The sequence below is a fragment of the Chthoniobacter sp. genome (assembly GCF_040003245.1).
Lineage (GTDB): Bacteria > Verrucomicrobiota > Verrucomicrobiia > Chthoniobacterales > Chthoniobacteraceae > Chthoniobacter.
Map to the genome: position 1 here is coordinate 1 of NZ_JBDUCX010000016.1, position 42,690 is coordinate 42,690.

The following is a 42,690-nucleotide window of genomic DNA, read 5'->3' on the forward strand; positions in this document are numbered from 1 at the left end:
CACCCGCCTCGCCCTCTGCGACGCCACCGCCCGCGTCCTGAAGCAAGGCCTCGGCGTCCTCGGCATCGAGGTCCCCGAGCGGATGTAGCGGCCTCTTCGGGCGCTCATCTTGCGTGTCTGTGCCCGGTTACTCTCCTGTGACCGGTGAAGTCGGACCAACGAGTTCTTGCAGAAATGAATCCCGAATTTTGGCCATTTCCTGTTCTTCATTCCTTCCGTAGCGTTGCGCGAGCGCTCGCGCAACGTGGCGGGTGAAATCGGAAATGACGATACCCCAGGCTTTCGCCTCGTCATGACCTTGGGCCTGGAATGCCCCTAGGTTGATGGCAACATCAAGCTTCCCGTTTGCCGCCCAAAGCCGCAGTAACTCGGTTGCGTTTGAATCGCTGATTGCTGCAGGGGGTGGTTCGAGCGATTTCATAGTTCAAGTTCAGTCTGAGATGCGGTTGCGCCAGTAATCCGGATGACGGCTGTGGTGCTTGAAGGCGAGAATGCGAAGCTGGTCGGAAAGTGACCGGTAGTAGATGGCGTAAGGAAAGCGAGGCATGAGGTAATGCCTGACGTCTTCCTCAACAATGTTCCACCGCTCGGGACTGTTCTCGATGATGCGGACGGCACGGTCGACCGCGTCGAGAAATTGAGCACCGAGAGTCGGAACGCGCCGCTCGTAAAACTGAGCCGCTTCGATGAGTTCCGCTTCAGCTTCAGGATGGTAAATCAGCCGCATCCCAGAGCGCGCCGCGCAGCCTGCATGACCTCCTCGTGAGTGCGACCCTCCACCGCGCCAGAAGAAAGCTCCTGATCTCGCCGGACGGCTTCACGCCCCGCTGCGCGCTCGTCGGTATCGGCCAAACCCGCCTCGATACTCTGCCACAGCGCCTGGGCGAGCGAAACTCGTTCGGAGAGGGGAAGCGCCATCGCTTCGGCCGTGAGTTGCTGCGTGGACATGACAGAAAAATAGCGATTCCAGCGACCCGGGTCAACAAGGCACGAGGCCTCACACCAGCGGCAGGGAGGGGCCGAGACCAGCCGTGTTTAAATGGGAAGGCCTCCGCTTGAAATCCGCCTAAACTTCGCTATGATTCCGGGGTTGGAGGGAATGGGACGTGGGAACGCGACTTGGTAGGGATTGGGGTGTGGCATGCGGGAATGGAAGCTCCTGGAAGTCACAGCAGCAGGCAGCAATCGATCAATGTATTCATCATCCATTATGAGCAGTGTGAGGGGTTCGTCTGGCGGGAGTCGGAACGACGCCTTCGTGCAGTCGTCGGGCGGTCGTAATCCAGAGCAGTCGTGCCTGATCGTGCCTAATCGTGCCTCATTTTTTTTCGCAGGTTCGGAAATGTTGCTGGACCGGCTTCCGGGGAGTGCCAATTCCACGTCTTCTCCGACGGTCGCTCTTCCTCCAGTTACTCTGGAACTCCGGCCAGTTCCGACCAGTTCCGACTCTAGAAGATGGGAGCCGCCCGTTGTCGCCGACCTCGGCTACGACCACATCCGCCCGCGTCGCGGTCTGCGACCCGTCAATTCCAATCCCCATTCATCCGGAGCTACAGAGAGTTCCGGCCGGTTCCGACTCTACGAAGTGGTCGCTCGGGTTGTAGCCGGCCTCAGTGAGGCCGCCTCCGGGGTCACTGACCCCGGCTACAGCTACACGCTCCCGCTTCATGCCCGGTGCTCCGTGAATCCAATCCCCGATTCGCTGGGAATTACGGAGAGTTCCGGCCAGTTCCGACTCTACAAAGTGGACGCTCTGGCTGTAGCCGGCCTCGGTGAGGCCGATTCCGGGTTCACTGAACCCGGCTACAAATGCCGCCCTTCCGCCTCAGGTAAAGCTGCTTCCTTCCCCCACGTAGGGATTCGTCTCTCGCTCGATCCCGATTTTCGTCGCCGGCCCATGCCCCGGCAGCACCGTGATGTCGTCGTCGAGCGCAAAGACCTTCTCCTTGATCCCCTTGAAAAGCAGCGGCCCATCCCCACCCGGCAAATCCCATCTCCCCACCCCGCCCGCAAACAACACGTCCCCACCAAAAAGCACCGCCTCCTTTTTGTCGAGAAAGCACAGGCTGCCCGGACAATGCCCCGGCACGAGCAGCACCTGGAACTCCTGCCCCTCGATCACTACCGAATCGGCCTCATCAATATGAAAGCCCGGCGCAATCGGCTCGATTTCCCACATGTAACCGAAGCTCTTGAAAAAATCCCGTTCCGTCACCATCTGCTCGGTATCCGCGTGGTAGCCGACCCGGCAGCCCTGCTCCTTTTGGATGCGCGCTGCATCCCACACGTGGTCGATGTGCCCATGGGTCAGCAGCAGGGTGGAAATGCGATACCCTTTCTCCTGCAGCCAGTCCGCCGCACCCTGGGGCGCATCGATCAGGATGCCAGAATTGAGCAGATAGAACGAGTTGGTGTCAAAGATTCCGCCGGTGAATGAGTCGAGTTGCATGGGTAAGCACGGTTCTTGCAACCGTGAGTGCGCCCCTCGACGAAGCAGTATTAGCCCCCGCCCTGCAAGTTTATGAAGTCGGGTTTGCGCTTTTATTGATTTCTGTCAGCTTGATCAGCCGTTTCCCTAAGACCAAATCGTTCGATGAAATATCTCTTCGCTTATTGCGCGCCCCTGGCTCTGTCCTTGGCGCTTGGTGCAGCCAGCCTCCGGGCCGATACGCCCGACCCGGGCCAGATCGAGATCTCTGTCGGGCGGTTGCTCGAGCAGGGGCACTACAGCCGCATGAAGCTGGACGAGAAAGTCTCCCAGCGCTTTCTCAAAAATTACCTCGAGGCTCTCGATTACAACCACCTCTACTTCACGCAAAAGGACGTCGATCTTTTCACCGCGAAGTTTGGCAACACGTTGAACAACGATGTGCTGCTCGGCAATCCCGACCCGGCCTTCACCATTTTCAATATCTACAAAAAGCACGTCGAGGATCGCGTCGCCAAGGTCAAGGAACTGCTCACCCAGAAATACGACTTTACCAGCAATCGCTCCGTCGAGGTGAACCGCCAGAAAGCCGCCTGGCCGAAGGATGACACCGAGGCCGACACGCTCTGGCGCGACCGCATCGAAGGCGAGCTCTTGCAGGAGACGCTCAACAAGCACGCCACCGATGTCCCGGTCAAGGTGCTCACCCGCCGCTACGACCAGATGCTGCGCAATCTCCACGAGCAGAACAAGGAAGACATCATCAAGGGCTTCCTCACCACCCTCGCGCTCACCTACGACCCGCACTCCGAGTACATGAGCAAGAGCGAGTTGGATAATTTCCAGATCAACATGCGCCTCTCGCTCGTCGGCATCGGCGCCGTGCTCCATTCCGAGGACGGCTACGCCAAGATCGCCGAGCTCGTGACTGGCGGACCCGCCGCCAAGGATGCCCGCCTCAAGGTCGGCGACCGCGTGACCGGCGTCGCGCAGGGCGACAAGGATTTCGTCGATTCCGTGGACATGAAACTCGACAAGGTCGTCGAGATGATCCGCGGCAAGAAAGACACCATCGTGCGCCTCCAGGTCATCCCGGCCACCGCCACCGACCCATCGGTCCGCAAGATCATCGAGATCAAGCGCGACGAGATCAAACTCAAGGAACAGGAAGCCAAGGCCGAGATCATCGAGCGCACCGGCCCCGATGGAAATCCCATCCGCCTCGGCTGGATCATTCTCCCTTCGTTCTACGCGGACATGGAGCACAGCGGCGCTGCCGGCGCGAAGAGCACCACGAAAGACGTGCTCGCGCTGATCAATCGCCTCAAGCAGGAACACATCCAGGGTCTGGTCGTGGATCTGCGCAAGAATGGCGGCGGCTCGCTCGAGGAAGCCGTCAACCTCACCGGCCTCTTCATCAAGCGCGGCCCCGTGGTGCAGGCCAAGGACAGCAATGGCAACATCCACGTTTCCAAGGATCGCGACCCGTCGATCGCCTGGGACGGACCGCTCGTCGTTTGCTGCAATCGCCTTAGCGCCTCCGCCAGCGAAATCTTCGCCGCCGCCCTGCAGGATTACAATCGCGCCGTCATCGTCGGTGACCAGCGCAGCTTCGGCAAAGGCACCGTGCAGACCATGCTGGAAATCGGCCGCATCATGCCGTTCCTCGGCAGCGGCAACAACGAAGCCGGCGCCCTCAAGCTCACCATCCAGAAGTTCTACCGCATCGCCGGTGGCTCCACGCAGCACAAAGGCGTCGAGTCCGACGTCGTCCTACCCTCGCTGTTCGATCGCCCGGAGATCGGCGAAAGCGCCCTCAAGGGCCCGCTGCCTTACGACACCGTCCCGCCGGTCGACTTCGACAAATGGGATCATCCGCTCTTTAAGAACGACCTGCGCCAGCGCTCCGCCGCCCGCGTGGCCGCCGATCCGGAGTTCCGCTACATCACCGAGGACCTCGACGAAGTGAAAAAGCGCTTGGGCGACAATAAGGTCTCGCTGAATCAAAAGGTTCGCCTGGCCGAAATCGACCAGGACAAGGCCCGCCGCGACAAGCGCACTGCCGCTCGGGAGAAAATCAAGCAGCCCAACGCGAAGACCTACGTCATCACCCTCGACAACGTCGCCAAGCCCGACCTCCAGCTCGTCACCTTCGAGAAGCCCGACAAGAAGACCGCCGACGGCGCCGCACCCGCGACACCCGCCGAGGAAGATGCCGCCGATGATGAAGAGTCCACGAACCGGCTGGAGCGTTTCGACCCGATCAAGATCGAGTCGCTGAACATCCTCAACGACCTCATCGACCTCTCCCGCAACCCGAAGACCGCCACCGCCAGCACCGCGAAGTAAGCGGGATCGACGGTGTAGGGCGCGTGCTCCCACGCGCCGGGAATGGATCATCGCTCCGATCGCGCGACGCCGACCGGCGTCTAAACACCGCCGCCAAACCGCGCCTGCACCTGCAGCGCCGGCGCGACCGACACTTCAATATCGCGGAGCTGCAGCCCAGCCGGCAGGAAAGCGAAGAGTGGGAACACCTTCCCCTCCAGCTTATCCAGTCGCGGCCGCAGGAAGCTCCCCGCCAGATTGGTCACCATCGCGTCGCCATCCAGTCCCAGCGAGGAGAGCTTCGCATTGAATTCGTCATCGATCTCCAGCCGCCCCGTCAGCGCCAGCATCGCACTCATTACGAAGATCTTCGCCGTGACCTCGGCCCGAAAGGAAACGGCCCGCGGCCCGTCTTGCGTGAGCGTCAATTTGGTCTTCTTCACTTCAATGCCTTGCTTCTTCGCCGCCTCCGCCGCCAACGATTGCAACAGACCCTCCAGCGCCTCAATCGAGGCTTCAACCGAGACCTTCCCCGCCGCCGCGCTTTCCAGCACCAGGCTGCCGACTTGAGGATCGCCGGTGATCCGCATCTGCACCGCTTCGCCGCTGAGCCGCGCCTTCACCGGAGCCTTCTCGAAATAGAGCGGTTCGCCCCACATCTCAAACAGTCCCACCGTGACTGTCCGTGCCGCCGCGCCGTCAAAACTCCGCAGCCGATCGTCCCTCGTGAGCTCGGCACCCGTCAGATCGATGCTCAGCTTCGCCAATTGCGGATACGCTCCTTCTGCCGTGATCGTCGGCGAGGTAATGCCTCCGGCACCAAAGCCACGCTCGAGCGCGGCGGAGAGTTCTGCGGCAGTGACGGGAAAGGTTTCACCAGAAATCGGGAGCATCGCGCGAACGTCCCGTGCCCACTCCACAGCGTCAAGCTTTGCCTCTGAAAGTTGGCGGAGCAGCTACCTCAACATTTTCAGCAGCCCCGGCCGCGCCTTCGGCAATCGATGGTACACCCGCCCCATCGCCACCGCCGGGGTGACATTCTCCTGCCCTTGAATCCCCAGCAGCCGCACCAACTCCGTCTCGAAGTGCAACAGCGCCCGCAACGAAGCCGGCTTCTCATTCAAGTGACTGAACGCCCGCTTCAGGAGGTCGTGCAGCTCCGGCACCGGATGATCCGTCTCCGTCACCAACTCGATCAATTCCACGAAGTACGCCGCCAGCGCCACGCGCGAGTAGTCCACCCGCAGCCCTTCGTGTGGATTGCGCAGCACCACCTCGCGCAGGATATGCAGTTCGCTCTTCTGGCTGCGCGCAAACTGGATCTCACAGTCAAAAAACAAGTCGAGCACCCCCGCAAACCGGCTCTTCGGCTGCCGCGCCCCCTTGGCCACCGTCTGGATCTTCCCGTGGGCCTCGGTAAACCACGTCACGATCAAGCTCGTCTCCGTGAGCTTGGTCTTGCGCAGCAAAAGGGCAGGGGTGGTTTCCAAGGAGGGGAAGTGGCAGGTCCGTTATTGGATGTTGGGTGTTGGATGTTTTCCAATCGCCGCGATCACAGAGGAAAACATCCAACATCCAACGCCCAACATCCAACACCCAATAAGCGCATTCTCCCCGTTCTTGACTTCAAATCCCCAGCCCCTACTCTCTCCGCTCTTCAAAAATCTATGACACTCAATATCGCTGCCCTCTCGCAGGCGGCCAACGAGGCCCGGGGCCTCGCTATGGACGCCGTTCACGTTTCTGCCTCCGGCCATCTCGGCCTTCCGCTCGGCTGCGCGGAAATCGGCGCCGTTCTCTGGGGCCACGCCCTCACCTACAACCCGGCGGAACCGAAGTGGCTCAACCGCGATCGTTTCATCCTCAGCGCCGGCCATGGCTCCATGTTTCTCTACGCCTGGCTGCACCTCAGCGGCTACGCCAGCGTCGATCATGAGCAGGTGAAAAAATTCCGCGCCCTCGGCTCGCACACTCCCGGTCACCCGGAGTTCCACGAGACCCTCGGCGTGGAGGCCACGACCGGCCCGCTCGGCCAGGGCGTCGCCAACGGCGTCGGTTATGCCGTCTCCCAGAAGATGGCCGCGGCGAAATACAACACCGGCGCCCACAAAATTTTCGACAACCATATCATCGTCCTCGCCGGCGACGGCTGCATGCAGGAAGGCGTCGCCATGGAGGCCATCGCCTTTGCCGGGCACTTCAAGCTCGATAACCTCATCCTCATTTACGATTCCAACGACGTCACGCTCGACGCCATGGCCAAGGAGACGCAGAGCGAAGACGCCGCCAAGCGTTTCGAGGCGATCGAGTGGGACGTGCAGACGATCGATGGCAACGACATGCAGGCCTTCCTGCACGCCTTTGAAAAGGCCAAGGTCAGCACCGGCAAGCCGCATATCATCATCGCCAAGACCATCATCGGCAAGGGCATCCCCGAGGTCGCCGGCACCGCCAAGGCCCATGGCGAAGGCGGCGCGAAATTCGTGGACTCCGCCCGCAAGGCGCTGGGTCTGCCCGAGAGCGAGCACTTCTTCGTGAGCCAGGAAACCCGCGCGTTCTTTGCCGAACACACCAAAAAGCTCCAGGCCCAATACGGTGAGTGGTCGAAGACCTACCAAGCGTGGATCAAGGCCAACCCTGAGCTGGCCAAAGAACTCGACGTCGCGCTGAAGAACGAAATCCCGGCCGATCTCCTGAACCAGATCCCGCAATTCCCCGCCGACGCCAAGATCGCCACTCGCAAGGCGGGTAGCGACGTCCTCCAGGCCGTGGCCAAGGCCGTCCCTTCCCTCATCGGCGGCAGCGCGGACCTCTACGGCTCAACGCTCAACTACATCAATGACGCGAAGGATTTCAACGCCGGCAATCCCGGCGGACGTAACATCCGTTTCGGCATCCGCGAGCACGGCATGTGCGGCATCTTGAACGGCCTCGCCTACGATGGCATCTTCCGTCCGAGTGGCGCGACCTTCCTCGTTTTTGCCGACTATTGCCGTCCGTCCATCCGCCTCGCCGCCCTCAGCGGCCTCGGCGTGATCTACATCTTCACTCACGACTCCGTCGGTGTCGGTGAAGACGGCCCGACCCATCAGCCGGTCGAAACCGTCAGCGGCCTGCGCGTCATCCCAAATCTCGACGTGATCCGTCCGGCCGATCCGGAAGAAACCGCCGGTGCCTTCGCCGCCGCGCTCCTGCGCACGAATGGCCCCACGCTCCTCGCGCTCTCGCGCCAGGTGTTGCCGAACCTCAACGACATTCCGGTCCAGACTCGCCGTGAAGGCGTGCTCAAGGGCGCCTATGTCGCCGTCAAGGAAACCGGCCCGCTCAAGACGATCCTCCTCAGCGCGGGCAGTGAAGTACAGCACGCCGTCGCCGCCGCCAAGCAACTCGGCGAAGGTGTGCGCGTGGTCAGCGTGCCCAGCTTCCTCCGCTTCGATGCCCAGCCCCAAGCCTACAAGGACGAGGTGCTCCCGCCATCCTGCCGGAAGCGCGTCGCCATCGAAGCCGGTGTCAGCGCGCTCTGGTACAAGTATGTCGGTCTCGACGGCAAAGTCGTCGGCATCGACCGCTTCGGCCTGAGCGCGCCCGGTGGCAAAGTCATGGAAGTGCTCGGCATGACCGCCCAGTCCGTGGTCGACGCCGTGAAGTCCCTGTAATCGGGCGCCCTTGCCGGCTGCGTCCGTTGCCCTTGTGACACACTTTGCCCGGATTTAGGGTGGAAATTCCCTGCATCCCGGTCGACGCTACACGCCCTTTTCCCACCGCCCTTCCCAACCATGACTCCCGACCAAATCGCCCAAGCCAACGCGGAACTCCGCGATAAGGCCCCGCTGGACATCGTCCGCTGGGCCATCGCGCAAGCCGGCGGCCGCGCCCTCGTCTCGACGAACTTTCGTCCTTACGAGGCGGTCGTGCTGCACCTCGCCACGCAAGTGCAGCCCGAGATCCCGGTGCTCTGGATCGATCATGGCTACAACAAGGCGGCGACCTACCAGCACGCCGAGGAGCTCACTCGCCTGCTCAAGCTCGATCTCAAGGCCTTCGTGCCGAAGATGACTGCCGCGCATTACGACGCCACCCGCGGCGGCGCGCCCGAGCCCACGCCGGAGAACGAAGAGCGCATCAAGGAATTCAGCACGGTGATGAAACTCGAGCCCTTCCAACGCGGCATGAAAGAACTCGCGCCCACGGTCTGGATCACCGCGCTGCGCAAGGTCCAGAATCCCAATCGTGCCGGCCTCGACATCGTCAGCCACGACGCGAATTTTGGCGCGCTCAAGGTCAGCCCCGTCTTCTATTGGAACGACAAGGAGATGCACGAGTATCTCACGCAGCACCATCTGCCCAACGAGTGGGATTACTTCGATCCCGCCAAGGCCGACGAAAAGCGCGAATGCGGCCTGCACGCCGCGTGGGGTGGTACGGCCGTGGCCAGCGTTTGATGTGATGACTTCCTCCTACCATCTCGATCACCTCCAGTATCTCGAGACCGAGTCGATCCACATCATGCGTGAGGTGGCGGCGGAGTTTGAGCGGCCCACGCTGCTCTTCTCCGGCGGCAAGGATTCCATCTGCCTCCTGCGCCTCGCGGAAAAAGCGTTTCGCCCGTCGGATATTCCGATGCCCTTCCTCAACGTGGACACCGGGCATCACTTTCCCGAGCTCAATGAATTCCGTGACCGCCGTGCGGCGGAACTCGGCGGGAAGCTCATTATTCGCAAGGTCGAGGACGCCATCGCTTCCGGCATCGCGGTGGTGACGCCCGGCGAGGTCAGCCGCAACCGGCTGCAAATCCCGACGCTGCTCGCGGCGATTGACGAGTTTCAGTTTGACTGCGCCATCGGCGGCGCGCGACGCGACGAGGAAAAGGCCCGCGCCAAGGAGCGCTTCTTCAGCTTCCGTGATTCCTTTGGCCAGTGGGACCCGAAGAACCAGCGCCCGGAGATCTGGAACATCTACAACGCCCGCGTAAATCCCGGGGAAAACATGCGCGTCTTCCCGCTCTCGAATTGGACGGAGATGGACATCTGGGAATACATCAAGCGCGAGCGCCTCGAGGTGCCCACGATCTATTTCTCTCACAAGCGCCAGGCCGTCCGCCGTGGCGGCCAATGGCTCCCGGTTACGGACATTTTGCCGCCGAAAGAAAAAGAGGAAGTGAAGGACGTGGTGGTCCGCGTCCGCACCATCGGTGACATCATCAGCACGGGCCTCGTCGAGAGCCCCGCCAATACCGTGGACGATATCATCGCCGAGATCGCCGCCGCCCGCGTGACCGAACGCGGCTCGCGCGCCGACGACAAGTCGAGCGAGGCCGCGATGGAGGATCGCAAGAAGGCAGGATACTTTTGAACGCGCCGATGTCTGTCCATCCCATTGAGATATTGCGGTTCAACACGTGCGGCTCCGTCGACGACGGCAAGTCCACGCTCATCGGGCGGTTGCTCTACGATTCCAAGAATCTGATGGAAGATCAGATCGAAGCGCTGGAGCGTTCCGCCGACATTACCGGTGGCGGCCAGATCAATCTCGCCAATCTTACCGACGGCCTGCGCGCTGAGCGCGAGCAGGGGATCACGATCGACGTTGCCTACCGCTATTTCGCCACGCCGCGCCGCAAGTTCATCGTCGCCGATACGCCGGGCCACGTGCAGTACACGCGCAATATGGTCACGGGCGCCTCCACCGCGAATTTGTCCGTGGTGCTGGTCGACGCACGCCTGGGGGTGATCGAGCAGACCCGCCGCCACAGCTACATCGCGGCCCTGCTCGGCATCCCGCACGTCGTCTTTGCGGTGAACAAGATGGACCTTGTTGATTGGAAGGAAGAGCGCTTCCTCGAAATCCGCGATGATATCGAGGCCTTTCTACCAAAGCTAGGCGTGCTTAAGGATGTCAAGTTCATCCCCATCAGCGCGCTCAATGGCGACAACGTCGTCGACGCCTCGGTGCATACCCCGTGGTATCAAGGCCCGACTCTCCTCGGCCACCTTGAGACGGTGCATATCGCCAGCGACTGGGACCTCACCACCTTCCGCATGCCGGTGCAGTGGGTGAACCGCCCGAACAACCCCAAGGATCATGCCTTGCACGATTTCCGCGGACTCAGCGGCCAGATCGCGCGCGGCCTGGTCAAGACCGGACAGCAAGTGATGGTCCTGCCCGCCGGCATCAAGACGACCATCAAGAAAATTTGGACCTATGATGGCCTCGTCGCGGAAGCGTTCGCGCCTCAGTCCGTCACGCTTTGCCTCCAGCACGATATCGACGTCAGCCGCGGCGATATGATCGTGGATCTGGACAATCTTCCCGGCATGGACACGGAATTGCGCGCGCACGTTTGCTGGATCAACCAGCGTCCGCTGCAACGCGGGAAAAAATATTTCCTCAAGCACGCCGCGCAGACCGTGCAGGCAGTAATCACCAGCCTCGATAATCGGACGAATATCCAAACCTTCGAGCCCGAGTCGGAGCCGTCGGAGTTGACGATGAACGGCATCGGCGAAATCCATCTACGCACTTCGAAACCGCTCATCTTCGACGGCTACGCCACCAATCGCCTCACCGGCTCCTTCATCCTCATCGAACAAGGCAGCAACCAAACCGTCGGCGCCGGCATGCTCTTCCCGCCCACCGAACCGGTAAAGCCCGAGTACCAAGACTTCGCGATCTGATCGGATAGCGGGAACTTCCCGAAGGGTTCAAAAAAGCCGGTCATCCTGAGCTTGCGAAGGACCTCTGATTTCTGCCTTTCCTCACCAGCTTGGCAAAAGGATCAGTGCCAAAACCGCTCCTGCCAGTCCTGCGCTTTCGTCTTGAGCAGCCCATTCCAACGATGCCAGCGCCGTCGCCCGTCACCGGCGCCGCGCCACTTCTCATAACTAGGCACCACCTTCGTCTCAAAAAACTCCCGCCACCGCTTCGTAATCACCGCCGGATCACTCTCCTTCGCCCGTTCCCGCCCGTTGGCCACCATCGCCCTCCGTAGCTCCGGTTCATCGCGCATCCGACGCAACGCCGCGACAAGGTCCGGCACCGTTCGCGCCTCCAGATAATCCAGCGCTCCCTGCCGCTGCATTTCATACGCCGACTCCTGCCCTAGGATCGCCGGCACTCCCGCATGCCACGCATTGAAAAGCTTCGTCGGCGGCTTGTTTGCATAGCGATGCTTGCCCACAAAATCGCGGATCGCCACCACCACATCGACCTCGCTGAAGTCATGCCACTTCTCCGGCGGCACATGGTTCCAGTTCAGCTTCAGCTCCCGCAATATCCCTGTCCATTCGTCGCTGCGCATCTCGCCCGCAATGCAGGCATCATCTCCGAAAAACGCCGCGTTCTCCCAGCGATCGCCCCGTTTTGGGTCGCGCGGAATCAACCCCGGCTGCGGCCAGTGCGGCATGTAGACCGATGGATACCACCCATTCAGGGCGAGCTGATTGATCACCACGTGCCAGTGGGCAAACGGATGAAACGTCGCATCCGCTCGCAGGCAAACAAACAGCACTCCGGGCGGCGGCACAAAGTTGCGCGGCACCGACTTACGATGTGCCACAAAAATACCTTCCGACGGCAATTGATCCGACAGCTCGCAATTCACCCCCGCATCCCGCAGTCGCTGAAAAGTCTGCACCGTCCACGCATAGACGCCGCCGCGGATGTGGCCGCGAAAGCCCGTCCAATAGACATCCGGCGATTGCGGCATGTCGGCCGGGATCTTTTCCGGCAAATAGAAGCGAATGGGCGGCGACATGGAGCCGCCTAACACGCCCGAATTTCCCGCCGAGCGCAAGCGTGGCTCATCGCTTCCCCAAGGGCATCGACAGAAGCTTCCCGGCCACGATCGCGACCGCCCGCTCGGCTGGACGCAGCCGGGCATATGGAGACATGAATCGATAGCTGCGAATGTCGCCACCAGCCGCCCACCGCGAGAATGCGGGTAGCACGAGGAAATTTGGCCCAGCAACGAAACACGGACATTTCACGTGCGACGACACCCCATCCGAGAGTCCAATCGCCGGATGCTCGTGTCCGAGAATCACGCGACCGCCCAGCGCGGCCTGTTCGCACAAGCGCGATTCGGCGACAGACTCATCACGTTCATCACCGTGTAGCAGTAGATGCGGCCCGACCGTCGCGTTCGCGTCGATTTCCAGGACGATTCCCGCCGTGGCCAGCGTCGCTGCCAACTCACTATCATGATTCCCGCCGATCAACCGCAGCCGCGCCCGCTCGCCCACCGTCAGTGCCAGCCAGCGCAATTCCGTATGCAATGCCGGCACATCCACCGCCCGATGCACGATGTCCCCGAGCAGTACGACCTCCTCCGGGCGATAGCGGTCGATCAGTTTGAGCAGGCGCTCGGTGGAATCCTCGCCGGTGTCCACGGGCAGGAGCTGGCCCTCGGCGCGATGCGCCCAGGCGTAGCCGAGATGCAGGTCCGCCACGGCGAGCGTGCGCCATTTTTCCAGCCACACGGCGCGGCCGGCGTCGAGCCACACGCCCGGTTCGAGTTCAAGACGGCTGCGGTCCATTTTCTATTTCGCTCCACCATTGGTGATAGAGTCGCTCCATCGTCTCGTAGGGATCCTCGACGAGCAACGCCTCCTTGATCCTCGTGGCATACATCGCAAAGGAGAGCGGCGGCACCATCGCCACGCGGCGCAGCCGCACCGGCTTGCTCGCTTGGGCCACGAGGAACTCCCGGGCGCCCTCGGCGTCGATGAAAGTCTGCAACGCGTCCCGCCGCGCCTCGCGCATCAGCACATGCTCCGGTTCGTGCTCGCGCAGGACATTGAAAATGACCTCCGACGACCACTGGAGTTTGCGGACGGATTTCTGCCGGTCGAAGTAATTGCGGTAAACCATGAGGCCCGTCTGGGCGGCGTTGCGAAAGTGATATTTCAACATGTCGGACTGCCGCAAGGCCTCGTCCAGCGCATCGTCAAAGCCTTCCAGACGAAGCAACTTCGGCAGTTCGACTTCCGCAAAGCGCTGACGCCGCGCCACCGTGAGCACAAAGCCGTAGTCGTGAGGCGTGGCAATGGCGTTGCCGCCGCGGGATTCGCTCAACCGGCGCGTGATTACCCGGGCGAGCGCGTCGTTCGAGGCGCGGCCGATCAGCGAGTGAAAGAAATAGTGCAGGGCGTTTTGCTTTTCATCGTCGAGTTCCTCCACGAGCAGGAAATCCGCCGTCGGAATTTCCGACAACTCATGTTGGGCGAGATGCGTCTTCAGGATGATTTCAGCATTGGCGCGTCCGCAGTCGAGGCGCTGTGCCACCCATTTCGCGAGGTCCTTGCGGCCATTGCTGAAGCCGGCCCGCAGTTCGTTCCGGAAGGCGTTGATCTCCTGCGCGACGCGATTGGAAAGCGGCATCTTGTTGGCATTCCAGCGTGGCACCGTGGGCAGCGCGCCCTCGGCGCGCGTGACCCAGGCTTCCATTTGTGTGACTTTCTCCAAGCGCACAGGCCGTCCCGCAATCATGAAAACATCGCCGATGTTCAATTGGCGGATGAACGATTCCTCCACGCTGCCGAGATTCCGATTCTTCAATCTCACCTGAACCTGTCCCACATTTGGAATCACGCCGATATTTTGCAGAAACTCGCGGCGCACCCGGCCCTCGCGAGTGCGGAAACCCTCGGCGTCGAGCTCGATTTTGCCGAAGACCTCGCTGTAGCGCTGGCGCAGCGAGGCGCCACCGCCGGCCAGGTAGTCGAGCACGTCGTTGAACATCTCTGCATCGAGATCGCGAAACGGATAGGCGCCGCGAATCAGCGCCAGGGCCTCGGTCCGTTTCCACCTTTCCGTGCATCCCATGCTCACGACATGCTGGGCGAGCACATCGAGCGGACATTCCGGCATGCGCACGTTGTCCAATTGGCGCGCCCGGGAGAGCAGCACGGTCGCGCAGGATTCGACGAGATCGCTCACATTCGTCGCCATGAGGATGCCACGGCTGATCGAGCGAATGTTGTGTCCGGCACGTCCCGCGCGTTGCAGCGCTTTGCTCACGCCCTTGGGCGTGGACATCATCACCACCAAGTCCACCGACCCGATATCGATTCCCAGTTCCAAGCTGGTCGAGCACACCACCGCGCGCAGTTCGCCGCGCTTGAGTCGGTCTTCCACGTCCCGGCGGACATCGCGTTCCAGCGAAGCGTGATGACATTCGATCACATCCGCCAGGTCAGGAAAGTTCTCCCGCAGCCAGTAGGTCGTTGCCTCCGCGCCGGAGCGAACATTGCAAAACACGAGCGTCGTCTGGTGCTTGCGGATGAGGTCCCCCAGTTCGCGAATCATCCGTTGCCCGGTGTAACCCGCCTCGGGATAGGGATTCTTCCGCAGCGGCGTATGGACGCTTAGCTTCACCTTCTTTGAGCTGGAAACATCGAGCGTAGTGCACTGGCCGTGCGTGCCCACGAGAAACCGCGCCACTTCATCAAGCGGCGCAATGGTGGCCGAGAGCCCGATGCGCTGGAGCTTTCCACAATGGTGCGCCAACCGCTCCAGGCTCAGCGCGAGGTGCGCCCCGCGCTTGTTCTCCGCCAACGCGTGGATTTCATCCACAATCAACCAGCGCACACAGGAAAGATGCACCAGCCACTTTTCCTGGCTGAGCAGCACGCAGAGACTCTCCGGCGTGGTCAGTAAAATGTGCGGCGGCTTGCTGAATTGCCGCGCCCGCTGACTGGCCGTGGTATCGCCGGTGCGCAATTCGACCCGAATGGGCGGCTTCTCGCCGTAAAGCTCGCGCAACGGTTCGCGCAGGTTTTTCTCCAGATCGTAGCTCAGCGCGCGCAAGGGCGAGACGTAGACGCAGTGAATGGTCTCCCGCAATTCACCGCGCGCCTCGAGCTGCACAAGTTCATCGAGCACGCCCAGAAAGGCGGCGAACGTCTTGCCGGTCCCGGTGGGCGAAGCGAGCAGGATGTTCTCTCCCCGAGCGATGCACGGCCACGCCGCCTCCTGGGCCGAGGTCGGCTTGCCGTACCGGTCCGCAAACCACGCAAAGGCGGATGGGGCGGCGGAAGATTCGACAGGCATGAAGGTGGAAAATCGCTGCACGTTCACTAGAGTCAACCGCATCCCCAACGCATGAAGATCCCGCTCCTCTGTCTGCTGACCCTTTTGCTGGCTATTGCGCCTTCGCGTGCCCAGCCGGAATTCCGCGGCGCCTGGGTGGCCACGGTCTTCAACCTCGACTGGCCCTCGAAGCCCGGCCTGTCGGCGGCGGAGCAAAAGGCCCAGTTCCGCGAAATCCTCGATCGCGCCCAACAATTGAAGCTCAACGCCATCCTGCTTCAGGTGCGCTCGGTGTCGGACGCTTTTTACGCATCGAAGCGCGAGCCTTGGTCGGCGTTCTTGAGCGGCAAACAGGGTGTCGATCCCGGCTACGACCCACTCGCCTTCGCCATCGCCGAGGCGCATGCCCGCGGGATTGAACTGCACGCCTGGTTCAATCCCTTCCGGGCGGGAACTTCGGCGAAGGGCACCTACGCCGCGAATCACGTGACCCGCACGCATCCCGATTGGGTGCGGCCGTATGGCGGGCAGTTGTGGATCGATCCGGGCGAACCGGAAGCACGCCGCTATATTCTTGATATCATCCTCGATGTCGTGAAGCGCTACGACATCGATGGCGTGCACATCGACGATTACTTCTACCCTTATCCGGTGAAAGCTGCCGAGTTTCCCGACGATCCGACCTGGCAGCAATATGGGCAGACCAGCGGAATGTCCCGCGCCGATTGGCGGCGGGACAACGTCAATCGTTTCGTTGAGGCGATGTATCGCGGGGTGAAGGCGGCCAAGCCTTCGGTGCGGGTGGGCATCAGCCCGTTTGGGATCTGGCGGCCGAAGGTTCCGGCGACGATCGAGGCGCAGCTCGATGCCTATGGGCAGCTTTACGCCGACGCCCGCCATTGGTTGTCTCAAGGGTGGTGCGATTATCTTGCGCCGCAACTCTACTGGGGCATCCAGCCGGACAAGCAGAGTTTTCCGGTATTGCTCAAGTGGTGGCGTGACCAAAGCCGCGCAGGCCGGCCGATCTGGCCCGGCATCGCCACCGAGCGAATTGGCAAACAATTTGAGGTGCATGAAATTGCCCGGCAGATCGAAATGACGCGTCAGAATTTGCCCGCGAATACGGAGCCCGGAAATATCCAATGGAGCATGAAGGCCTTGATGAAGAACCAAGGTGGCGTGAATGCTGTGCTCCAGAGCGAAGTCTACGGCGAACGCGCCGAACTGCCCCGTCGCTGATTTCCCATGGCCCGAGAACTCTGGCAAGCGGCGCTGGATGAGCCCTGTCCGTATCTGGCGGATTTGGAAGCGACGACCAAATATCGGATTCTCACCGAGGTCACGACGGAGGAGCACGAGGAGATGATTGTCCGTGGTTGGCGACGTTTTGGGATGCAGTACTTCCGTCCGCGGTGCGCCGCTTGCACGGAATGCGTGTCGCTGCGAGTGCCGGTGTCTACCTTCCAGCCGACCAAAAGCCAGCGGCGAGCCTGGCGAAAATCCTCTCACCTCGGCGTAAAAATCGGAGCGCCGCAGGCGAATGACGAACGCGTGGCGCTTTTTCATGCCTGGCATGCGATGCGCGAACATACACGTGGCTGGAAGCCGACGACCATGACCTTGCGAGAATATGCGCTCACCTTCTGCACCCCGAATGCCTGTGCACGGGAGATGTCTTACTTCGACGGCGAGCGGTTGGTGGCGATCGGCCACATCGATGCAACGCCACGAGCGGTGAGTTCGATTTATTTTTTCTATCATCCAGATGTGAGCCGTTGCTCGCTGGGCGTGGCCAGCGTGCTTTTTGAAATCGAATGGGCACGGCGCATGGAGCGACCGCACCTCTACCTTGGCTATCGGGTCAGCGGTTGTCCCTCGACCGCCTACAAGTCCCACTACGGCCCCCACGAATTGCTCCAGGGCCGCCCGGAGATGGATGAAGCGCCGGTGTGGCGCTAACCCTTGCTCGCATTCATCAGCGCGAGGCAGTGCAGGAGATAAGGCAGGAGCTGCTTTTTGCGCGAGACGACACCGGCCAGCTCCCAGATGTGCTGGCTGCGCTGGGGGTAATCGATCTTCTGCAAAAAGGCGTCCGCACCCTGGACGAGCAGCAGCGAGGACTGGTCGTTGATATCAGTGACGAGCAACGCCGCGAAGAGCAGGCCGTCCCGTTTGCGGAAGGTATCCAGCGCCGCGAGCAAGGCCGCGCTCTTTTCATGAAAATGCGCGAAGGAAAGCTCCTCGATCTGCGCCACGCTGAAGCGGTGATCATCCTCCTCGTACGGCTTGCAATCCGCAGTGATGGCTTGCTCGGCCGACATCGTGAGCAGCGGTGAGCCGACGCTGAAGATCTGCTCGGCGAGATCGTCGGGATCGACGCCAGCGATCTTCGAAAGCCGGTTGAGCAAGTCGCAATCCGCCGGCGTTGTCGTAGGCGACGTGAGATTGAGCGTGTCGGAGACGATGCCCGCCATGAGCAGGCCGGCGATGTGCGCCGGCACGCCGACGCCGAGCTGTTGATAGCACATCGTCACGATGCTGCTCGTGGAGCCGACCGGGTTGTTCCAAAAAAGGATCGGCGTGTCGCTGGAGAAGCCGCCCAGCTTGTGGTGATCGAGAATCTCGATGATCGGAACCTTGTCCGCCCCGCGCACGGCCTGGGTGAGTTCGTTGTGGTCGACGAGGATAAGCTGGCGCGGGATGTCCTTGAGGAAGTCCGATTTCGAGAGGATGCCGACGAGTGCGCCCTGGTCGTCGATCACCGGAAAAATGAAGGCGGCGCTTTGAGCGGCGAGCTGGCGCGCGTCCTCGAGCAGCGTATCCGGCTGGAAGCTGCGATAGTCGCTCTCGACCATCCGCTCGACGCGCACGGCGCCGCGGGCCAGCAGGACACTCGTCGCCGTATCGTGCGGAGAACTGATGATCGTCACATCCGCGGCGCGGGCCTTGGCGCGAATCTCCTCGTCGACGCGTAATCCGCCGGTGACCACGATGGCATGCACCTGCGCCTTGATGGCCATCTCCTGGATATGTGGGCGGTCGCCGACGAAGAGCACGACATTGCGGTCGCTGTACTTTTGGAGCCGTGGGAAAAAAGAATCCTGCGCCATCGCACCGACCATCAGGAATTGCTCTTCCGGCGTGGCCGAAAGCGAGCCGGTGACGAGCGCCCCGCCGAAGGTGGTGACGATATCGGCGAGCGAAGCAGTGACGATGCGTGTGCTGCCCGCTTCCTCACGGGGCGGGAAGAGATGGTGGCTCACCATAAACGCGCTGAGCAGGCCGAGGCAGCGATTCTTTTCGTCCACCACAGGCAGGCCGCGCAGGCGCTTCTGGTCGATGAGCTGGAGGGCGTCGTAAACAGGCGAATCCGCCCGCACCGAGATGACCTTTGGTTCCATGACATCACTGACCCGCGGCGAAAGGTCGTTGATGAGCACCGGCGCCTCGACGCCGAATTTTCCGAGGACGAAATCGATGCGTTCGTTGGTGTTGCCGGCCCGAGCGGCGATGACGCCGGACTGGCCGTTCAGGCGCTTGAGCTCGGCATAGGAGATGGCGGCGCAAATGGAATCCATGTCGGGATTCTTGTGGCCAATGACGATAGTCTGCATCGCGGCGGAAGATGAACGTCGAACGAGGGAACGCAAGTCCCAGACTCGGCGTTCCCGGTGAATATTACGTGGCGTGGGAGAAGATTAGAACGCCGGCAGCCCGTCGACTCCGCGTTCCAGTCCACTGTCGATGCTGTGTCGGAAAGCGCGTTCCCCCGTCGTTTCCTTGCCGACAAGCCCATGCTTGAGCTGCTCCATCTTCCGGCGATCCACTGCGCTGGTGCGGTCGTAGCTCGTGCCGTTGCGGGTGCGAAAAAGTTTCTCCAAGCGTTCGTCGCGCGGCGCGGGATCGGAGGCCTGCTCGACGGGGTCGATCACAGTCGGCGGCGTCCAGGAAGGGTTGCTATGATTCGTAGCCGCTGGGCCCGAGGCGATTTCGGCAACTGGCTTTGCCTTCGGCGCTGCAGCGGCCGTCGGGGAGTGCTGAATTTTGGTGACCGCCTTGGGCGATGCCGTCGTGATGGTGGTGACGGACTTTTGGCTCACCGGCGCATGGTAAGTAACGACCGGCTTGGCGAAGTGGGTCGGCGCAGGCTTGGCCAGTGCGATCTTCGTCACAGGCAGGGGGCGCTGGGCGACGTGCACGCGGGATTCCACCAAAGCCGTGCGAGGATGGGACACCGCTTTTCCTTCTTTTCCGCTGCCACCACCCGCCGGATAGTGCTTCTTCTCGATGATCTCGGCCGGCCGGTGGCAATAGAAGGAAAGCTGCTTGTCCATCTCGGCATTGGGCAGCCAGACCGGGGTCGCGGTGCGGTCGTCCTTCAGCCACCAAGGGTAACGGGAATCGGCATCGTCGCGATAAACGACCGCAGTGCGGGTGCCGAGCGCCTCCTCGTACTGATGCGTATAGTAGTGATATTGGTAGGTCACCACGAAATGTTCCACGCCTTGGTCGAGCAGCACGCGGTGCAGTTTATCGGCGTAGGAGGACGAGGGGTCGGCCTGGCGGAAGGAGTCGCCCGGACGGACGCTCATCACGGTATCCCAAGTTTTCGATTTCTCGAAAACCTGACAGCCTGAGAGGCTTAGACACACGGCGATGGAAAGAGCGAGGGGTTTCTGCATGGCGGAGGCGAAATTGAGAACCTGCGGTTCCCGGGCGGCGTACAGGAATTTCCGCGCCGCCTCAATGATAAACTACAGGGACGAACGCGGTGACAGTGTAAACTAACCGGCCTAGAGGAACCCGAGGCGGTTCTTCCAGATCCAGGTTTCGGCCTTCACTGTCAGTTCCGCCGTGTTAAACGGCTTCGAAAGGAAATCATTGCCTCCACTGAGGCTGGCTTGCGCCCGGGGGTCGAGCGGGTTGGCGACAGTCATGAAAATGACGGGGGTCTTGCGGTAGCGGTCGTGTCCGCGGACCCGGTCGCACAGAGTAGGGCCATTGAGATTCGGCAGGCCTTCATCGAGCAGGAGCAGGTCATAATCTTCCTTGCCGATCAGCGCTTCCGCCGTGTTGCTATCCGAGCAGGTCGTGGTTGAAAGTTGGGCGAGTTCCAGAGTGGCGGCCAGGGTATGCAGGAGATCGTTGTCATCATCCACGGCCAGCACCTTGGGATGAGGCAGCCCCTTGGCGCGATCGTGGTGGCGGGGATCCAGCAGGCTGGTGATCAAATCCGTGGCTTGCGACAGCGTCTGGATTTGGGCTGGCGCCGGGCACTCCGCCTTGCCGACACATTCCTGGAGCAGTTGCTCGATCGCGAGACTGATCCGGTGGATAGGGTGGTTGCCGAGGACGGAGGCCGCTTGGGCCAGCTTGCTGCCCTGGGTGGCGAGCTGGGCGCGCGCGCCCCGATCGTTGATATTGGTCGACAGGCGGTTCAATGCCATGATCAGGCACTTCAAGGGCGAGGCGATCGCTTGCAGGGCCGGAGACAGGGGCAGGGTGATGCGCTGGGTCGATTCCGTGTTTTCCGGCGGAGTCAGGAGGGTCACGGTGGGCTGCCCGGCGGCGGAAGAAGAAGATGGGGGCGCGCTGGCGGTTTGGGTGCGCGAGATCACGGCAGTCGAGCCCACGGCCACGGTATCACCGGCCGATGGTTCGGGCGGCGGTGCGCTGGGGGCCGGGCTCGGCGGGCTGCCATTCACCGGGCCGCCTTCACCGCGCGCCACCCGCTGTCGCAGATCGTGCAACTCGCGGCTGTGGGCCACCTTTTCGGCCTGCATCAGTTCGCAGGCCTGGCGGGCGGCATCGCGCTCCTGGTTCGTGACGGCGATTTCGTCCTTCAGTTTTTCCAGCTCGAGCTTCAGCCCGGCGGTGAGGTGGCGGAGATCGTCGCGCTCGGCGACGATCGTCTTGAGGGCGTCATTCGACGCGGCAAAAGGCGTGTTGTCGACCTTCTTGGTCACGAGACGGGCGCTGCTCAGGATGTCGACCTGCCGTTGCAGGGCCACGATCTGTCCGAGCAAATCGGCGTTTTCACCCCGCATGAAGGCCATGTCCTTTTCCATCTGCGAGATCGAAAGGCGGGGCAGCGCCGAGCCGCCCCGGGGATCGAATTCACACTGCACGGTCCCGAAAGTGATGCGGCATTCCGACCGCAAGTGAAAGTCGGTGACCGGCGAGCCGTCGACGAACGTCAGGTTGGTCGAGCCCAAATCGTGCAACCGGTAGTGACCTTCCTCGCAAATCAATTCCGCATGATGCGCCGAGACGCTCCGATCGACGACCTGGATCGTATTGTCGGGCCGACGCCCGACCGAAACTCGATCCGCCGTCAGGTCGTGCGTAACTTCCCCTTGGTCAGGGAGCTTGATTCGGAGAGTGGGCATGGACTGGGTGAAGGGTGTTCACGGGAACGTGCTAATGAGATAGCAAATGTGATGCCTAATGCGTGCAACTGCTTGCGTAACCGCTAGATTTGCCTGATCGTCCCGCCCTTTTCTCATGAATGCGGAAATCCAACGGCGGCGTACCTTCGCCATTATCTCGCACCCGGACGCCGGGAAAACCACGCTGACAGAGAAACTGTTGCTGTATGGCGGGGCTGTCCAGTTGGCGGGCTCCGTAACAGCACGCAAAAATGCGAGAGCGACGACCAGCGACTGGATGGAGTTGGAAAAGCAGCGCGGCATCTCAGTTTCGAGTACGGTTTTGCAATTCGACTACCATGGCTACCGGATTAACCTTCTGGATACCCCTGGTCATAAGGACTTTTCTGAAGATACCTACCGTGTTCTCACGGCGGTCGACGCGGTAGTCATGGTCATCGACGCCGCCAAGGGCATCGAGGCCCAGACGCGCAAGCTGTTCGAGGTCTGCCGGCGGCGTGGCGTCCCGATCTTCACCTTCATGAACAAGTGCGACCGGCCGACGCGCGACCCGCTCAGCCTGCTCGACGAGCTGGAGAGCGTGCTCGGCATCGGCGCGTTTCCGGTCAATTGGCCCCTGGGCTCCGGCACCGGCTTCCGTGGGGTCTACGACCGCCAGCAACGGGCCGTGCACCTTTTCGAGCGCACGCCCCACGGGGCCTATCGCGCTCCGGTCGAGGTCGGTTCGCTGGCTGATCCGCTGGTCCGCGAAAAGCTGGACGAGTCGGACTACCATCGTGCCGTCGAGGAGCTGGAGATGCTGGACATCGCCGGGGTGGAATACAGTGCCGAGAAGGTCCATCACGGGACCCAGACGCCGGTCTTTTTCGGTTCGGCGGCGAATAACTTTGGCGTGCAACTGCTGCTCGACGCTTTCCTCGAGCGCTCCCTGCCGCCGCAGCCGCGGCGAGGGAAGAAAGTGCTTAGTTCTCAGTTCCCAGTTCTTAGTAAGCGCTCCGAGCCGGAATCTCCGACTGAGCACTCTGCACTGAGCACTAAGCACTCCGCTCCCGACACCGACGGCGCTCTCGTCCCCCTCGACGGCCCCTTCTCCGGCTTCGTCTTCAAGATCCAGGCCAACATGGACCCGCGGCATCGCGACCGCATTGCCTTCGTCCGCATCTGCTCGGGCAAATTCACCCGGGACATGACGGTGACGCACACGCGCACCGGCAAGCGAGTGCGGCTGGCCAGTGCCCACCGACTGTTCGGCCAGGAGCGCGAGACGGTCGATGAAGCGTATGCGGGCGACGTCATCGGGCTCGTCGGCCATGGCGAGTTTGGCATCGGCGACACGCTGACGACGGATCCGAGCATCACTTTTCATGAGATTCCCCGGTTTGCGCCCGAGTGCTTTGCGTTCCTGCACAATCCGAACACGGGCAAGTTCAAGCAATTCCGCCAGGGCGTGGAGCAACTGCTGCAGGAAGGGGTGATGCAAGTGTTTGATCTCCGCGATTCCCTGCAAAAGATCCCGCTGCTCGCGGCGGTGGGGCCATTGCAATTCGAGGTCGTGCAGTACCGGCTGGAGAGCGAATACGGCGCGCCGTCGCGGCTGGAGAACGCTTCGTGGGAGGCCTTCCGCTGGCTGGCCGCGGACGTCGATCCCAAGACGGTGAAACTGCCGACCGGTTGCCGCCTGGCCAATGATGCGGCGGCGAAGCCCGGGGTGCTGTTTCCGAATGCGTGGACGCGGAAGTACTTCACGGAGCTGAATGCGGGGATGGAACTGCTGGATCTGCCGCCGGAAGGGTAGCGCCCAGCGGGCGCCCGAAAAATTGTCATCCTGAGCGAAGCCGAAAGCCGAGCGCAGCGAGACGCCTGCGGAAACATGGGGCAAACCTCCAATATCCTTCTTCTTCACCAACTTTGTTAGAGACAATGCCGACATATTGGATGACCACGACGCGTAAGATGCCGGAGGGATATTGGAGGTCGTTGTCCCCACGGCACCGCGGACGTCTCGCAAGGCCTCAGCTCGGCAAGCTCAGGATGACAGGAAAAAAGCGCGCGTTGCGCGGTTCCCCTGCCCCGGATCAACTGATGTGGAGAAATTCCTTCATGCGCGCGATGCGCTCCTCTTCGGTCATGGGCGGTTTGATGCGGTCGAGGTTCTCCGGTTTGCGGGCCCAGGCGATTTTGGCGTCGTCGCTGATGTCTTCCCAGCGCTGGTCGGGCTCGGGTTCGGGGACGTCGCTGACGGCCCCCTTGTTCGCGGCCTGGCGGTCGCGGCGCTTCTCCTCGGAACGTTCCATTTCCAGCCGCTCTTCCTCGATCTGGACTTCCCGGCGCTGCAATTCCAAATGCGCGGCCCGATGCTCGGCGCGGCGCAGTTTCATGAGGTCGTCGCACATCTGGCGCTGCTTCTTCCAGGCGGCCTCACTGTCGAGGGCGGCGATTTCCTTGGTGGCGACGACGAAACGGGAGCTCAGCCAGAGGGAGAGGGCTTCGTTGACGCGCAGGGAGTCCTTGGCCTCACCCTGCAGTTCCTGCCCTTGCTCGAAGAGCATTTTGACGACTTCCAGGGCCTCCTGGTGGCGGAGCCATTCTTCGTAGCCGCCCTGTTTCCATTCGGAGACATTCTGTTCGCGGATCTCGCTGCCGCCGAAGAAGGCCTCCATGGCGGTGCGGACTTCGGGGAGGGTGTTGAGCCAGTCGGTGATGGAGCGGCCGGTTTCGCCGTTCCAGAGACGTTGGTTGATCTCTTCACGAATGGCGTGTGGGAGGTGGGCGATTTTGCCGTTACGAGTGTACATATGCGTTTATATTTGAGCGTTTATTGTTGTGCAGTCGGAACCGCGAAATTTTCTAGAGTCCGAACTAGCCGGAACTGGCCCGAACATCTCTGTAAATGAGGGGCGGATTGCAGATGGAATCGGTGGTGGATCGAGGTCCGATTGGTTCGGGAATTGAGTGGTAATTTGTTCATATTAGTCATATATGAACGCTCATTTAATGGGTGTCAAATGAAAATATAAGACCCCGAGAGGACCGGGGATGACACGGATGGGCACGGATTCAGAAATGGGAGCGGGAGGTCTTTATCCGCGCCCGTCCGTGTCATCCGTGGTCCAACTCATCGGAGGGCGGTGAACCGTGGGCCGCAGTTAGAGTTTGGCGCAGGCACTTTGGCCGGACAGACTCGGCGAGAATTTCACGGGGCTGGAATTCAGAGGAAGCGAACTGGAACGCGCATTGCCAATCGGCTGCGAAACGGGCAGGGTGAGGTTGCGCTGCGCTCTGCCCCATGAACAAAAAGTCCCGCCGCACCTCCAGCCGGAGAACTTTTCTGGCCAATGCGGCTTCGTCGGGTTTGCTCGTGGCGCTGGGGAAGGGGACCTCGGCTTTTGCGGAAGCGGCGGCGCCGGGCGCGGATAAGCCGGCGGCGGCTGCTGGGCTGCCGGCCAATTTTGCCAATCCGGCGGACTCGCCGATTCATGCGCTGCTGAAGGATATTCCGCTGCCGCGCATGGTGCCGATCGAGACCACTTTCGACCGGCCGGTGCTGGTGGATGTGGGGCAGGCTTTCGTGGCGAAGTTGCGCGGGTCGCGGGTGCTGGAGGGCATCTGGCCGGGGATGAGTATCGCGGTGGGGGCGGGCAGCCGGGGGATTGCCAATCTGCCGCTGGTCACGCGGCTGTTGATCGAGGAGCTGAAGAAAGTGGGGGCGCATCCTTTTCTCTTTCCGGCGATGGGGAGTCATGGCGGGGCCACGCCGGAAGGGCAGCGGGCGGTGCTGGAGCGGATGGGGATGAGCGCGGAGAAAATGGGTGCGCCGATCCAGGCGACGATGGAGGTGGTGCAGGTGGGGTCGACGCCGGATGGGTTGCCGGCCTATGTCGACGCGATCGCGGCGGCGGCGGATGGGATCATCGTCGTCAACCGGATCAAGCCGCACACTTCCTTCCGGGGGAAGGTCGAGAGCGGGCTAAGCAAGATGATCGTCATCGGCGTGGGGAAACAGAAAGGCGCGGAGACGTGTCACAATCTCGGTTACGGGCGCATGGAGCAGAATCTCGTGGCCTTGTGCCGGGCGACGCTGGCCAGCGGGAAGATCCTCTTCGGCGTGGGCCTGGTGGAGAATGCCTATCACGAAACCAGCCAGGTGGAGATCGTCCCGGCGGTGGAGATCGAGGCGCAGGAGCCGCGGCTGCTCGAGGAAGCGCGTAAGCTCATGCCCACCGTCCCGATCCAACTGCTGGATGTGCTGCTCATCGATGAAGTGGGCAAGAACATCTCCGGCACGGGTTTTGATCCCAATGTCGTCGGCCGCTACCCGACGCCCGACGTGACGCTCACCGAGCGCGACCCGCGCATCACCCGCATCGCGGTGCTCAATATTACCGATGTCTCCGACGGCAACGGCACCGGGCTGGGCCTCGCCGACTTCACCACGGAGCGCGTCTTCCGCAAATTCAACTTCGTGGAGACCTACTGCAACCTGCTGACCTCAACGACAGCCACGGTGGGCAAGATTCCCATGGTGATGCGCAACGATCAGCAGGCGGTGCAGGCGGCGATCAAGACCTGCTTGATCGGCGACCCGCGCAAGGTGCGGCTGGCGCGGATCAAGAGCACCCTTTCCCTGGATCGCACGCTGGTTTCCGAGAATCTGGTGGAAGAGGCGCTGCGGAATCCGCGGACGAAGGTCATGGGGCCGGCGGCGGAGATGGCCTTTGATGGGGAGGGGAATCTGCGGTAATGAGGACGAATGGGAGGAATAAGAGGGATGGGAAGAAATGGGGTGGGCGTCGATTCTTGATGGCTGGCTGGTAAATCACGCGCTGCCTCCTGTTTACCCATGTTCCCGAAACTCTCCGATTGGCTCCTGCGGACGGGATTGACCCGGGCGATCTATTTCTCGGGCACTCTGGTGATTGGGAAAGGGTTGTTTAAGAAGAAGCTCCGCGTTCAAGCCTATCGGCGTGGGGAGAATGATGTTCCTTTTGTGCGGCTCACGTTCGTGGTCACCGGATTCTTGAGCTACGAGTCCATGCCGATAGAAATTCGTTTGTCGGACGCCCGCGAGCTGGTGCGGCTGCTGGGGGAGGTAGGCGAGTATTTCGACGCAATGGAACGACCGATGGCTGGCGGGCGGCCCGCTTCCGCCGGCCCCCCGTTTCAGAATTTTGCGGATTGGTTCCGCCGGACCACCTTGAGTGGGACGATTGTCCATTCACCCGGCGCGCTGGTGGTGAAGCCTTCGTTGATCGAGCTTCGACTCAGTGTGCAAGCGTGTCGAAGTCACGGCCAGGGCGCCGCCTATACGCTGCTCGATCTCACCGCCACGTCACCCCTGAGTTACGAAGGGAAATCGGCGGAGCTTAGCTTGGCGGAAACCCGCGAACTGGCGCGCATGGTGCAGGAGGCGATACAGTCTGTCGGGGCCGACAGGCGATCCGATTCCTAGGGGCCTCTCCCGGCGAAATACCCACAATACTCTACGTGGCATACGTAGTGCTACTGTCACCGTGCGGTAAACATTCATTAACAACATGCCCCAAGAGAATCCCATCATCTTTCTGGTCGAAGATTGCCCGGTCACGGGTCTGATCGTCGAACGCGCAGTGATGCACGAGATGCCGGACGTGCGGCTGCTGTGGGCGCGCAGCCTGGCGGAGGCCACGGAGCGGGCGGCCGGACTGGATATCGCCCTGTTCCTCGTGGATATCGGCCTGCCCGATGGTAACGGGTTCGATTTTCTCTGGCAGATGGCCACCGACCACCCCACGGCGCGCGCCATCGTGATGACCGCGACCCCTCTTCCGGAACACCAGGCGCACACCTCTGCGCTCGGCGTCCTGCACTTCCTGGAAAAGCCGCTCCAACTCCAGCCGCTCATCAATCAAATGCGGGCCGCGCTCGAAAAGGCCACGGAAGGCGAGGGGAAGAATGACTTTCGCGCCAGCCTGAGAAATGTGACGCCGGCCGACATCCTGCAACTCAAGTGCCTGACGCGTGCGACCACCGTCGTCGAGTTCCTTTCCGATGACCAGATCGGCCGCATTCGCCTGGAGGACGGGGAGATCGTCAGCGCCTCGGCGGGGGCGCTGCGCGGAGTGGATGCCGTCTACGAGATCCTCGGCTGGACGCGCGGTCACGTCACCGAACACCCGTGCGTCGGATTTCCGATGCGGACGATCGATTGCCCGTGGCAGAGCCTGCTGATGAATGCCGCCCAGCGGATCGATGAGCGGCTGAGTGCCATCACCGCGTGAATCGTACTCACCGAATTCTGCCGCCCCTTCGGGGCTGACGCTATTTGGTCGCGGGGTCCGGTGGCTGACGCCGACCGGCTAATCTCTATCGTCCCTCCGGGACAATGAACCGCGCGGTGATTTCCGGCAGAAGCGGGTGACATGATTCCAACGCCAGGATCGGGGTGCCGAATCGACACTCGAAACGGCGGTGATGACGATCAGCGGTTTCCGCTCTTTGCTTTTTGTCGCGAGCGCGGGCATTGTCGCGGGCCCTTGCGGGTCCAAACTCTTTTCTGATGTCCGACGAATCGCCTGTTGCCCTCACTCCATCGTCAGCGCTGGTGGACGCGCTGCCGCCGCCGTCCCAGCCGGTTTCCAAAATCCGCTGGGGGATTCACCTGGCGATCATGGCGGCGCTGCCGCTCGTGGCCGGGTTGGGTGGGGTGTCGAATCGTGGCGGTGAGCCGGCGCTCGGGCACAATGTGCGCGGGCTGCTCATCGTGTCCGCCTTTGAAGTGCTCTTCTTCGCCGTCTTTTTCGTGCCCGCCTGGCTGGCATCCCGGGCGAACCGCGATGATCTGCTGCTGCGCTGGCGGCCGGGCTATTGGGTGGTGCCCCTCGGGGTGGCCTATTCCGTGGCGATCCGCTTAGCGGTGGGCGTCTTGGCTTTGTGCGCCATGGCGATCGTGATGGTGACCACCAAGACTTCCCTGGCCGGGATACAAAAATTTACCGAGGAGAATCGCCCGAAAGTCGAGACGTTGTTGGACATGCAGGCCCTCACGCACGACCCGGCTTATTTTTGGCTCGCCGTGGTCTTGGTGAGTTTTGTGGTCGGCGGGTTGCGGGAAGAGTTGTGGCGCTCCTCGTTTCTCGCGGGGTTGCGCTCGGTGTGGCCGCGCGCTTTCGCGTCGAATCGCGGCGGTATCGCCGGCGCCGGGGTGGCGGCGCTCTTTTTCGGCGCGGCACATATTCCGCAAGGGATGCTGGCGGCGGGGATGATCACCATCGTCGGCTTTCTGCTCGGCGTGATGATGTCGCTGCATCGCTCGGTGTGGCCCAGCGCGATCGCGCACGGCCTCTTCGATGCCACGAGCATGGTGCAGCTCGTGTGGTTGACGCGGCACTTGCCGGAGTGGCAGAAGATGAGCGGGGGACATTAGGGGGAACATCCAACGCCCCACCTCCAATTGCAGAGAGCCCACTGCAATCGCTTGCGCCATTGGATGTTGGGTGTTCGATGTTGGATGTTCAGAATTCCCCCCGCACCCTGCCGACCCGCATAAATGCGGCATCCGCGGCGAATGTACGTTGACCGGTCTTGCCGGGGCGCTAACCTCAGACGCTCCATGAGCTCGCTGAACAAAAAGTTCCCGCGTCTGTTGCCTGAGCCGATCCGCAAGGGCATGAAAGTCGCCGACCTGATCGACACTGCTTTCAAGGCCTACAACGGTGGCCGTCTCGCCGAAGCGTGCCGTCTCTTCACGCAAAAAATGATCGCGGGCAATGGCACCGTCGGCATGTCGCTCACCGGCGCGCTCACGCCCGCCGGCCTCGGTCGCGCGGCGATCGTGCCGCTGATGAAAGCGGGCTTCGTGGACTGGATCATTTCCACCGGCGCCAATCTTTACCACGACCTGCACTACGGGCTGGGCATGCACCTCTACGCGGGCTCGCCATTTCTCAATGACGTCGAGTTGCGCCGCGACGGGGTCATCCGCATCTACGACGTGCTCTTCGATTACGACGTGCTGCTCGATACGGATGCGTTCGTGCGCATGGCCATCCAGGGGCCGGAGTTTCAGCACACGATGGCGACGGATGAATTTCACTACCTGCTCGGCAAGTACGTCCACGAGCGGGAGAAAAAACTCGGCATCAAGGAAACCAGCGTGCTGAGCGCGGCGTATCAATATGGCGTGCCGATTTTCACCAGCTCGCCGGGCGACAGTTCCATCGGCATGAATGTCGCCGCGATGGCGTTGCGCGATTCGAAATTGTTCATCGATGTGAATCGCGACGTGAACCAGACGGCGGCCATCGTTTACGGCGCGAAGTCGAGCGGCTCGACTTCCAGCGTGTTCATTCTGGGTGGCGGATCACCGAAGAATTTCATGCTCCAGACCGAGCCGCAGATCCAGGAGGTGATGGGCATCGAGGAGCGCGGGCACGATTACTTTTTGCAATGCACGGACGCGCGTCCTGATACCGGCGGCTTGAGCGGGGCGACGCCCGGCGAAGCGGTGAGCTGGGGCAAGATCGACCCGGAGAATCTGCCGGACTGCGTGGTGTGCTATGCGGACTCGACGATCACGCTGCCGCTCATCACCGCCTATGCGCTGAGCAAGGCGGCGCCGCGCAAACTCAAGCGCCTCTACGACCGGCGCGACGCGCTCTACGGCAAATTGCGCGAACAATATTTCAAGCACGGGAAGGTGGAGAAAATCGAACACCGCACCGATCTCAGCAAGGCGAAGCGAGGACGCTCCGGCCGCTCGGTGGTAGGAACCAGTCGCAATGGCCAGACGTCCTGACGCCCGCGCGCTCCTCTTCGAGCGGATTCGCACCTCGCCGGCGAAATTCGTGCATGTGCGGGGAGTGCCTTACACGGTGGCCGTCGAGGAGTCCGAGGACCCGCTGAAGATCGATCACGTTTATCTCAATGTGGAAGTGCCGCCCTTTGGCCGGCTGCGGGTGGCGATCAATACGCTCTCGCGGGCGAGCCGCGAGGCGGGCTTCGATCCGCGGATTCGCGTGGGCATCATCCAGTCGACCTACACGGAAAAGCCGCTGCCGAGCCTGGAGGAATGCAACGGGCTCGACTACGCGAAGCAGGACGAGAAACACGGCGTGAAATATGAGATCTATGAGCAGGCGGCCCTGACGGAGATGCTCGTCACGAAAATGAAGGTGGCCATTCGCGCGGAGATCTGGGGCGAACTTTACGCGCGCGATCATCTCGGCATTCACCAGGTCCATTGCCGCCGCGCGAGCAAAGCGGTGCCGGTCGACGTGCCCAATCGCGACGGCGCGCTGAAACTTTTCTATCCGCAGGACAACGCCACGGAGGCGTTTTTGTTCAAGTTCGACGGGCAGGCGTAGGGTGGGTTGGGGGAAAGCCCTTCTCCTCGCGGTCATCCTGAGCGGAGGCGAAGGATCCCGTCGCTTGACCAACGATTGTCGCTGGTTATTCCACGGGGTCCTTCGACTCCGTTACACTCCGCTCAGGATGACCTCCGGGGAGACGCCGCCCTCCCTCCCGTAAGAAGCGGCTTTGCAAAAATCCGGTAACGAATTTAGAACCTCAGCCCCACTCCTATGCGTACCCTCCGCTACAACAGCCCCGGCTTCTCTTCTTCGCTTCGCTCCTTGAAACGCAGCGCCGAGCCGCACCCGCAGGTGCGCAAAGTCGTGCAGGACGTCATCGATGCCATCCGCGCGGAAGGTGACTCTGCTCTCCTGGAATTCACCGAGCGCTTCGGCGGCCCGCGTCTTACCGCCAAACAATTGCGGCTGACCGGCAAGCCCAAGGTGGACGGCGACACCAAGCAGGCCATCGCCACCGCGCACGCCAACGTGCTCGCCTTTGCCCGCAAAAGCCTGCGCGAAAACTGGACGATGAAAAACGCGCAGGGCGGCCTGGTGGGCGAACGCTTCGATGCCTTTCGGCGCGTGGGAATTTACGTGCCCGGTGGCACCGCACCGCTCGTCTCGACCGCGGTAATGACCGTGACGCTCGCCGCCGCGGCCGGCGTGCCGGAGATCGTGGTCACCACGCCTTCCGATGCCGACGGGCAGGTGAATGAGGCGTTGCACTACGCGCTTCAGTATTGCGGGGCGACGGAGATCTATCGCGTGGGCGGCGCGCAGGCTATCGGCGTGCTGGCCCACGGCACGGAGACGATCAAGCCGGTGCAGAAGATCTTCGGCCCGGGCAACGCCTACGTCGCCGAGGCCAAGCGCCAGGTCTTCGGCCACGTCGCCATCGACCTCCTGCCGGGGCCGAGCGAAATCCTCGTCCTCGCCGATGCCACCGCGACGGCCGCGTGGATCGCTGCGGACCTCCTCGCGCAAGCCGAGCACGGCAAAGGCAGCGCGATCATCTTCGTTACCAACTCGGCCAAATTGCTCAAGGACGTGGAGTCAAAAATCGTGAAGCAACTTGCGACGCTCAGCCGCCAGGATCACCTCGCCGGCGTGCTGGAAAACGGTTGCACCCTCATCCTCGTCAAGTCCCTCCAGGATGCCGTCGAGATCGCCAACGATTTCGCGCCCGAGCACATCGCGATCATCGCGAAAGACGAGGACAAGATTGCCGCGCGCATTCACACCGCGGGCGCGATATTCCTCGGCGGCTTCTCGCCGGTCGCGGTGGGCGATTTCCTCGCGGGCCCCAGCCACACGCTGCCCACCGGCGGGGCGGGCAAGGCCTTCCCCGGCCTCACCGTCGATATGTTCCAGCGGCGCACCAGCCTCGTGAATTTCGATGCCAAGGCCTTGAAGAAATCACTCCCGACGATCGCCAAGTTCAGCGAAATCGAAGGCCTCGACGCCCACGGCCGCTCGGCGGCCATCCGCTTCGAGTAGCGGCGGACTGCACCACGAAGGCACCAAGGCACAAAGGGATGATGTGTTTGCCGTCATGGGTGGCGATGCCCTTGCCATATCTTCGTGCCTTCGTGTCTTCGTGGTTCATTTGCCTTGAGGGCTCCAGGGTCTAAATTACGACACGACCCACTCTTTCCCGGAGCGCGAAGTACAGTTAGTATTTGAAAGGAACCCCGTTATGAAACTCTCCTCTGCTGTTCGGCATCTCGCCACCGCCGCGGTTTTGGGCGGCTGCTCAGTTCGGACGCATACCATCAAGGGCGATGGGAATATTACCCCTGAAAACCGCTCGATTGCCGAGTTCACCTCGATCAAGGCGTCCGGCGCGCTCGACATCCGCTGGGCCAGCGGTCCGCCTGCGCTGACGATTACGACTGATCAGAATCTCCTGCCGGAAATCCACACGGAGGTTTCGGGAAAGACGCTCGAGATTTCCTACAACGGATCGCTCGAACCCACGAAGGGCATCAAGATCACCGTCGCCAGTGGCACCATCGACAAGGCGAATATCACCGGCGCAGTGCATCTCGGGGTGAGCAAATTCACGGGAGATTCTCTGTCGGTGGAAGCCACCGGCGCCTCCGCGGCGGATATCGACGGCAGCGTGGGAGACCTCACCGCCAACCTGACGGGCGCCAGCCAGCTCAAGGCCTCCGGCCTGCAGGCAAAAACCGCCAAGGTCACCCTTGTGGGAGCTTCCACCGGGGACGTCGCGGTCGACGAAGCGTTGACGGCGAACCTCACCGGCGCCTGCTCGCTCACCTATGCGGGCGAGGTCAAATCGGTGAAGAAAAACATTGCCGGCGCGAGCAGCATTCGGCGGCGCTGATTTGATCCCTCACCTGGTTGTTTGATTTTGAATTTCGCTTCTTCGATTTGCCTTCTCCTGATCGTTGCCTTTGCGCTTTGCGGATCTGCTGCGGACGCACCGCCTTTACCCGCGCATCCCGGGATGAGGCTCGAACGAATTCCATTCCGTCTGTTTCTCCAGCGATACGAAGGCGACCCGAAAAAACCGGATACGCTTTCCTTTCTCATCCATACGGTTGACCTGAAACAACCCGCTTCGTTCTTGAAGCTGGGAGATATGATCCTCGGCACGAGACTCAAGCTACAGACTTTTAAATATCTCTCGGGGCCGCATGGACGTCCTCAGGACGATGACGATGCAGACTACTCGGAACTGACACTCGTCAATATCGATACCAAGCAAACATTTGTGCTCAAGATCGGCCCTCTCATCGATATCCCCATCATTCGCGAAGTCCCAATCAAGTAGGCGATGGCGCAGCGCGCCTCGTTCTCCGGCCCGGAGTCCGACCCCTTTGCTGCGGATTTTTGCTTTCTGCCAGCCGTTGGGCTATAGAAAGCCGATGCAGAGGCAGAATGATCTGGAGCGGGACGAAAACCCTGTCTGAGGGGAGCGGCTGAGAGGCACGAACATGCAAAACCGATTCGATACCCATGATTTTCTCGATTTCCCTACTGATGGAAAAGCGACGTCGCCCCCTAACGCCGGACTGCGCGGGAGCTGGGCGCGGCCACGCTACACTGGAAATCGCACCGAATCGCACCCATCCCATACCGGATGCGACAGCGCCACCGATGACCCTCGCCTCGATAAAGTTTTTGCTTTTGCCCGCCGGTCGATCCCCGGTCGACCCGATTTTTCCCTGAACGCCCTGTGTAACGCCCCCAAGCTCAATGATTGCCGGAATACATAGAAGGCCTTAGCTTTCCGCCCGGTCAATCCCGTCACCCGATGCCTCAACCGGAGAAATTCGAGCACTACGAGCTCCTGAAAAACCAGGACGGCTCCTTCGCGGAGTTGGGTCATGGCGCCATGGGCGTGACCTACAAGGCCGTCGATACCAACCTGCACTGCCACGTCGCGTTGAAGGTCATCAGCGCGGCGCATCTCGACGATCCGACGGCCGAGGAGCGCTTCCTGCGCGAGGCCCGCGCCGCCGCGCAGCTCCGCCATCGCAACGTCGCCTCGGTCTTTCACCTCGGCTCGTGCGGCGACTCCTATTTCTACGCGATGGAATTCATCGAGGGCGAGACGGTCGATGCCCGCGTGAAGCGCGAGGGGCCGCTGCCTCCCCTGGTCGCACTCGATATCGCCAGCCAGGTCGCTGCGGCGCTCGTCGCGGCGCTCAAGCAAGGCCTCATCCACCGCGACATCAAGCCCTCGAATATCATGCTCGTGCGGGAGGACGATGGGGAATTGATCGCCAAGGTCATCGACTTCGGCCTGGTGAAAAACGCGCTCATCGGCTCCACCGCCGGCGCGCTCACCTCCACCGGTTTCGTCGGCACGCCCTATTTCGCCAGCCCCGAGCAGCTCGACCAGCGCTCCGAGGATATCCGGTCGGACATCTATTCGCTCGGCGTCACGCTCTGGTTCATGCTCACCGGCAAGCCCACCTTCATGGGCTCGGTAGCCAGCGTCATCGCCCAGCATCTCGACAAGCCGCCGGCTTTCGAATCGCTCGCGGTGCTTCCCACGTCCGTCGTCAATGTGCTGCGCAAGATGCTGGAGAAAGACGTGGACGCGCGCATCCAGTCGCCGCAGGAACTGCGCGCGGAACTCAAGCGCAGCATCGAGATCCTCGAGGACGCGAGCCGCTCCCCGGAGAATGAGCCCGCGACGATGACCTTCGACGAGGCGTCGCAAACCATCGGCCTGACCGCCACGGCCACTCCCCAGCCGCAGCCGGGCGCCGGTTCCGTGTTGAGCTCGCGTTATCAATTGATCGAAGACCTCGATCCCGCCAATCCCGGCCGTCAGTTTCACGCCGAGGACATCGAGCAGAAGCGGCGGGTGCGGGTGAAGGTGATCCAATGTACGACCGCGGCCTTCACCGCCGTGCGCGAGCAGGCGGCTCAGGTGCAGAGCGCCAGCTATCCGAATTTCACCGCCGTGCTCGCCACCGAACGCACGGGCTCCCTCGGCTATGTCGTCTCGGAATGGCTCGAGGGCTTTTCGCTCCTCGAGTTGCTGCGGGCGCGGCACGAGCTCACGCTGCGCGAGACCCTCTCGCTGCTCGGCCAGATCGCCCCGGCGATCGATGCGGCGCGCGATATCGGCGTGCGTCTCGCCCTGGAATTGCGCGACGTGCTCATCCATTTTCCCGAGGGATTCAGCGAGTCCGATGAACAATTGGTTCTGCGTTGCCCGATCGCTGAATGGCCGGTCTTCGTGGTGAAACTCGATCCGCTGGGCGGCCTCGATGAAATCGATGAACTGAGCGCCAGTGCGGAGCGGACGATGGTCGGGGCGCGCGATGCCTGCCGTCCGATGGCCATCGCGCAATTGGCCGCCATCGCCTACGATCTGCTCGGTGGCAAACCGGGCGCATCCGGCCCGCTGGCCAATGTCTCCGAGGAAGGCAACGCCGTGTTGCGCCGCGCGCTCAGCGGGCGCGATCACTTTTCTTCCGCGCAGGATTTCGTGGGCCAGCTCAGTGCGGCTGCGGCGGATCACACGCAACGCCCCACCGTCGCCATGCCGGTGCAGGACGCGGCTACCGCCAAGGCCTCCGTGCCCACGCCGCGGGTTGCCCCGAAACCTGCCGCTAAATCCGTTCCGCCGGCCCCGGCGCGATCCGCGCCGCCGTCTTCCCGTCGCCTTGCCGAAGCGGATACCGCCCGGGTGCACGGACCGCGCAATTACCTGCCCATCATCGCCGTCGCTGTCGGCGTGATCGTCCTTTTGATTTTGGGCATTGCCTTTTTTCCCGACAACAAATCGGCGCCGAAGATCCCGTCCGTCACGCCACCGGCGTTGCCCGGCAAGGGCCCGGTCGTCACCGCTCCCCGCCAGCCGCCGCAACTCGGGAAGCCGTGGAAAAACAGCCTCGGCATGACCTATGTTCCGATCGATGACATCTGGATGGCGGCCGTGGAGACGCGCGTGCGCGATTTTGAGGCGTTCGTCCAAGCCAGGAAATACGACGCCACCGGCGGTATGGACTCGCTGCAAAAGGACGGCTTCAAGGACCACGGGCACACTTGGATGAACCCGGGATTCATGCAATCGCCCGAGCACCCGGTGGTGGGCATCTCGCGCGAGGACGCGAACTATTTCTGCAAATGGCTGACCGACAAGGAACGGACCGCGGGCGCCCTGACCGCCGCGCAGTTCTACCGCCTGCCGACTGATCGCGAATGGAGCCAGGCCGTGGGTCTCGAGAACGAAACCGGCTCTACGCCCGAGGAGCGCAGCGGCAGAATCAAGAGCGTCTATCCATGGGGCCGCGGCTTCCCGCCGCCCGCCGATGGCGGCAACTATGCGGGCTCCGAGGCGAAGGCGGGCGCGCCCGACAACTGGCCGACGATCTCGTTTTACCACGATACCTTTCCGCGCACGTGCCCGGCGCCCGGCTACAAGCCCAATGAACGCGGCGTCTCCGACCTCGGGGGCAATGTGTGGGAATGGTGCCAGGATGCCTTCGGCAAAGCCAACCCGCGCTGGGGTGTGCTGCGCGGGGGCTCTTGGGCCACTTCGAAACAGGATGAAATGCTTTCTTCCTACCGCCGTGGGTTCGACCCAAGCTTCCGGGAGGATGACGTGGGCTTCCGCTGCGTCATCGCCACCGATGCGGGCAGCCGCTAAATTATGAAACTGCTGAAATTCAACCTCGTGTTTCTTCCACTCCTCGCTGTCGTCCTGGCGGGGATCGCCTATATCTCGCGCGACCTTCTCGAGGCCAACGCGCGCGAGCAAGTGGCGCAGATCGCGCGGCTCATCATGGAGACGGCCAGTTCCAGCCGCATTTACACCACCAAGCAGGTGGCCCCGCTGCTCCAGCACAAGAACTTCAAGCTCCAGGCGGCCATCTCCGAGTTCCAGAAGACCATCGAGGAATTGCCGAAAGAAGCAGACGCCGCCATCCCCAAGGACGTCCATTACAACAGCGCCAAGAAGGCCTACATGCTCGGGCAGCAGAAGGTGATCGACGCTCAGAAGCAACTGATCGATTCCGTCAAAAACAAGCCCGAGGAAATGATGGACACGGAGTTTCACCCGCAATCGGTGCCGGCCTTTGCCGCCACGGAAATCTCGCACTACCTCAACTCGAAATATCCCGATTACTTCTACAAGGAAGCCACGCTCAACCCGACCAACCCGCGCAATCGCAGCACCGATTGGGAGACGGATGTCGTCAATAAATTCCGCACCACCGACACACTCACGGAATACGTCGGCGCCCGCGACTCCGCGACCGGCAAGGCGTTCGTCCTCGCCCGTCCGTTGCGCGTCGGTAACGTGAGCTGCCTCACCTGCCACAGCACGCCCGACAAGGCGCCGCCCGAGATGCTCAAGCTCTACGGCTCGGCCAATGGCTTCGGCTGGAAACTCGACGACATCATCGGCGCGCAGATCGTGACCGTGCCCATGTCCGTGCCCGTGGCCGCCGCTGACGCCGCCTGGAGCAAGCTCACCACCTGGCTCGGTGGCGCCTTCCTCGGCATCGCCCTCGCCGCGAATCTCGGCATGGGCTGGCTGGTGTGGCGGAATTGATTGTCCGCCTGTCGTGTCGGCCCGAATCAGTAGTCAGTAGTCAGTATCCGAATCGCAGATGGCGCGCTGGAGGGCACCGCGCCGTCGGTGCTGGGAACTAGCATTCACCGCTTTTGCGCCGGCCTCCTCGGCCCGAAGGGCCGGCGGAAATTAGCCGGTCGGCGTCAGCCACCGGAAATATCCACGCCAAGGATCCGCCCCGGCAGGGGCGGCAGAAATCACTCTACTCGGTGACCCCGATGATCGGTCCGAGGTCCATCCGAAAATCGTTTCGCTTGAGTTCGGTCGAGTAGACGCTGGAGATGGTGCCGTCGAGAAAGAGCGCGTCAGGGCAGTGCAATCGATCGCGGAAGAACGTGGCGAATTCGTAGAAGTTCACCGGTACGTCGCTCATCACGAAGATGGCGGCATCAGGCAAAGGCACGCCGACGCCGTTGCGCACGAGACGTGATTCCGAACCTTCGCGAAAGGCGGGATGCAACCGACCATTGTGCACGAGCAACGGTCCGGATTGGGTCGCGAGGACCACGCGCTCGTGGAGGTTGGGATATTCGGATGCTTCGATCACGCGCGCGCCGCTGGCCGTGAGAACGAAAACACCGTTCGGCTTGAGGAAGAAGTTGCCCTCGCCGCTCGCGGTATTCAGTGGCACGAGTTGCTGCCCACCCGCCACGAAAAGACCGACGGCGGAAAAGTCCGCGTGATACATTCCGGCGTTCATCGCAAAGACGAGCTTTTTGCCCTGCGGCAGCAGCCACGCGGTGAGGCGGTCGAACCGTTTGAACGGCTGGCCGGTGTCATCGCGATGGTAAAGTTCGAGATGCTCCTTGCGGACATTGACGCGGCAGACGGTGAAGGTCTTCCCGGCAAATTCCACGGTACTAAAATCCACCGCCGAAGCGCCCTGGAGCGTGGTCAGCATCACCAACCCTGCAATCACGAACCACGCCCTCATGGCCAGCTCACGCCATTTTCGTCGGGCCGTTGGAAGCCTGCCAGACCGCCGCGATTTCCTGCGGCGTGAGCACGCCGCAGAAGGGGCTGCAGCGCCGCAGGGTGCGCGCTTCGGCGGTATCGGAGGTGAGGAAATCAATGATCTCCTCGGGCGACCACGTCATGAGGATCAGCTTCCAGCGCCGGATCAGCAGCTTCATCTCGGGAGTCGCGGTGCGTTTCCAGATACGCAGGTTGTAGAGCGGGATGCCGAGCAGGTTGGAATCCGCGCGCAATTTCGAGGCGACGAGCACGTGCAACTCCCGCGACAGGACGTCAATCCAGTCGGCCTCCCGATGGTGTGCGAAGTCGATGAGCTTCTGCGAAATCACACGTATACGCTCTCACAATCCAAGGGCCTTGCCAAGCACCCACCGGACCTCCTCAAGAAAGGGCGTCGTGAAAGATAATGCCGAGCGTGTGCCGCTGGCCGGTGTGCACTTCGCTCACGCCGTGCCGCATGCCGGCGCGATAGTATCCACGCGCCCCCTTGACCGGCCGAAAATTCGTCGTAAAGAGCAGCATGTCCCCGCGCTTCGGGCGCCGCACGATGGCCTTCGACTGCGCCCGCGGGGATTGCTGGATCAGCACGAATTCACCGCCGGTATAGTCCGCGTCCGGTTCATTCAGGAAGAGCACCAACTGGATGGGAAAGAAAATCTCTCCATACAAATCCTGGTGCAGCGTGTTGTGCCCGCCCTCGCCATAGCGAAGGATCAATACCGTCGGTTTGTCCTGCCCGGCCTGGTGGCACAGCGCCTGGAGCTCGGCAAATGCGCTGGGAAAACGCTTCTCCAGTCCCAGCCATTCCATCCATTGATTCGCGATGGGCGCGAGCTGCGGATACACCGTCTCGCGAATCGTCTGGAGAACTTCCGGCAGGGGATAAGAGAAGTATTTGTATTCGCCCAGGCCGAAGCGGTACCGCTCCATCGTGATCGTCTTGCGGTAGAACTTCGGCTGGTCGTAGTCCGCGATCAATCGTCCACAGGCGTCCGCGGTGAGCACGCCGGACACGTGCGCGAAACCTTTCGCGTGCATGTCTTCGGCGACACGCGGCCAGTCGATCTTCGCGAGGGTGCGTTGGATGTGGGTCATGATTTGCGAATCAAGCGGCCGTCTGTTTTCTACCGGATCATATTACTCAGGAACGCCGGTTCTTGCCTTTGAATTCCGCCGGGAAAAGTGAAGTCGTTGATTTGATAAAGCGCATCGCTTCACGCGACAGCGTTCCAAAAAAACAGGTCTGTCATCCTGCGCTCGGCTTTCGGCAAGCTCAGGATGACAGTTGGGAAGGGCGTGCTCGTGGTAATACGGTCGCCCCCAAAGCATCCACCCGCCGTACCACCTTCGATTCATAAGTAGGAGGCAACACCCCATGTTATTCATTCTCTTTCTCATCGCCGTTTACGGCGGGATCAGCGCCCTGCTTTCGAGCGAATCTTGCGAACAGTGGTAAACGCCAGCGCCCCGAGCGTCAGCCCGATCGACAGATCGCTCAGCCAGTCGCCGTAGCGGGTATAGAAGGTGGTGCGTCCATGGACGGGTACGCGCACCTCGCGGGCCGCGAAGCCTTGCTGAAACGGCGGCAGCCAATTCTCCACCTGTCCGGAAGGCAGCACCGCGGCGGTCACTCCCGTATTGCCGCAGCGGATCAACGGCCGGCGGTTTTCCACGGCGCGCAGGATGGCGTTGGCCAGGTGCTGTTCCGCCGCGGGTGTCTTTCCAAACCAGCCATCGTTGGTGATATTCACCAGCACTTGCGCCCCGTGCAGCGCGAAGTGTCGCGTGAGTTCCCCGAGCGTGTCTTCGAAGCACACCAGCGCGCCGAGATCGGTGGACGGCTCCGGAATATGCAGCAGCGTGTATTCGCGACCCGGCGTGAAATCCCCGGGAACCAGTTCGCCGAGAAAACGACCGAAGAGCGGCCGCAGCGGCAGGTATTCGCCGAAAGGAACCAGGTGCATTTTGCGATAACTTTGGTGCCCGGATCCGCGCCCCGTGAGTAGCAACGCGGTGTTGTAATCCTCCCGTGCATCCATGTCGAAATCGACGCTGCCGAGGAGCAGCGCGAAATCGCCCTGCTTCGCCAGGTCCATCACGAAGTGGAAATTGCGCTCGCTGGAAAACATGCCGCGCGGCATGGCGGATTCCGGCCAGAGGACGAGCTGTGGCGGCGGTTCGGTGAGGATGGCCAGCTTGGTCAGTTGCTCGAATTGCGCGAGCACATGCTCCTCGGCGTCGTGATCGAATTTGTCCTCCTGCGGAATATTCGGCTGCACCGCCACGACGCGCAGCGGGAAACTTTCCACGGCCTCGGGATGCAAGAGCCGCCGGATGCCGAAGGCGAAGACCAGGGCGATGAGCGCCATCGTGAAACTGAACTCCCAGCGGATGCGGCGGGAAAAGTGAGGACCGAGTTCACCGACGATGCGCCGCACGATGATCACCGCCATGAGATTGGCGAACGCCACCAGCCACGAGAGGCCCGGAGTGCCAGTCACCTCCGCGATCTGGATCATCGCCAGGTCGTGGTGCAGCGCGACGCCGAGCGGGTTCCAGCCAAAGCCCCCGAAGAGCCGCTCGCGCACCCATTCGTGCGCCACCCACGCGCTTGCGCCCAAGGCTCCGAGCGCGAGATTGCGGATCGAGCGGTCGAAGGATCGCGCAGGATCAAAGGCCGCCAGCAGAGTGCCCAGGAACCACGCCCAAAAAGCGAAATAAAGGCCCAGGTAAAGCGCGAGCAACAGGGGCAGGCTGAGCAGCCACGGATTGCCGTACAGGTCGGCGAGGGAATTCAGCCACCAAAACGTGCTGGCGAAAAACACCAGCCCCGCGACGTAACCCAGCGCGGCGCGCCGCCACGGACCGCCGGGCGTGAAGGCCGCGGCGGTGAGCGGCGTGAGCGCGATCCAGCACAGCCAGCCTTGATCGCACGAAGGAAAGCAGAGCGTGAGCAGCACGCCACTCAACGCGGCCGCCAGCCACGGCCAGAGGCGCGCGAATTGGGATTGAGGATTTGAGGTTACGGGTTCAGTCACGCGCCGGAGGTGCCGGTGGTGGTATGGCAAAACCGCGCCGCGCGCCAGAACTTCAGCGGGGGAATTGATTCCGGTGTGGGGCGCGTGTCCTCACGCGCCGGGAATCGAT

The 42,690-nt window shown here is 62.0% G+C and carries 36 protein-coding genes; 19 read left to right on the top strand and 17 right to left on the bottom strand.

What is annotated here, in order from left to right:
- Nucleotides 1–127 precede the first annotated feature (127 nt).
- The 4 genes from ABJF10_RS03465 to ABJF10_RS03480 form a co-directional block, all read right to left on the bottom strand.
- Nucleotides 128–421 carry a DUF5076 domain-containing protein gene (locus ABJF10_RS03465; RefSeq protein WP_348543124.1) on the bottom strand — a complete coding sequence of 98 codons (294 nt, stop codon included), beginning with the start codon at nt 419–421 and terminating at the stop codon, nt 128–130.
- A gap of 9 nt (nt 422–430) precedes the next feature.
- Nucleotides 431–727 (bottom strand): type II toxin-antitoxin system RelE/ParE family toxin, encoded by a 297-nt coding sequence (locus tag ABJF10_RS03470; protein WP_348543125.1) that lies wholly within the window; start codon nt 725–727, stop codon nt 431–433.
- The gene (locus ABJF10_RS03475; RefSeq protein ID WP_348543126.1) at nt 718–948 is read right to left on the bottom strand and encodes an addiction module protein; all 231 of its coding nucleotides are present in this window, start codon (nt 946–948) and stop codon (nt 718–720) included. Before ABJF10_RS03475 ends, ABJF10_RS03470 begins: the two co-directional genes overlap by 10 nt.
- A gap of 877 nt (nt 949–1,825) precedes the next feature.
- Nucleotides 1,826–2,449 carry an MBL fold metallo-hydrolase gene (locus ABJF10_RS03480; protein WP_348543127.1) on the bottom strand — a complete coding sequence of 208 codons (624 nt, stop codon included), beginning with the start codon at nt 2,447–2,449 and terminating at the stop codon, nt 1,826–1,828.
- 144 nt (nt 2,450–2,593) lie between these two features.
- Here ABJF10_RS03480 and ABJF10_RS03485 point away from each other — a divergent pair, with 144 nt between their 5' ends.
- On the top strand, nt 2,594–4,777 hold the full coding sequence (locus ABJF10_RS03485; protein WP_348543128.1) for a carboxy terminal-processing peptidase: 2,184 nt from the start codon (nt 2,594–2,596) through the stop codon (nt 4,775–4,777).
- Nucleotides 4,778–4,857: 80 nt separating this feature from the next.
- Here ABJF10_RS03485 and ABJF10_RS03490 read toward each other — a convergent pair whose 3' ends face one another.
- Nucleotides 4,858–5,649 (bottom strand): hypothetical protein, encoded by a 792-nt coding sequence (locus ABJF10_RS03490; RefSeq protein WP_348543129.1) that lies wholly within the window; start codon nt 5,647–5,649, stop codon nt 4,858–4,860.
- Nucleotides 5,650–5,712: 63 nt separating this feature from the next.
- Nucleotides 5,713–6,246: a DNA repair protein RecO gene (gene recO, locus ABJF10_RS03495; protein WP_348543130.1), complete on the bottom strand. Its 534-nt coding sequence runs from the start codon at nt 6,244–6,246 to the stop codon at nt 5,713–5,715.
- Nucleotides 6,247–6,423: 177 nt separating this feature from the next.
- On the opposite strand from recO, the gene tkt reads away from it, so the two are divergent.
- The 4 genes from tkt (at nt 6,424) to ABJF10_RS03515 (ending at nt 11,430) form a co-directional block, all read left to right on the top strand.
- Nucleotides 6,424–8,412, top strand: a complete 1,989-nt coding sequence (gene tkt, locus ABJF10_RS03500) for a transketolase (RefSeq protein ID WP_348543131.1) — start codon at nt 6,424–6,426, stop codon at nt 8,410–8,412.
- Nucleotides 8,413–8,532: 120 nt separating this feature from the next.
- The gene (locus ABJF10_RS03505; RefSeq protein WP_348543132.1) at nt 8,533–9,198 is read left to right on the top strand and encodes a phosphoadenosine phosphosulfate reductase family protein; all 666 of its coding nucleotides are present in this window, start codon (nt 8,533–8,535) and stop codon (nt 9,196–9,198) included.
- A gap of 4 nt (nt 9,199–9,202) precedes the next feature.
- Nucleotides 9,203–10,108 carry a sulfate adenylyltransferase subunit CysD gene (cysD, locus tag ABJF10_RS03510; RefSeq protein WP_348543133.1) on the top strand — a complete coding sequence of 302 codons (906 nt, stop codon included), beginning with the start codon at nt 9,203–9,205 and terminating at the stop codon, nt 10,106–10,108.
- 8 nt (nt 10,109–10,116) lie between these two features.
- Nucleotides 10,117–11,430 (top strand): GTP-binding protein, encoded by a 1,314-nt coding sequence (locus tag ABJF10_RS03515; protein WP_348543134.1) that lies wholly within the window; start codon nt 10,117–10,119, stop codon nt 11,428–11,430.
- Nucleotides 11,431–11,531: 101 nt separating this feature from the next.
- Here the strand turns inward: ABJF10_RS03515 and ABJF10_RS03520 are convergent, their stop codons facing one another.
- From ABJF10_RS03520 to ABJF10_RS03530, 3 genes are read right to left on the bottom strand one after another with little or no spacing between them, the layout of a single operon-like run.
- Nucleotides 11,532–12,509, bottom strand: a complete 978-nt coding sequence (locus tag ABJF10_RS03520; protein WP_348543135.1) for a glycosyltransferase — start codon at nt 12,507–12,509, stop codon at nt 11,532–11,534.
- A gap of 46 nt (nt 12,510–12,555) precedes the next feature.
- Nucleotides 12,556–13,290: a metallophosphoesterase gene (locus ABJF10_RS03525; protein ID WP_348543136.1), complete on the bottom strand. Its 735-nt coding sequence runs from the start codon at nt 13,288–13,290 to the stop codon at nt 12,556–12,558.
- On the bottom strand, nt 13,271–15,805 hold the full coding sequence (locus ABJF10_RS03530; protein WP_348543137.1) for a DEAD/DEAH box helicase: 2,535 nt from the start codon (nt 15,803–15,805) through the stop codon (nt 13,271–13,273). The genes ABJF10_RS03525 and ABJF10_RS03530 overlap by 20 nt, the downstream gene beginning before the upstream one ends.
- A 51-nt stretch (nt 15,806–15,856) precedes the next feature.
- Between ABJF10_RS03530 and ABJF10_RS03535 the strand changes: the two genes are divergently transcribed.
- On the top strand, nt 15,857–17,023 hold the full coding sequence (locus ABJF10_RS03535) for a family 10 glycosylhydrolase (RefSeq protein ID WP_348543138.1): 1,167 nt from the start codon (nt 15,857–15,859) through the stop codon (nt 17,021–17,023).
- Between the two features lie 6 nt (nt 17,024–17,029).
- Nucleotides 17,030–17,743: an arginyltransferase gene (locus ABJF10_RS03540; protein ID WP_348543139.1), complete on the top strand. Its 714-nt coding sequence runs from the start codon at nt 17,030–17,032 to the stop codon at nt 17,741–17,743.
- On the opposite strand, the gene ABJF10_RS03545 is transcribed toward ABJF10_RS03540, so the two are convergent.
- The 3 genes from ABJF10_RS03545 to ABJF10_RS03555 form a co-directional block, all read right to left on the bottom strand.
- Nucleotides 17,740–19,398 (bottom strand): putative manganese-dependent inorganic diphosphatase, encoded by a 1,659-nt coding sequence (locus tag ABJF10_RS03545; protein WP_348543140.1) that lies wholly within the window; start codon nt 19,396–19,398, stop codon nt 17,740–17,742. The two genes, ABJF10_RS03540 and ABJF10_RS03545, sit on opposite strands and share 4 nt — an antisense overlap.
- 84 nt (nt 19,399–19,482) lie before the next feature.
- A complete protein-coding gene (locus ABJF10_RS03550) occupies nt 19,483–20,466 on the bottom strand; it encodes a hypothetical protein (protein WP_348543141.1) in 984 nt (327 codons plus the stop codon).
- A 111-nt stretch (nt 20,467–20,577) separates the two neighbouring features.
- Nucleotides 20,578–22,173: a response regulator gene (locus ABJF10_RS03555; protein WP_348543142.1), complete on the bottom strand. Its 1,596-nt coding sequence runs from the start codon at nt 22,171–22,173 to the stop codon at nt 20,578–20,580.
- 115 nt (nt 22,174–22,288) lie between these two features.
- On the opposite strand from ABJF10_RS03555, the gene ABJF10_RS03560 reads away from it, so the two are divergent.
- Nucleotides 22,289–23,968, top strand: a complete 1,680-nt coding sequence (locus ABJF10_RS03560) for a GTP-binding protein (protein ID WP_348543143.1) — start codon at nt 22,289–22,291, stop codon at nt 23,966–23,968.
- Between the two features lie 280 nt (nt 23,969–24,248).
- Here the strand turns inward: ABJF10_RS03560 and ABJF10_RS03565 are convergent, their stop codons facing one another.
- The gene (locus ABJF10_RS03565) at nt 24,249–24,968 is read right to left on the bottom strand and encodes a hypothetical protein (RefSeq protein WP_348543144.1); all 720 of its coding nucleotides are present in this window, start codon (nt 24,966–24,968) and stop codon (nt 24,249–24,251) included.
- Nucleotides 24,969–25,459: 491 nt separating this feature from the next.
- Between ABJF10_RS03565 and ABJF10_RS03570 the strand changes: the two genes are divergently transcribed.
- From ABJF10_RS03570 to ABJF10_RS03620, 11 genes are all read left to right on the top strand, one after another.
- Entirely contained in the window at nt 25,460–26,914 is a 1,455-nt protein-coding gene (locus tag ABJF10_RS03570) for a lactate racemase domain-containing protein (protein WP_348543145.1), read from the top strand.
- Nucleotides 26,915–27,013: 99 nt separating this feature from the next.
- A complete protein-coding gene (locus ABJF10_RS03575) occupies nt 27,014–27,622 on the top strand; it encodes a hypothetical protein (protein ID WP_348543146.1) in 609 nt (202 codons plus the stop codon).
- An 85-nt stretch (nt 27,623–27,707) separates the two neighbouring features.
- Complete coding sequence (locus ABJF10_RS03580; protein WP_348543147.1) at nt 27,708–28,430, top strand: DUF4388 domain-containing protein; 723 nt, start codon at nt 27,708–27,710, stop codon at nt 28,428–28,430.
- A gap of 278 nt (nt 28,431–28,708) precedes the next feature.
- Nucleotides 28,709–29,575 (top strand): CPBP family intramembrane glutamic endopeptidase, encoded by an 867-nt coding sequence (locus ABJF10_RS03585; protein ID WP_348543148.1) that lies wholly within the window; start codon nt 28,709–28,711, stop codon nt 29,573–29,575.
- A gap of 186 nt (nt 29,576–29,761) precedes the next feature.
- Nucleotides 29,762–30,946: a deoxyhypusine synthase gene (gene speY, locus ABJF10_RS03590; RefSeq protein WP_348543149.1), complete on the top strand. Its 1,185-nt coding sequence runs from the start codon at nt 29,762–29,764 to the stop codon at nt 30,944–30,946.
- Entirely contained in the window at nt 30,930–31,514 is a 585-nt protein-coding gene (locus ABJF10_RS03595; RefSeq protein ID WP_348543150.1) for a DUF2278 family protein, read from the top strand. The genes speY and ABJF10_RS03595 overlap by 17 nt, the downstream gene beginning before the upstream one ends.
- Before the next feature lie 216 nt (nt 31,515–31,730).
- Nucleotides 31,731–32,999, top strand: a complete 1,269-nt coding sequence (gene hisD / locus ABJF10_RS03600; RefSeq protein WP_348543151.1) for a histidinol dehydrogenase — start codon at nt 31,731–31,733, stop codon at nt 32,997–32,999.
- A gap of 199 nt (nt 33,000–33,198) precedes the next feature.
- Nucleotides 33,199–33,849, top strand: a complete 651-nt coding sequence (locus tag ABJF10_RS03605; protein WP_348543152.1) for a DUF2807 domain-containing protein — start codon at nt 33,199–33,201, stop codon at nt 33,847–33,849.
- A 123-nt stretch (nt 33,850–33,972) separates the two neighbouring features.
- Nucleotides 33,973–34,299 (top strand): hypothetical protein, encoded by a 327-nt coding sequence (locus ABJF10_RS03610; protein WP_348543153.1) that lies wholly within the window; start codon nt 33,973–33,975, stop codon nt 34,297–34,299.
- 483 nt (nt 34,300–34,782) lie between these two features.
- A complete protein-coding gene (locus tag ABJF10_RS03615) occupies nt 34,783–37,638 on the top strand; it encodes an SUMF1/EgtB/PvdO family nonheme iron enzyme (protein ID WP_348543154.1) in 2,856 nt (951 codons plus the stop codon).
- Between the two features lie 3 nt (nt 37,639–37,641).
- Nucleotides 37,642–38,547, top strand: coding sequence for a DUF3365 domain-containing protein (locus ABJF10_RS03620; RefSeq protein ID WP_348543155.1), 906 nt, complete (start codon nt 37,642–37,644; stop codon nt 38,545–38,547).
- A gap of 223 nt (nt 38,548–38,770) precedes the next feature.
- On the opposite strand, the gene ABJF10_RS03625 is transcribed toward ABJF10_RS03620, so the two are convergent.
- The 4 genes from ABJF10_RS03625 to lnt form a co-directional block, all read right to left on the bottom strand.
- On the bottom strand, nt 38,771–39,502 hold the full coding sequence (locus ABJF10_RS03625; RefSeq protein ID WP_348543156.1) for a phosphodiester glycosidase family protein: 732 nt from the start codon (nt 39,500–39,502) through the stop codon (nt 38,771–38,773).
- Between the two features lie 7 nt (nt 39,503–39,509).
- Nucleotides 39,510–39,872, bottom strand: coding sequence for a hypothetical protein (locus tag ABJF10_RS03630; RefSeq protein WP_348543157.1), 363 nt, complete (start codon nt 39,870–39,872; stop codon nt 39,510–39,512).
- A gap of 52 nt (nt 39,873–39,924) precedes the next feature.
- A complete protein-coding gene (locus tag ABJF10_RS03635) occupies nt 39,925–40,638 on the bottom strand; it encodes a 2OG-Fe(II) oxygenase (RefSeq protein WP_348543158.1) in 714 nt (237 codons plus the stop codon).
- Nucleotides 40,639–40,958: 320 nt separating this feature from the next.
- Nucleotides 40,959–42,581 (bottom strand): apolipoprotein N-acyltransferase, encoded by a 1,623-nt coding sequence (lnt, locus tag ABJF10_RS03640; protein WP_348543159.1) that lies wholly within the window; start codon nt 42,579–42,581, stop codon nt 40,959–40,961.
- Nucleotides 42,582–42,690: the final 109 nt, after the last annotated feature.

Excerpts from the sequence above, each read along its gene's own strand:
- ABJF10_RS03635 (WP_348543158.1), bottom strand. The coding sequence starts at position 40,638 with ATGACCCACATCCAACGCACCCTCGCGAAGATCGACTGGCCGCGTGTC.
- ABJF10_RS03605 (WP_348543152.1), top strand. The coding sequence starts at position 33,199 with ATGAAACTCTCCTCTGCTGTTCGGCATCTCGCCACCGCCGCGGTTTTG.
- ABJF10_RS03625 (WP_348543156.1), bottom strand. The coding sequence starts at position 39,502 with ATGAGGGCGTGGTTCGTGATTGCAGGGTTGGTGATGCTGACCACGCTC.
- ABJF10_RS03465 (WP_348543124.1), bottom strand. The coding sequence starts at position 421 with ATGAAATCGCTCGAACCACCCCCTGCAGCAATCAGCGATTCAAACGCA.
- ABJF10_RS03585 (WP_348543148.1), top strand. The coding sequence starts at position 28,709 with ATGTCCGACGAATCGCCTGTTGCCCTCACTCCATCGTCAGCGCTGGTG.
- ABJF10_RS03505 (WP_348543132.1), top strand. The coding sequence starts at position 8,533 with ATGACTCCCGACCAAATCGCCCAAGCCAACGCGGAACTCCGCGATAAG.
- ABJF10_RS03615 (WP_348543154.1), top strand. The coding sequence starts at position 34,783 with ATGCCTCAACCGGAGAAATTCGAGCACTACGAGCTCCTGAAAAACCAG.
- ABJF10_RS03515 (WP_348543134.1), top strand. The coding sequence starts at position 10,117 with ATGTCTGTCCATCCCATTGAGATATTGCGGTTCAACACGTGCGGCTCC.
- ABJF10_RS03550 (WP_348543141.1), bottom strand. The coding sequence starts at position 20,466 with ATGCAGAAACCCCTCGCTCTTTCCATCGCCGTGTGTCTAAGCCTCTCA.
- ABJF10_RS03525 (WP_348543136.1), bottom strand. The coding sequence starts at position 13,290 with ATGGACCGCAGCCGTCTTGAACTCGAACCGGGCGTGTGGCTCGACGCC.
- ABJF10_RS03610 (WP_348543153.1), top strand. The coding sequence starts at position 33,973 with ATGAGGCTCGAACGAATTCCATTCCGTCTGTTTCTCCAGCGATACGAA.
- speY (WP_348543149.1), top strand. The coding sequence starts at position 29,762 with ATGAGCTCGCTGAACAAAAAGTTCCCGCGTCTGTTGCCTGAGCCGATC.
- ABJF10_RS03540 (WP_348543139.1), top strand. The coding sequence starts at position 17,030 with ATGGCCCGAGAACTCTGGCAAGCGGCGCTGGATGAGCCCTGTCCGTAT.
- ABJF10_RS03595 (WP_348543150.1), top strand. The coding sequence starts at position 30,930 with ATGGCCAGACGTCCTGACGCCCGCGCGCTCCTCTTCGAGCGGATTCGC.
- ABJF10_RS03565 (WP_348543144.1), bottom strand. The coding sequence starts at position 24,968 with ATGTACACTCGTAACGGCAAAATCGCCCACCTCCCACACGCCATTCGT.
- ABJF10_RS03545 (WP_348543140.1), bottom strand. The coding sequence starts at position 19,398 with ATGCAGACTATCGTCATTGGCCACAAGAATCCCGACATGGATTCCATT.
- cysD (WP_348543133.1), top strand. The coding sequence starts at position 9,203 with ATGACTTCCTCCTACCATCTCGATCACCTCCAGTATCTCGAGACCGAG.
- ABJF10_RS03535 (WP_348543138.1), top strand. The coding sequence starts at position 15,857 with ATGAAGATCCCGCTCCTCTGTCTGCTGACCCTTTTGCTGGCTATTGCG.
- ABJF10_RS03620 (WP_348543155.1), top strand. The coding sequence starts at position 37,642 with ATGAAACTGCTGAAATTCAACCTCGTGTTTCTTCCACTCCTCGCTGTC.
- ABJF10_RS03475 (WP_348543126.1), bottom strand. The coding sequence starts at position 948 with ATGTCCACGCAGCAACTCACGGCCGAAGCGATGGCGCTTCCCCTCTCC.
- ABJF10_RS03520 (WP_348543135.1), bottom strand. The coding sequence starts at position 12,509 with ATGTCGCCGCCCATTCGCTTCTATTTGCCGGAAAAGATCCCGGCCGAC.
- ABJF10_RS03490 (WP_348543129.1), bottom strand. The coding sequence starts at position 5,649 with ATGCTCCCGATTTCTGGTGAAACCTTTCCCGTCACTGCCGCAGAACTC.
- ABJF10_RS03470 (WP_348543125.1), bottom strand. The coding sequence starts at position 727 with ATGCGGCTGATTTACCATCCTGAAGCTGAAGCGGAACTCATCGAAGCG.
- ABJF10_RS03530 (WP_348543137.1), bottom strand. The coding sequence starts at position 15,805 with ATGCCTGTCGAATCTTCCGCCGCCCCATCCGCCTTTGCGTGGTTTGCG.
- ABJF10_RS03575 (WP_348543146.1), top strand. The coding sequence starts at position 27,014 with ATGTTCCCGAAACTCTCCGATTGGCTCCTGCGGACGGGATTGACCCGG.
- ABJF10_RS03570 (WP_348543145.1), top strand. The coding sequence starts at position 25,460 with ATGAACAAAAAGTCCCGCCGCACCTCCAGCCGGAGAACTTTTCTGGCC.
- ABJF10_RS03555 (WP_348543142.1), bottom strand. The coding sequence starts at position 22,173 with ATGCCCACTCTCCGAATCAAGCTCCCTGACCAAGGGGAAGTTACGCAC.
- tkt (WP_348543131.1), top strand. The coding sequence starts at position 6,424 with ATGACACTCAATATCGCTGCCCTCTCGCAGGCGGCCAACGAGGCCCGG.
- ABJF10_RS03485 (WP_348543128.1), top strand. The coding sequence starts at position 2,594 with ATGAAATATCTCTTCGCTTATTGCGCGCCCCTGGCTCTGTCCTTGGCG.
- ABJF10_RS03580 (WP_348543147.1), top strand. The coding sequence starts at position 27,708 with ATGCCCCAAGAGAATCCCATCATCTTTCTGGTCGAAGATTGCCCGGTC.
- ABJF10_RS03560 (WP_348543143.1), top strand. The coding sequence starts at position 22,289 with ATGAATGCGGAAATCCAACGGCGGCGTACCTTCGCCATTATCTCGCAC.
- ABJF10_RS03480 (WP_348543127.1), bottom strand. The coding sequence starts at position 2,449 with ATGCAACTCGACTCATTCACCGGCGGAATCTTTGACACCAACTCGTTC.
- hisD (WP_348543151.1), top strand. The coding sequence starts at position 31,731 with ATGCGTACCCTCCGCTACAACAGCCCCGGCTTCTCTTCTTCGCTTCGC.